This is a genomic window from Vibrio sp. LB10LO1 (assembly GCF_010092875.1).
In the GTDB taxonomy this organism is placed as follows: Bacteria; Pseudomonadota; Gammaproteobacteria; order Enterobacterales; family Vibrionaceae; genus Vibrio; species Vibrio campbellii.
Genome location: NZ_JAADJW010000005.1, coordinates 172,193 through 217,723 on the forward strand (window position 1 = coordinate 172,193; position 45,531 = coordinate 217,723).

Annotated in this window: 38 protein-coding genes and 1 pseudogene (1 of these 39 running past the window's edge); 22 read left to right on the top strand and 17 right to left on the bottom strand. The window is 45.7% G+C overall.

The features are described 5' to 3' along the window. On the bottom strand, nucleotides 1–282 hold the start of the coding sequence (locus tag GXP65_RS05655) for a flagellar brake protein (protein WP_170926985.1). The gene continues 456 nt to the left of window position 1, outside the view; the window shows 282 of its 738 coding nt (coding positions 1–282); its start codon is at nucleotides 280–282; the stop codon falls past the left edge of the window. A gap of 146 nt (nucleotides 283–428) precedes the next feature. Between GXP65_RS05655 and GXP65_RS05660 the strand changes: the two genes are divergently transcribed. Further along, a complete protein-coding gene (locus GXP65_RS05660; RefSeq protein ID WP_041853682.1) occupies nucleotides 429–704 on the top strand; it encodes a GNAT family N-acetyltransferase in 276 nt (91 codons plus the stop codon). Then, the gene (locus GXP65_RS05665; RefSeq protein ID WP_162092289.1) at nucleotides 704–1,687 is read left to right on the top strand and encodes a phosphotransferase; all 984 of its coding nucleotides are present in this window, start codon (nucleotides 704–706) and stop codon (nucleotides 1,685–1,687) included. The genes GXP65_RS05660 and GXP65_RS05665 overlap by 1 nt, the downstream gene beginning before the upstream one ends. 61 nt (nucleotides 1,688–1,748) lie before the next feature. On the opposite strand, the gene GXP65_RS05670 is transcribed toward GXP65_RS05665, so the two are convergent. Continuing rightward, nucleotides 1,749–2,249 (bottom strand): GNAT family N-acetyltransferase, encoded by a 501-nt coding sequence (locus tag GXP65_RS05670; RefSeq protein WP_010645171.1) that lies wholly within the window; start codon nucleotides 2,247–2,249, stop codon nucleotides 1,749–1,751. 685 nt (nucleotides 2,250–2,934) lie between these two features. On the opposite strand from GXP65_RS05670, the gene napG reads away from it, so the two are divergent. Next, the gene (gene napG / locus GXP65_RS05675) at nucleotides 2,935–3,705 is read left to right on the top strand and encodes a ferredoxin-type protein NapG (RefSeq protein WP_162092269.1); all 771 of its coding nucleotides are present in this window, start codon (nucleotides 2,935–2,937) and stop codon (nucleotides 3,703–3,705) included. After that, nucleotides 3,705–4,559, top strand: coding sequence for a quinol dehydrogenase ferredoxin subunit NapH (gene napH, locus GXP65_RS05680; RefSeq protein WP_162092270.1), 855 nt, complete (start codon nucleotides 3,705–3,707; stop codon nucleotides 4,557–4,559). The genes napG and napH overlap by 1 nt, the downstream gene beginning before the upstream one ends. Nucleotides 4,560–4,619: 60 nt before the next feature. Here napH and GXP65_RS05685 read toward each other — a convergent pair whose 3' ends face one another. Together GXP65_RS05685 and GXP65_RS05690 are read right to left on the bottom strand one after the other, a co-directional pair. Continuing rightward, complete coding sequence (locus GXP65_RS05685; RefSeq protein ID WP_045396365.1) at nucleotides 4,620–4,865, bottom strand: hypothetical protein; 246 nt, start codon at nucleotides 4,863–4,865, stop codon at nucleotides 4,620–4,622. An 805-nt stretch (nucleotides 4,866–5,670) separates the two neighbouring features. Continuing rightward, nucleotides 5,671–6,417: a metalloregulator ArsR/SmtB family transcription factor gene (locus GXP65_RS05690; protein ID WP_162092271.1), complete on the bottom strand. Its 747-nt coding sequence runs from the start codon at nucleotides 6,415–6,417 to the stop codon at nucleotides 5,671–5,673. Nucleotides 6,418–6,752: 335 nt separating this feature from the next. Here GXP65_RS05690 and GXP65_RS05695 point away from each other — a divergent pair, with 335 nt between their 5' ends. Further along, nucleotides 6,753–7,934, top strand: a complete 1,182-nt coding sequence (locus GXP65_RS05695; RefSeq protein WP_045396355.1) for an MFS transporter — start codon at nucleotides 6,753–6,755, stop codon at nucleotides 7,932–7,934. Nucleotides 7,935–8,038: 104 nt separating this feature from the next. Here the strand turns inward: GXP65_RS05695 and GXP65_RS05700 are convergent, their stop codons facing one another. The 5 genes from GXP65_RS05700 to GXP65_RS05720 form a co-directional block, all read right to left on the bottom strand. Then, the gene (locus GXP65_RS05700; protein ID WP_162092272.1) at nucleotides 8,039–8,878 is read right to left on the bottom strand and encodes an energy-coupling factor transporter transmembrane component T; all 840 of its coding nucleotides are present in this window, start codon (nucleotides 8,876–8,878) and stop codon (nucleotides 8,039–8,041) included. Then, nucleotides 8,875–10,656 (bottom strand): DUF3744 domain-containing protein, encoded by a 1,782-nt coding sequence (locus tag GXP65_RS05705; RefSeq protein WP_162092273.1) that lies wholly within the window; start codon nucleotides 10,654–10,656, stop codon nucleotides 8,875–8,877. The genes GXP65_RS05700 and GXP65_RS05705 overlap by 4 nt, the downstream gene beginning before the upstream one ends. A 6-nt stretch (nucleotides 10,657–10,662) precedes the next feature. Continuing rightward, the gene (locus GXP65_RS05710; protein WP_005432209.1) at nucleotides 10,663–11,211 is read right to left on the bottom strand and encodes an ECF-type riboflavin transporter substrate-binding protein; all 549 of its coding nucleotides are present in this window, start codon (nucleotides 11,209–11,211) and stop codon (nucleotides 10,663–10,665) included. A gap of 311 nt (nucleotides 11,212–11,522) precedes the next feature. Next, nucleotides 11,523–12,653 (bottom strand): HlyD family secretion protein, encoded by a 1,131-nt coding sequence (locus GXP65_RS05715; protein WP_005432207.1) that lies wholly within the window; start codon nucleotides 12,651–12,653, stop codon nucleotides 11,523–11,525. Continuing rightward, nucleotides 12,653–13,039 (bottom strand): DUF3302 domain-containing protein, encoded by a 387-nt coding sequence (locus GXP65_RS05720; RefSeq protein WP_162092274.1) that lies wholly within the window; start codon nucleotides 13,037–13,039, stop codon nucleotides 12,653–12,655. Before GXP65_RS05720 ends, GXP65_RS05715 begins: the two co-directional genes overlap by 1 nt. A gap of 146 nt (nucleotides 13,040–13,185) precedes the next feature. On the opposite strand from GXP65_RS05720, the gene GXP65_RS05725 reads away from it, so the two are divergent. Further along, entirely contained in the window at nucleotides 13,186–14,076 is an 891-nt protein-coding gene (locus GXP65_RS05725) for a DMT family transporter (protein WP_162092275.1), read from the top strand. An 82-nt stretch (nucleotides 14,077–14,158) separates the two neighbouring features. On the opposite strand, the gene GXP65_RS05730 is transcribed toward GXP65_RS05725, so the two are convergent. The 4 genes from GXP65_RS05730 to deoD form a co-directional block, all read right to left on the bottom strand. Next, nucleotides 14,159–15,742: a GGDEF domain-containing protein gene (locus tag GXP65_RS05730; protein WP_005432204.1), complete on the bottom strand. Its 1,584-nt coding sequence runs from the start codon at nucleotides 15,740–15,742 to the stop codon at nucleotides 14,159–14,161. Further along, nucleotides 15,726–17,210, bottom strand: a complete 1,485-nt coding sequence (locus tag GXP65_RS05735; protein ID WP_162092276.1) for a hypothetical protein — start codon at nucleotides 17,208–17,210, stop codon at nucleotides 15,726–15,728. Before GXP65_RS05735 ends, GXP65_RS05730 begins: the two co-directional genes overlap by 17 nt. A gap of 169 nt (nucleotides 17,211–17,379) precedes the next feature. Next, nucleotides 17,380–18,849 (bottom strand): hypothetical protein, encoded by a 1,470-nt coding sequence (locus GXP65_RS05740; RefSeq protein WP_005432200.1) that lies wholly within the window; start codon nucleotides 18,847–18,849, stop codon nucleotides 17,380–17,382. 68 nt (nucleotides 18,850–18,917) lie between these two features. Beyond that, complete coding sequence (deoD, locus tag GXP65_RS05745; RefSeq protein ID WP_005375140.1) at nucleotides 18,918–19,628, bottom strand: purine-nucleoside phosphorylase; 711 nt, start codon at nucleotides 19,626–19,628, stop codon at nucleotides 18,918–18,920. A gap of 395 nt (nucleotides 19,629–20,023) precedes the next feature. Here deoD and GXP65_RS05750 point away from each other — a divergent pair, with 395 nt between their 5' ends. The 4 genes from GXP65_RS05750 to GXP65_RS05765 are packed head-to-tail and all read left to right on the top strand — an operon-like array spanning nucleotide 20,024 to nucleotide 24,140. Beyond that, nucleotides 20,024–20,974: a DUF523 and DUF1722 domain-containing protein gene (locus GXP65_RS05750; RefSeq protein ID WP_050913190.1), complete on the top strand. Its 951-nt coding sequence runs from the start codon at nucleotides 20,024–20,026 to the stop codon at nucleotides 20,972–20,974. After that, nucleotides 20,964–21,767 carry a MerR family transcriptional regulator gene (locus GXP65_RS05755; protein WP_162092277.1) on the top strand — a complete coding sequence of 268 codons (804 nt, stop codon included), beginning with the start codon at nucleotides 20,964–20,966 and terminating at the stop codon, nucleotides 21,765–21,767. The genes GXP65_RS05750 and GXP65_RS05755 overlap by 11 nt, the downstream gene beginning before the upstream one ends. Nucleotides 21,768–21,791: 24 nt before the next feature. Continuing rightward, nucleotides 21,792–23,207, top strand: coding sequence for a deoxyribodipyrimidine photo-lyase (phrB, locus tag GXP65_RS05760; protein ID WP_162092278.1), 1,416 nt, complete (start codon nucleotides 21,792–21,794; stop codon nucleotides 23,205–23,207). 6 nt (nucleotides 23,208–23,213) lie between these two features. Continuing rightward, the gene (locus tag GXP65_RS05765) at nucleotides 23,214–24,140 is read left to right on the top strand and encodes a L,D-transpeptidase family protein (RefSeq protein WP_005432192.1); all 927 of its coding nucleotides are present in this window, start codon (nucleotides 23,214–23,216) and stop codon (nucleotides 24,138–24,140) included. 26 nt (nucleotides 24,141–24,166) lie between these two features. Here GXP65_RS05765 and GXP65_RS05770 read toward each other — a convergent pair whose 3' ends face one another. Then, the gene (locus tag GXP65_RS05770; protein ID WP_005441096.1) at nucleotides 24,167–24,415 is read right to left on the bottom strand and encodes an Lpp/OprI family alanine-zipper lipoprotein; all 249 of its coding nucleotides are present in this window, start codon (nucleotides 24,413–24,415) and stop codon (nucleotides 24,167–24,169) included. A 401-nt stretch (nucleotides 24,416–24,816) separates the two neighbouring features. Between GXP65_RS05770 and GXP65_RS05775 the strand changes: the two genes are divergently transcribed. The 7 genes from GXP65_RS05775 (at nucleotide 24,817) to GXP65_RS05800 (ending at nucleotide 35,345) form a co-directional block, all read left to right on the top strand. Further along, entirely contained in the window at nucleotides 24,817–26,160 is a 1,344-nt protein-coding gene (locus GXP65_RS05775; protein ID WP_011999384.1) for a DEAD/DEAH box helicase, read from the top strand. A gap of 185 nt (nucleotides 26,161–26,345) precedes the next feature. Then, a complete protein-coding gene (locus GXP65_RS25005) occupies nucleotides 26,346–26,519 on the top strand; it encodes a hypothetical protein (RefSeq protein ID WP_162860251.1) in 174 nt (57 codons plus the stop codon). A gap of 376 nt (nucleotides 26,520–26,895) precedes the next feature. Beyond that, nucleotides 26,896–28,908: a prolyl oligopeptidase family serine peptidase gene (locus tag GXP65_RS05780; protein ID WP_162092279.1), complete on the top strand. Its 2,013-nt coding sequence runs from the start codon at nucleotides 26,896–26,898 to the stop codon at nucleotides 28,906–28,908. After that, complete coding sequence (locus GXP65_RS05785; protein WP_162092280.1) at nucleotides 28,909–31,050, top strand: TonB-dependent hemoglobin/transferrin/lactoferrin family receptor; 2,142 nt, start codon at nucleotides 28,909–28,911, stop codon at nucleotides 31,048–31,050. Nucleotides 31,051–31,059: 9 nt separating this feature from the next. Then, nucleotides 31,060–33,312 (top strand): proprotein convertase P-domain-containing protein, encoded by a 2,253-nt coding sequence (locus GXP65_RS05790; protein WP_162092281.1) that lies wholly within the window; start codon nucleotides 31,060–31,062, stop codon nucleotides 33,310–33,312. Nucleotides 33,313–33,337: 25 nt separating this feature from the next. Then, nucleotides 33,338–34,771 (top strand): DUF1566 domain-containing protein, encoded by a 1,434-nt coding sequence (locus tag GXP65_RS05795; protein ID WP_162092282.1) that lies wholly within the window; start codon nucleotides 33,338–33,340, stop codon nucleotides 34,769–34,771. Between the two features lies 1 nt (nucleotide 34,772). Then, nucleotides 34,773–35,345: a DUF1566 domain-containing protein gene (locus GXP65_RS05800; protein ID WP_162092283.1), complete on the top strand. Its 573-nt coding sequence runs from the start codon at nucleotides 34,773–34,775 to the stop codon at nucleotides 35,343–35,345. 99 nt (nucleotides 35,346–35,444) lie between these two features. Here GXP65_RS05800 and GXP65_RS05805 read toward each other — a convergent pair whose 3' ends face one another. Then, complete coding sequence (locus tag GXP65_RS05805) at nucleotides 35,445–37,088, bottom strand: methyl-accepting chemotaxis protein (protein ID WP_162092284.1); 1,644 nt, start codon at nucleotides 37,086–37,088, stop codon at nucleotides 35,445–35,447. Nucleotides 37,089–37,421: 333 nt separating this feature from the next. Between GXP65_RS05805 and GXP65_RS05810 the strand changes: the two genes are divergently transcribed. The 5 genes from GXP65_RS05810 (at nucleotide 37,422) to GXP65_RS05830 (ending at nucleotide 43,412) form a co-directional block, all read left to right on the top strand. Further along, a complete protein-coding gene (locus GXP65_RS05810) occupies nucleotides 37,422–38,243 on the top strand; it encodes a phosphate ABC transporter substrate-binding protein (protein WP_038892934.1) in 822 nt (273 codons plus the stop codon). Between the two features lie 98 nt (nucleotides 38,244–38,341). Further along, nucleotides 38,342–39,274 carry a phosphate ABC transporter permease subunit PstC gene (gene pstC / locus GXP65_RS05815; protein ID WP_009704934.1) on the top strand — a complete coding sequence of 311 codons (933 nt, stop codon included), beginning with the start codon at nucleotides 38,342–38,344 and terminating at the stop codon, nucleotides 39,272–39,274. Between the two features lie 22 nt (nucleotides 39,275–39,296). Then, nucleotides 39,297–40,160 carry a phosphate ABC transporter permease PstA gene (pstA, locus tag GXP65_RS05820; protein WP_005441059.1) on the top strand — a complete coding sequence of 288 codons (864 nt, stop codon included), beginning with the start codon at nucleotides 39,297–39,299 and terminating at the stop codon, nucleotides 40,158–40,160. A gap of 60 nt (nucleotides 40,161–40,220) precedes the next feature. Then, the gene (pstB, locus tag GXP65_RS05825; RefSeq protein WP_005432159.1) at nucleotides 40,221–40,970 is read left to right on the top strand and encodes a phosphate ABC transporter ATP-binding protein PstB; all 750 of its coding nucleotides are present in this window, start codon (nucleotides 40,221–40,223) and stop codon (nucleotides 40,968–40,970) included. Nucleotides 40,971–41,345: 375 nt separating this feature from the next. Next, a complete protein-coding gene (locus GXP65_RS05830) occupies nucleotides 41,346–43,412 on the top strand; it encodes a GGDEF domain-containing protein (protein ID WP_050909424.1) in 2,067 nt (688 codons plus the stop codon). A gap of 82 nt (nucleotides 43,413–43,494) precedes the next feature. Here GXP65_RS05830 and GXP65_RS05835 read toward each other — a convergent pair whose 3' ends face one another. Next, the gene (locus GXP65_RS05835; RefSeq protein WP_162092285.1) at nucleotides 43,495–45,141 is read right to left on the bottom strand and encodes a BatD family protein; all 1,647 of its coding nucleotides are present in this window, start codon (nucleotides 45,139–45,141) and stop codon (nucleotides 43,495–43,497) included. Between the two features lie 4 nt (nucleotides 45,142–45,145). Next, nucleotides 45,146–45,531 (bottom strand): annotated as a pseudogene (locus GXP65_RS05840) (hypothetical protein); the annotation flags it as partial.

Here is a 45,531-nt window from a genome sequence, read left to right on the forward strand (position 1 = left end):
GTAAGCTTTTACGTTGATCCAAAAGCCTTCTTGAAAGTAAAACTTCAAATCCTCATCGGAGATATTTGGGATTTCAATCAGCGCGGTATTGTTAGAATGACAGCCCATAAATGTGCTGGTGGTGATGAACTTGGTACCAACGGGCGTGGTGACGTTGAGAGTCACTTCACTGCCGTGTTCTACCATTGCCATTGCATCGGTGCTGTTGAGTGTGCTTGCCTGACGTTCTGGAGCGTTTCTGCTTTGTGGAGATGTTCTCTTATCTCCGGCGCTCGCGATCATATTTCTCATTATTATTGTCGTGCCTGATGTGAGAAGGTGTTACGCGCTATTATTAGTACGAAGTGACTAGATGATTCGTGGGTATCATTCTAGGCAGTCGTATAGATGGTTTCAATAAAGTGAAAGGGAAAAGTGGGGAGCCGATAATGCAGAAAGTGACACAAGACACAATAAACCAAACTTTTTGGGTCGATTTAGAGAGTAACCACAAAGCGAAGGTGGTTTATAAGCTGGATGGACAGGCGATGCACATTACGTCGACTTTGATTCCTGAAGAGTTACGGGGTAAAGGTTACGGCAAAGTGATGATGGAGGCCGTCTTGCCAGAAATAGAGGCACAAGGTTATCGCGTTGTACCTGTTTGTCCTTACGTGGTTAAATACATAGCAAGACACCCAGAATGGGCACATTTACTCGCATAATGGAGCCAATGATTAACCCACTATATCAAAGCATCGGTGATGAACTCGAACTCGGTTCGCTTGAACGCATTGATGTCATTCAATCACTATGGGGTGGTTATGGTGAACTCGTTCGGCTGACTTTCCCATCTCACTCTATCATCGTTAAACACGTTCAACTTCCTAAGCCCTCCGAACACCCTCGAGGCTGGAATACCGATCGCTCGCACCAACGTAAGCTGCATTCTTACCAAGTGGAAGTGAGTTGGTATCAGAACTTTAGTCAACGGGTTGATGAACACTGTCGAATCCCTAAAGGATTAAAGTGTTTTCAGAATGAAAATGAATGGCTAATTGTCATGGAAGATCTCGCTCAGGCTGGTTATCCAAACGTGATTAAAAACGCGAGTGAAGGACACTTAAAAGCCTGCTTGACTTGGTTGGCAAACTTTCATGCCCGCTATATTGGCGTGTGTGATGAAACCTTATGGCAAACCGGCACCTATTGGCATTTAGCCACAAGACCTGATGAACTATCGGTACTGAAGGATGAAAGGCTTAAGAAGAATGCTGAATTGATTGATCGCACTTTGCGTCAGGTGCGTTTTCAAACTTTGGTTCATGGGGACGCTAAACTGGCCAATTTTTGCTTTGACGATGAAGGCTCAGCCGTTGCGGCAGTAGATTTCCAATATGTGGGACATGGCTGTGCGATGAAAGATGTGGCACTGTTTATGAGCAGCGCTGTTGAACCTAGCCAGTGTGCTGAGATGGAAGCTTGGGTACTGGACACCTACTTCAATGCTTTAGCTAAGGCGCTTGAACACTATCAACCTGAGCTTGACGTTTCTGTGGTTGAGCAAGAATGGCGGCCATTGTTTGCTGTTGCGTGGGCAGATTTTCAGCGCTTTGTGAAAGGGTGGAGCCCAGAACACTGGAAGATTAACCCCTATACCGAATCGTTAACGAAACGAGCGTTAGACTATTTGGACTTGAAGCAGTAAATAAAAACTCCCGCTGGATTTCATAGTGAAAAAGTGGGAGTTTTATCATGGTGGATAACTATTAGTTTTTCGGTTTTCGAATGCGAGCTAGGCTGTAGGTATTGATAAACTCTCCGTCTCGGAAAGAGGCATCAACTAACTCACCTTCGATCTCAAAACCGTGTTTTTTGTATAAGCCAATCGCCGCTTCGTTATCAGTATTCACTTCAATTTGGATGCGTCTTACATTCAGCCAGTTGTCTGCTAGTTCAGTCACTGTGCTTATCAGCGCACTGCCAACCCCTAAACCGTGGTACTTATCATGAACACCAATACCAAATGATGCGGTGTGCGAAGTTCTTGGACGTTGTGAGTGATGGAACCCAATGTTTCCTACCACCTTGCCATCGATTTCTGCGACATAGCTATACACACCAGCTGGCATGTTGGATAACCGGTCGACCCACATGGTGACGGATGGCTTCGGGAGTTGCAGGGTTTCACGTTGTGCTTTTGGTTGCGAATAAATTTCGACTAGTGCAGCGGCGTCTTCAACAGTGGTTGGACGAACGATAATTTCCATGCTTCTCTCCTGTGGTTTGTTGGAATTAACTTCAATCTAACCAGAGAACGTTGCTTTGAATAGCCTTTTTTTAATTTTACCCTCCAAATGGCTTTTAAATTAGTATGTTACGAACCTCTAACTTTCACTTTTTATAGTGAATTATCATTGAAAATTCCAATGAGAGTGATTTTTTGTTGAATTTTTGTGCTAAAGAAATTCACCTTTATGGAGAATAATGGTGAAGTTGTATACCCAAGTAACCTCGAGATGCGTGGTTCAGCGAGAATGACTTGGTTTGTAGACGCGGCGGCGATTTAAAGGTCTAGTGGGTCTAAATCAAGAATCGACAACAAAGTATACAAGCCAAGACCCTTACTATTTGCAAAGAGTGCCCTTCGGGAGCGTGTCATTGACTCGATCTCTGCTTCAAACAACTTGGAAAGAGCTCGCTATTCCACGGCGTTGTTTTCCTTGACCTCGAATCAATGACAACGCTCTGAATCCAGCATCTTGAAGTCACTTGGGTATATTCATCAAAATAAACCCATTTTTATCAAAGTGTGAAGTTGGTATCTGCAACGAGTTGATTTTAATCAAGACAGGTTGGAGTTACCTCTTATGGGGTATGGGGAGCACGTCTTTTTAGCGCTATTTATGCTTAACTTATTTAAGAGCAATTAGAGCGTGTTTGAGGAATACAATAATGAAATCCTCTCAATCAAAAGTCTCGCAAAGTCGACGTCGATTCTTGCGGGACACTGCGCGCACCGCAGCTGGTGTTGGTGCAGCCGCGTGTGTTCTGGGGTTGCAATCATTGCAAAGCCAAGCACGCGAAACTAAAGGTGTGCCCATTCGTCCCCCCGGCGCCTTACCAGAAGTTGATTTTGAGTCCGCCTGTATTCGATGTGGCTTGTGCGTCCAAGCATGCCCTTACGACACCTTGAAACTTGCCAGCTTATTATCTCCAGTGGCAACAGGTTCCCCTTACTTCACTGCACGTGATATTCCATGTGAAATGTGCGAGGACATTCCGTGTGTCGTCGCCTGCCCGAGTGGTGCTTTGGACCATGACTTAACAGACATCGACGATGCGAGAATGGGAACCGCTGTACTTATTGACCACGAAACCTGCCTGAACTGGCAGGGTTTACGTTGCGACGTTTGTTACCGCGTGTGTCCGCTCATCGATGAAGCCATTACATTAGAAAATATTCGTAATGACAGAACTGGTTATCACGCGAAGCTTATTCCAACAGTTAACTCCGACGTATGCACTGGCTGCGGTAAATGCGAACAAGCCTGCGTATTAGAGGTTGCGGCGATTAAAGTCGTGCCGACAGATTTAGCCAAAGGCAAAGTGGGCAGTCACTACAATTTTGGCTGGCAAGACATCGACAAGCCATTAGAGAACGTCTTACCGGAAGAAACTCCAGTACCGAGTGGTGCGCTTGAGTCGCTTAAAGGAAGTCAATAATGGCCAAGAACTTAGCGCAAGATGCTGGCAAAGAAGCCATCGAAAAACTGGGATGGTGGCGTGCGCATCGTTTTCTCATTCTACGTCGATTATGCCAACTGACTATCATTGTTCTGTTTATGGCAGGGCCAACATGGGGCATTCTACAAGGCAATTTGTCTTCCAGTATGCTGCTTAATACCGTGCCACTTAGCGATCCCCTGATTGTATTACAGTCTCTCGCCACAGGTCATATTCCAGAGTTTAACGCTTTGCTAGGCGTTGCGATTGTATTGGTGTTTTACGCAATTCTTGCTCCTCGCGCTTTTTGTGCTTGGGTATGTCCTGTGAATATTGTGACGGATTTTGCGGCGTGGCTGCGCAGAAAACTTAACCTTAAAGCGAGCTACCGGTGGTCACCTAATATTCGTTATTGGTTGATTCCAGCTTTGATGCTGGGCAGTGCGATTTCAGGTTCTGTGCTTTGGACATGGTTAGATCCTGTTGCTGCACTTCACCGAGGCTTAGTATTTGGCATGGGCGCTGGTTGGGTTTTGATTCTACTCGTGTTTGTGCTGGATTTGCTGTTGGTTGAGCACGGTTGGTGTGGCCACTTGTGTCCACTGGGTGCAACCTATGGCGTGATTGGCAGCAAGAGTTTGTTGCGCGTGACCGCCGTTCGCCGAGAAGACTGCACAAAATGCATGGATTGTTTTTATGTTTGCCCCGAGCCGGAGATTTTGCGTCAGCCACTAAAAGAAGGTGACCGACGTGTGATGGATCAAACTTGTATGAGTTGTGGGCGCTGCTTAGATGTTTGTCCTGAGAAGGTATTTGAATTTCAAAACCGGCTTAACGTGAAGAACATCGACTAAAACCAAATGGCCAGTGTCGATAACCACTGGCCATTTTAGGAAGGGATGGAAAGTCGGCAATTAGTCCGACTTTTCGTCTTTAATGATACCTTTTCTCTCTAGTCGCTTCTTAGGGTTGACGCGATGATCGACGCCTAGTGCTTCTTTTGTGGTATCTGCGATCGTTTCATCCAACGTACAGCGGTTTCCGACCACCTTCGTCACGCCGTTAGCCAGTTTTTTAGGGCTACATTTCGGATCGATAGGGCCAGCGTTTGCGACCACAGGAAGCAGTGACAATAACATCACTGAAAATGCGTATTTCATCTCTTGAATCCTAATCTCTCAACTCGGTGCTAAATTTAGCATCGGCCTTGTAAAGGATTTAGGCATTTTTAAGATAGTCACTCGGCTAGATGTCTAGAAAGTGAAAGCCTGCTCTCTTCCTTGAAAGTCAGGCTTTCTTGAGGTCGCACCTCGAGCCACTTTTTCATACTTGTTAGTGAACCAGATATTCCATACTGATAATTTGCTTCAACAAGAATGAACTTCCAAGTACTACCCAAAGAAAGGCCTTAACAATTTTTCTTCTTTGCACTGGTTTTCCTTGTGAAATGAATAGGGTTTGCGTTGCCAATCATTCGGCGATGACTTAGATAATATCGAAATGGTTTCGAATTGAATGGTCACATCCAAATTTCGTTATTCATGGATGCCTACAGGTGGGAGAGACAGATAAAAAAATCCCACCTATGGAGTATTAGGTGGGTAAGGCTTATGTGGAGCTACAAGTAAGTGGCCACCAGTTAGAGTCGGGAACGTGGTGGCAACCTCTCAACGATATCGCGTTCGCTGTCTGTGAAAAAGGCATTCTAAATAACGCTAAATTTGCCAATGCTAAACATACAAACACTTAATCTGTTCACTCTAATTGAAGCGTTTTGGGTTGTATCCAAATTAAATGTAATTACTTTGATTAGTTTTTGTTTTTCAAGGAGTTGCTGATTTTGTTGTGTTGGGTAGATTCCAAACCATAGAATTGACGAGAGCATGACAAGGAGACACTGCTTACAATAAAAATTTTATGCAGTGCCTCGAGGGGATGAGAGATAATTAAAAGAGAGCTAAGCGACTATTGCTCGTTGTTTTGTGCGGCTTTTAAACGTGACTTCTCTGCGTTAATTATGCCTGGATTCCCAATGCGAACGGTTTGGAGTAAATGCTTAATCCACATAGGCAAAGATGGGGATAAGCGATAATGAATCCAAAGACCATGTCGGGTATCTTTCAAGAATGTCGTGTCTCTTAGTAAAGCCAGGTGGCGAGAGACTTTTGGCTGGCTTTCATTCAAAGCGTTTTTCAAATCGGTTACGGTTAGATCTTGTTCATCTTCTAACAGCATCAATATCTTGAGTCGCAGCGGATCGCTCATCAGCTTAAAGAAATTGCTCGGATCCACTTGTGTGCGGTTTTCTTCACTGTTGAGCAGTAGAAATAGACCGATTCTCTCAATCAATTCTTTTGCCGTATTCTGGAAAGGTTCGACACCTTCAAGCGGTTTTGGATCGATGAGATTCCAATGCAATTGGTCGATGTCTTGGTCGAAGATCACGCATTCATCTTTGGCGTTATCACACAATGTAATGACGAAGTCATAGTGATTCTTTTCCACTTCTGCGTAGTCTTTCGAGCGAAGTCCTTCATTACTTATTTGATGCGCTTTCAATACATCAAACACTCTTGTGTCGACGTCACTTGGGTGGACTCCTGCGCTTTCGGCATGGAACATTTCACCTGCCATATGGTTGAAGATCGCTTCGGCAAGTTGTGAGCGAGCGGAGTTACCGGTGCAAAGAAACAGGACTTGTTTTTTCATCATATCAAACTTTGGATTTCAGAGGCTTGCGTCAAAATGACCATTGATACGCAACAGTATAACCTTCTGAGAGTTGAACAAGAAGCACGTATCTTTCCTTGGTCTATGAGCGGTCAGGCTACGATTCATACGAAGGAATGCGGTCATAATTTTCAATTTGTAAAAATTGTTTTAATTATCATCAAATAAAATGGACGGTAGCGAATTTTTTCTGTGCCATTTTTTTACCTAACCTGATGAAATTAAAAGAAAGTACTAAGAAAGGTTAAATTATAATGATATTGCGAATTTGTTACATTTGGCGGTATGATGACGGCTTCATATTCTAAGGACTCATCATGAATACGCCACAGAAAAGTTGGAGAACGCCACAAAACTTTCTTCTGCTGATTTCCATTATTGTTCCTATTGCCTTCTCCACTTGGATGGCGTTACTGAACAACTTCGTTATCGAAAAAGCCAACTTTGATGGAGCCGATATCGGCTTACTGCAAAGTGTGCGTGAGATTCCCGGTTTTCTTGCTTTCACTGTTGTGTTTGTTTTGCTGTTTATCCGTGAGCAACGTTTTATGTTGGTCTCGCTCGCCATGCTGACACTCGGCACGGCAATCACAGGTTACTTCCCATCTTTGTTTGGATTGCTTTTTACCACCTTGTTGATGTCGACTGGCTTCCACTATTTCGAAACACTGAAGCAATCTTTGTCCTTGCAATGGCTTTCTAAGGAAGAAGCGCCGGAAATGCTGGGTAAGTTCATTTCGGTTGGAGCCTTAGCCTCACTGTTCACATACGGTGCAATTTGGGTGCTGTTGGAGCAGTTGAAACTGGAATTCAAAACCGTCTACTTATTGGCTGGTGGTATTGGTTTTGTGTTGATTATGATCATGGCGTTTGCCTTCCCAGAATTCAAAACGGAAGTACCACAAAATAAGAAGCTTGTTCTGCGTAAGCGTTACTGGCTGTACTACGCGTTGACCTTTATGAGCGGTGCACGACGTCAAATCTTCACGGTTTTTGCTGGATTCTTGATGGTTGAGAAGTTTGGCTATTCGGCTGCAGACATTACGCTTCTCTTCTTAATCAACTACTTGTTTAACTTTCTTTTCGCTAAGCGTATTGGACGTTTCATCGGTGTCGTAGGTGAGCGCAAAGCCTTGATGTTTGAATATGTGGGACTGATTTTTGTCTTCGTCGGTTACGGTTTAGTACAAACTGCGGAGTGGGCGGCAGCACTGTACGTGGTCGATCATCTGTTCTTCGCTTTGGCACTTGCAATCAAAACCTACTTCCAGAAGATAGCCGATCCGGCAGACATGGCATCAACGGCGGGTGTGGCGTTTACCATCAACCACATTGCCGCTGTCGTGATTCCAGTAACCTTTGGTGTGATTTGGCTGGTTTCGCCTTCAAGCGTGTTTTACATTGGTGCCGCTATGGCCGCAGTGAGCTTGCTGCTTTCTTTGAACATTCCTGCCAAGCCGGAAGAGGGAAATGAGACTCGTGTGTTGAGATGGAACTAAGTTAGTACTTACTACTTAATAACTTAGCGCGAAAGCTGGTTATAAAAATGGGATGCAGAGGCATCCCATTTTTGTACTCGGTTTTCAACGCGAGACCGGTTCGCTTAGAACGGATACCAAAACAGCTGAGTGTCTATAACGCGTTTGCTAATCGCTGCAGCAACAATCACGACGATGCCGGCCATACATACCATATCGGCTTTGGTCAGTGGCTTTAGGCTGTACCAAGTACGAGAAGAGCGACGGCCAAAACCACGCAATGTCATCGCGTTAGAGATTTGGTCGGCGCGATCTAGGCTAGAGAAAATCAAAGGGCCTAAGATCTTAGAAACGTTCCTCATACGGGTAAACAACGGCGCTTTCTTACTCAGTTCTAAACCACGAGCTTGTTGAGCGTGCATGATGTTCACGAAGTCTTTCTTCACTTCTGGTAAGTAACGTAAGGTCAAACTGACGGCATAAGCGATTTTGTAAGGCACACCCATGCGGTTCAAACTTGCTGCGAATTCAGTAGGATGCGTGGTAAACACAAACACCAAAGCAATAGGGAACATGCTGAAGTATTTCAGTGTCACGGTAACCAAATAGAACAAGGTCTCTTGGGTGAGTGAGTAATTACCCGGTAACGACAACAATACCGTCGTCGAGCCCATGTATTCACTGCCTTGCTGCGGCGCTAATGCGAACATAAACAACGCATTAATCAACAAAACACTGCCTGTACCGATCAGTAAAGGCTTGTAGACATGGAAAGGTACCTTGGTCATTCTTAACAAACCAAGGCCTACAACGATCAGTAGAGCGATGATACGCAAATCAAAGGTCGTAAGTACCACCGTTACCCAGGCAATGAACATCAAAAACTTGGTGATGCCATTGAGTTTGTGCAGTGGCGATTGGGTATCGATGTAGTTGATACCAAACTTCATCTTGTTGTCTTTCATGCCACTACTTTCTCAATGTTCTTAACATCATTATTTTGTGAATCTTGAGCTTCTGAAGGTTGTACATCGGCTTTGTTATCACGCTCTCGGCGCGCTTTTTCAACGTCAATAAAGTGCTGCATAAAGCCGTTCGTGTTTTCTATGTCTAACTCAGTCGCCAGTTCATACAAACTGGTTGTCGTCAGGTTCGCTTGGTCTAACAAAGCTGGATTGCTGAATACTTCAGTCATTGGCGCGTCAGCAATCAACTTGCTATCGGCAATCACGATGGAACGAGTGGTGTATTCCAAAACCAAGTGCATGTCGTGAGAGATGATCATCACCGTAATGCCAAGTTCACGATTAAGCTTCTCGATAAAACTCAGCATTGATGTGTAGTTACGATAATCTTGACCTGCAGTAGGCTCGTCCAGAATCAAAAGCTCAGGCTCTAAAGCAAGAATCGATGCAATCGTCACACGCTTCTTCTGACCGTAGCTTAAGGCCTCAATTGGCCAATGGCGGTACTTGCTCAAACCACACAGCTCAAGGACTTCCAATACCTTCGCTTCGATTTGGTTCCCTTCAACGCCACGGTTACGCAGGCCGAAAGCCACTTCGTCGAAAATCATGTGATGCGAAATCATATGATTTGGGTTTTGCATTACCACGCCAACCTTTTGGCTGCGCTCGAAAATGGTTAGCTCGTTTAAGTCTTGGCCGTTCAAGATCATCGAACCTTGGTCTGGTTCAATCACGCCCATCACAAGCTTAGTGATGGTGGATTTGCCGGAACCGTTTTTACCCAAAACCGAAACGAATTCGCCGCGTTTTACATCGAAGCTAACGTCTTCAAGCGCGTTTTTCTCACCATCGTATGAATAGGTAAGGTTACGAACAGCCAGAAGAGTCTCGTCTTGCTTTTCAATGTTGGTTGCTTTTGAGGTTTCAAACCATGCACTGACGGCGGATTGGTATTGCGCCAATGGCAATGTACTTAAACTCGATGGCTTTGCATCGCCTTCAATCGCGCAGCCTGCTTCTTTCAAAGCAGAAAGGTAAAGAGGCTCACGGATACCGTAATCTTCAAGAAGCGGGGACGTTAAGATTTCATCCGGCGTGGTATCTGCGATGATTTCACCACTTTCCATCAGAATGATACGGTCAACAGAGCGATGCAGTACATCCTCAAGACGGTGCTCGATAATGATGATGGTTTTGCCCGTTTCGCGGTGCAGGTCATCGATAATCTCGATGGTCTTTTTGCCCGTTTTCGGATCAAGGGCTGCCAGTGGTTCGTCGAACAATAAGATGTCAACGTCATCGACTAAAATACCCGCCAAAGAAACGCGCTGCTTTTGACCGCCTGATAAATCGTGAGGAGAACGACCTAACATCTGTTCCAAATCGACCATTTTGGCTGTAGCTTTGACCAAAGGGTACATGTCGATGTTAGACATCAATTGGTTTTCCAACGCGAATGCGATGTCTTCACCAATGCTCAACCCAACAAATTGGCTGTCCGTATCTTGCAGTACGGTACCAACTTGTTCGGTGAATTGGTGCATGTCAAAAGGGGCGGTGTCTTGACCATTGATGGTCAGTTTGCCACTGGTTTCCCCTTTGATAGCGTGTGGGATCAGTCCGTTAAGACATTGGCCAAGGGTAGATTTACCACTACCACTTGGACCGATAATGACGATTTTCTCTCCTTTCTCTATCCTTAGATTGATATTTTTTAGCGTCGGTTTGTCCAGCGACTCATATCTAAAAGAGAAGTTAGAAAATTCGATTGTCATTCGACATTAAGCCTCTGTTAAGTTGCGGCTTTGCTTGTTACGTTTTGCGACAGACTTAAGAATGAAGAAGCCCACAATAGCAATAAGAATAGTGTTACCCAGCGCGATGATCGACAACTGTGTGAATACCTTAGTGAACGGTTCTGCGTACAAAATGGTGTCTAGGAAGGCTGAACAGCCATAACCGAATACGTTGCCCAGCAGAGCAAGCACCACGAACAACGCGAAGTCTTTCATATTGAAGTCACCTTTCTCTAAACGGTTGCGAGTCAGAGAAGGGAAAAGACCGATAATTAAACCAACAATACCTGAACCAAGTACCCAAGTGAGCCATACGCCCCAGCCTGCAAATAGGTCGGTAACCCAGTGGCCGATAAAGCCAACCAAGAAGCCTACCAGAGGGCCGAATAATACTGAGAACAATGCCAATACCGCCATTGCTGGTTTCAGCGTCGTGTTTGCAAACACAGGGATGCCAAACATTGGCAAACCGCCGATGCCGTATAGTGCAGCACCGATTGCAATAACCACCACGGTTTTAGCAGAAAGATTCATAGATAACCTCAGTTCAATTGTCGATTTTAAAGAACGTTCACTTGCTTTGTTTTGCAGCGCTGATTGTGTAACAAAGTTTGGAAACAACCAAGCTGCTTATTGTTTGCTCTATTTTTCTTCAAGAAATGTGTGACTGAATTCACGCACCTCATTGACTGGCTTAGTTTTTCAGCAAGCATCAAAAATAAGGCGCGCATTATACAGAATATTGATAAAAGTGGGAATGCTATCTGTCTGGATGGCTAGAATGAAATCAGGGGCTGACTGTCAGCCCCTGATTACACCTTGCGATGGTTTTTTTCACCTATAAATTAATGGTCTAGGTATAGGTAGTTTTGCCAGCTCTTCATACGAATAAGGACTTTGCGCATGATAGATACGTGGGTAAAGCTATCTGAGTAAACGGCGACTTCAACCGCTGTACCCATCGGCAGATGATACTCTTCTAGGTCGTCCGTGATTTTTAATGTCACGAACACGCGACCGCTGGTGCGTAGAGCTTCTGTTCCAAGCAGTGAGCCTCGCGCTTGGAATTGGCTCTCACCAATGGCTGGCAACACATCGACCACTTGACCTTTAAACACCTTGCCCGGTAATGCACGGAACATAAACTCCGCTTCAAACCCAGGCTCTAGACGTTGCAATGAGTTCTGACGAAACGCTGCCGTATAAAGCTTGTCTTCGGTATGGACAAAGGTCATTACTGGTGCGAGCGGCAAAGGTACAGCCATCACACCTGGACGCAGTGCCAATTGCGTTACATAGCCATCCGTTGGTGCGGTTACGACGGTTTGCTCTAAATTGAACTCAGCTTTTCTTAACTCGGCCAATAGTGACGCGACTTGCGTGTTTTCACCACCCACTTCAGAATCGAGCGCGATTTGCGCCTGTTCTTGCTTTGATTGCGCCACTTCTAGTGCTGCTTGCGCGGCCTTGAACGCTTGGCGACGGGTATCTAATTGTTGCTCGGTGAAGGCGCCACGATCGAAACCACGTTGGTAACGATCAAATTCGCGTTGCGCTTTATCACGTTCTGCAAGCGCTTTGATGACCGCTGCTTCTGCTTCTTGAACGCTAGACTCAAGACCAAGTGCGCCTTGGCTTGCTTCTTTTACTTTTGCTCTTAGCTTGTCTACTTCCGCTTGGAATGGAATCGGATCGATACGGAAGAGTACATCACCTTTTTGTAGCGGTTGGTTTGGTTGAACCGGAACTTCAATGACTCGACCACGAACGCCTGAAACAACAGGGGTGGTTGAGAACACTTGGTTACCAATTTGAGTAAACGGGTGGTTGTAGTTCATCAATAAGATAAGTGTACCGACCAACACCACACCACCGAGTACGGCTGTTGGCACTGTCCACTTGTTCAATGGGATATTAAAGATTTTGAAAATCGCGATACATAGCGCGGCGTAAGTCAGAACCAGTAGTAAATCCATTATTGTTCCTCCTTACCTTGTTTTTTTTGTGCTGGAGTGCTCGATGCTGGCTTTTCACCTTTCAGCGTAGAGACTTCTTTTTTCAATTCATTGACTTCATCAATTAGCTCTTCAAGGCGATGATGGATATCATGAGTTTCTTGTTCGAGTTGCTTGAAGCCCCAGCCTCTCTCTTTGCGCCACAACGTTGCCCAGATCCATAGGAATGGCCAAAGTGCATGAAGTGTGAAAAGGCTAACCCAGCCTGCGTAGTGTATTGCGTCTTGGTGAGGGTGCTCGCGCTCTTTTGCTATTTCATAAGGAATATCGTGAATCACGATGATTCCGTAGAAGATAACCAAAGCAACGAAAATGAGTAACCCAAGTGCAAAATAGTCTAGAAACATCTTACTTCCCTGTGCTTGTTGCTAAATAGAAAAACTTACGTAAATTAACTGTTTAAGTATTTGATAGAACAATAAGTGAATCAAGTTATTTATAGCTCAATTCACAGTTATTGAGAGATACAGCATGGAATACGAAGGAGTAAACAGTGCTATATTCTGGTGAGATTGCCGCGATAAGCGCCGCAATGGTTTGGGCATGTGCGACTTGGATATACAGTCAATTCAGACATCGTTTTTCTGCCATGCAACTTAACATTGTCAAAGGGGTGATCGCCTCGATGATGATGTTGGTCGTGATTCCTTTTCTCCCCCAAGGTCTGCCAAGCCAAATCGAACCTATTCACCTTGCTGTATTAGCAGTGTCCGGTGTCATTGGTATTGCCATTGGTGATAGCGCTTACTTTTCTGCACTAAAACGTATCGGACCAAATAAAACGTTATTGTTGGAATCTCTTGCTCCACCGTTATCAGGAGTGCTTGCGTTGGTGTTTCTTGGCTCGGAGCTGACGCTACAAAGTTGGCTTGGTGTGGTAGTGACGACCGCTGCAGTCACTTTTGTTGTCTTTCAGCCCTCTTCAACAGGTGAAGAAACCAATTGGAGTGGTATCGGATTTGGTCTGTTGGCGAGTGTATGCCAGGCAACGGGGGTGGTGATTTCTCACTATGCATTGGTGGCAGGGGATCTTCCACCTTTGCTGGGGGCATTAATCAGACTCAGCATTGGTGTGGTTGCGGTTTGTTTGGTGATTAAAGTCGTTGAGCCAGCACCGTTTAAAGGCATCAAGCAGCACATTCAAGAGATGGGTAATAAGGCGATGGGATGGCTGTTATTAGCGATTTTCGTCGGTACTTTCCTCGCGCTTTGGCTACAACAAATCGCTTTGAAATACGCCAACCCAGCGATAGCACAAACCTTAATCGCCACTAGCCCACTGTTTATCTTAGTGATTTACGCTATGAAAGGTGAAAAGGTAGGAGCGAAGAGCGTGGTTGGAACATTAGTCGCGCTCGGTGGTATTTCGCTGTTCTTCCTTTAAAACATTCTCTTAGTTAGTTGAAGCAATATACAAAAACGCCCCGGTTTGAGCTGGGGCGTTTTTTATAGATTGAAAATCTGGCTTATAGCTCAGTACACACTTGGTTTCGACCATTGGCTTTCGCGCGGTATAGAGCTTTGTCGGCACGGTAGAAGGTGCGCTGAGTATTCTCACCCTCCCGATGTAAGGTAATGCCGATGGAGACGGTCAAGCCACGCTCGCCTAAGATTTCATGCCAACCAAACTGGTAAATGCGCTCGCGGTAGTTTTCGGCGTGCATTTCTGCCTTGGCAACCTCGGTGTTTTCTAGAATCACCAAGAACTCTTCGCCACCGAAACGTACACACGATGAACCACGGAACTTGAAGTACCCAGAAAGCTCCTTGGAGACGTTCACAATGGCTTTGTCGCCCACTAAGTGGCTAAGCTCATCATTGATGGATTTAAAGTGGTCAATGTCGATCACCATTAGGGCAAATGGCGTATCGTGCAGCAACAAGTCTTTCAGCTTCACTTCTAGCCAACGACGGTTGTGGAGTGACGTTAACGGGTCGGTAAAGACATCTTGTTGAAGCTGAGCAACGGTGTTTTTATGTTGTTTAGTGGTTTCTTTGAGCTCTTTGTTCTCAATCTCTGAAAGGATCAACTTGAGCTGTAATTCAAATCGACTCAAGCGACGCAACTGAGCTGGGCCAAGTTCACTGATCGGAATATGTTTCACTAAATCAGATTCGACTCGGAAAGCTTTTTTCTCGTAGTTAAGTGCTTCTTTGAACAAGCCTTGAGAAGCACACACTTGGCTCATCGCGTTATAAAAACGATTCGCGATCAAAGGCGATGCTTGCTCGTTGATGCGCTTCCCCGTAGAAGCTAACAATAGGTTTGATAATGATTGATGACCAACTTCATTCAAACAGTAAGCCGTCTCGATCTTTACCATGGTCGAGAGCCAAACAGTATGTTGCTTGCCTGTTGCGTATTGAATCTGAGAGATAGCAAGTAGTGCTTTGTTGTACTCTTTTTGCAGTCGAAGCAACTTAGCTCGGTATAAGTGAATTTGTCCTGTCAGATTTTTATCGCTGACGAGGATACTGAGCTCTTCGCACTCGCTCAAGAGGTCCGTCGCCGCGCCTATACGTTGCAAACTGATATAACAAGCTAGCATGTACAGCTTATAGCGTAATCTCAATGAACGGCTGCCGATGGCATGGTCAATCGCATCGATTTTTTGGTAGTAACGAAGAGCGCGGTTGTGGTCGCCATACGCGTCACAAAGGTTGCCCATGCCGATGATTGCCAGAACATACTCATCGATATAACCGTATTCGACGGCAATGTTGGTGGAAGCAATGTACTCGGTGAGTGCAGAGTTATAATCGCCTTTTTCTACCAATCGGTCACTCAAGCTGGATTTGACAGAGAGGATATCCTCAACGTCTTCTGGCAGTTTAAGTAAATCGAGTGCATGACGCAGTTCTTCAATGCTCTCTTGTAGCTGTTTAATCTTACTTCGATATTCCGCGCTGATGATGTAGCAGTGCGCCTTCTCTTGATTGGTCGAGGCGATATGCAGACGGATGTGTTCCCATAGGATTAGCGCTTCTTCACCGGCAACGGAAGAGGGATCCATGCCAGCATCCGTCACCTTACTAAGCAGTTGTTCCATTCTTCATTACCTCAATGTGGCTCTCTTCCAACTGCTCTAAGGTGAACGGGAAGGTTAGGATGTCCTGTAGATAAAGTGTTGGCTTAGGGCCCGTTAAACCACGGCGTTTCCATGGATAGATGTCTAACATAGCGCAAACGGTGCGGTAGAGTTCTTCGGCTGCTTGGTCCTTTTCTGCAATCAACATCGCTAAGCGGTCACTGCTTAAGCGAGAGATAAGATCGCTAGATGTAGTGAGCGAATGGACCAACTCAGTACAGATGTCTAGGAAGGCCGGATCTGAGTGACGGATCATGATCACAGCATGGTTGGAGTGTTTTAGCTCGGTCTTGAATAGAACCAGTTGCTCCCACCAGTAAGTCTCTGACACCACGTTTGAGAACTGTTTCTCTGGATCGTATTCATGTTGGGCACGAATACGGTTAATGAGTTTTCGCGCGCGTTGTTCGAGTTGGCGTTTAGAGCCTCGCGCTTTGTCCATACTGACACGATGAGTTTGCTCTTTGAGCATCTTAAGTGCGTGTCGACGGTATTTTTGGAACGCTTGGAAAGCAAGCTCGTAATCGTCTTGCTCTTCGGCTACACGTGATTGTTGGAAACAAATTTGGCTGAGCAGTTCGCCGTTATCGAACGCGAGTGCTGATTGCTCGGCTAATTGCAGCAACCTTGCTGCACTCTCTGTGTTTTTACGCAGCAATTCCAGTCTTGCACGGCTGATAAAGGAATGCGCTTTCATCCACGTCAGGTCTTGCTCTATCGCAAGCTGGTGAGCTTTTTGTGTGGCTTCTTCTGCCGCATCAAGTCGCTCTAATCCTAGCAAAGCAAGGCCTTTGAAATCCCAGATCTCTGCTTGCCAAGTGCTGTCGTCGTGATCTCTGAGTACTTCTGTTGCACCATCAAGCACACTCAACATCTCAACGAAATTGTTCAGCAAGTAGTAATCCCATGCGAGCAGGATTCGGGCTTTGCCTTCTAGCCAAGCAATACGGACATTGTTTGCCACTTTCACTGCGAGTTCATGCGTAGAGGCGGCAAGCTTGTGTTCGTTGGTGATTCGCCAAACATTGCCTAAGCCAATTAATGCTTCGATTTGGATCTCGATATCGTCGACCAAAGCCGATTGCTCTAGGGCATTAATCCAGTATTGTTGTGCAGAGTAATATTTGGCTTGTCCCCAATATTGCAAGGCGAATAAATGAAGGATCTTTGGAAGGTGATCGTCAGTATCAAGTTGAATTTGGAGGTTGTAAGCGTCTTTGATCAGCTTTAAGCCATGTCGATAATCCATGCTACACCAGCAAGCATTAGACATCGCGATAAGCGCTCGAATCTCACCATCTACAAATAGAATTTGCTCTGAACGAATGCGGCATTGCTCCGCGATTCGAAATGCTCGCTCAGGATCAGATTTTATCTGGCCTTCAAGGGCGTTGAGCTCGGCTTCGAGCTGAATTTGGCTTTTATCCAACGTTCACATCCATGACTATCGAACTGGAATTTACACCTAAAAACAAGTGGTTAGATGCGTATATCATTGCGGTGTAGAAAACAGCCACACCAATAAGGTATCGGATTCCGTAATGTATACCGCGCTCCGCGCTTATTTACCACTTCTAAATGAGTAAACTGTTAAATAATCATGATAACAATTGTTTGATCGTGAGTGGTGCGTCGGTGACTTTGAGCCTTTGAGCAGCAGTAAGTCCTTGCTTATCCTGATAGCACAAATTATGCCAAGCTCTGAATATATCTAAAAGAGGCAATATGCCTGCAGGACGCAATTTGCGACGTGGCTCGTTGATAAAGCTTTCAAACAGCAGTTGAAAACGATTTTGATAGAATTGGATATGGCGAGTTGTGGCCACATTGAACCACGATTCCGGCTCATTTCTGTCGCCAGCTAAATAACAGATACCCTTGTTGCACTCGTATTGGCTGGAGATCGCCCAGCGGTCACGCCACCAACTCATGTAGGCAATATCCACTTTGCCAAATGGCGCGTTCATGTCCCAAATCGCGTCTTCTTCGACATACATCAGATCGACGCTTTTCTCTTTAATGCGAGATAAACAAACGCTCAACGCAGCAGAGCGGAGCAGGGGATCTTGAGGCATGTAGATAGAAACACGCTTTTCAGGGCAACACATATCCAACACATGGAGGTAGTGTGCGTAAGAGGTGTAAGGCGGACGAATCAATGCGCCTTTTGATGGGTAGTGGAAGACAGAAAGGTTCCCCAATGGGTCTTCTACGTTGCCACGGGCCAAGATAGTTTGGTACTTCTGATCGATGCGTTCACGTAGCTTCTTAGATGGCGTTGGTGGCGGTTCGCTTGCTTCTGCAGTGTATTCTTGCGAAACGAAACGAGACACCTCATCGTATGGGTTGTGATCCAGAGCAGCGATTGGCTCATCATCAGAAGAGTAGTTCACATGCTGACACAGAATGTAGCCTGAATGCGCTTCACCCGAAGCAATCCAATACACGCCATTGTTGCTGTTTGGTTGCAGAGCGACGTAGTTTGATGCCAGTTCATAATGCTTTGCATGGTTAACCCAACGAGCATCTATCGTCGCCAATTTACGGCGGCAACGGCTGGCGATATGATCAACATGATCGTAAAAGGTTTTTGGGTTGATGCTGAGTTTACGGCAGATTTCTCGAACGGAATAACCAGTAAACAATAAGCCCATCAAATTCTCTTGGAATTGAAGCTTTTTGTTGGCACCAGACCATTTATCAACAAAGGTACTTTGACACACTTTACAGCGGTAACGTTGGCGATCGCCACTGTAACCGAAAGCGTGATAGAGGTGTTTGTGCGTGTGGACAGAAAGTCCGAAGTTGTCGCAATCATCATTACGACAAGCAGGTAACCCGTCACTATGAACGTGACGCAGACGATGAAGTTCGTTCACTACATCGCGGTTATTAAGTAAGGGGGGGAAAGCTCCACATTCACGGCATACCATCGCCGGACGTTTAGGGTTAGCATGCTGCAAAACGTACCGCTTCGCATCACTCAATCCAAAGTTGTCACACGCCAATGTTTTACAAAAGTTGAGTTGTAACCCATCTGCGTCCCTTGGCAGTTCGCCGTTAGACACAATCGCCCCCTCGGGATAATTCGTGCAGCCGGTCAGGCTCCGGCTGCAATTTACTACTTAGGTGTTTCTTAGATGTTGATTGCTGTTTCTAGTGCAACTTTCATCATGTCGTTGAACGACTTTTGACGCTCTTCTGAGCTTAGTTTTTCACCACGGATGATGTGGTCAGAAACCGTTAGGATAGTTAGTGCTTTCGCGCCTAGGTCTGCAGCTACGCCGTAGATACCAGCCGCTTCCATATCTACACCTAGGATGCCTAGTTTTTCCATCTTCTCGAAGATGTCTGCTTCTGGTGTGTAGAACAGGTCTGCAGAGAAGACGTTACCAACTTTTACTGGAACTTCTTGAGCACGCGCTTGGTTTACCGCTTCTTCTAGAAGACCGTAGTCAGCGATTGCTGCGAAGTCGTGGTTGTTGAAACGGATACGGTTAACTTTTGAGTCTGTAGATGCACCCATGCCAATAACAACGTCCATTAGTTTCACGTCGTCACGTACTGCACCACAGCTACCTACACGGATAACGTTTTTCACGCCGTATTCAGCGATTAGTTCGTGTACGTAGATACAGCAAGATGGGATACCCATACCGTGACCCATTACAGAAACTTTTTTGCCTTTGTAAGTGCCAGTAAAGCCGAACATGTTGCGAACGTCACAAACTTGTTTCACATCTTCTAGGAACGTTTCTGCGATGTATTTAGCGCGCAACGGGTCGCCTGGCATTAGAACTGTTTCAGCGAAATCACCTGGTTGTGCGTTAATGTGTGGGGTTGCCATAAGTGCTCTCCAAAGTTTTGTTCAGGTAAAACGCATCAATTATAGATGCTATTACCAATTCTGTTGAACTTGTTCGTTTTCGTTGAGGCCATAATATCGGGACAGGGCAAGGGGACTTGAGAGTTAAGTCACAAAACGGTCGGTTCTAGTGTTTAAATAATCTGTTGATAACTAAATCTGTTGAAAGCAAAAAGGCAATCGATTTGCTTTTGAGCAGTTTGTCGATTGCGTGCACAAAATCCTTATATCGCCCTCAAATTTTTTCTTCAAATCGTCTGATCTAAATCCTGCATGAATGAGTAAAACGCTTAAATTGTACAATTTATTTTCTTGTACAATGTTAATTGACTTGCTATAAGTTATACAATAAAACATTTTGTACAGGATGCTTCGTTATGGAATCTTCAATCAAAGTCGGTATCAGCTCTTGTGTACTTGGAGAACGAGTACGTTTCGATTCGGGACATAAAATCAGCAACTTCGTAACGAAGGAATTAGACGGCTACTTCAGTTTTGTACCAGTTTGCCCTGAAGTCGGTGTAGGCATGTCTGTGCCGCGACCTACTATCCGCCTAGTCAGTAATGAAGAACGTATTGCATTGGTCGAGACAAAAAATCCAGACAACGACCACACAGACAACATGCTCGCTTATTCAGAAAATAAAGTGAACGAACTACAAGGTGAGCAGCTGTGCGGTTACATCGTGTGCGCTAAGTCGCCGACTTGCGGCATGGAACGTGTAAAGGTGTACAGCAAAAACAATGCGGCAAAAGAAGGTATTGGCTTGTATACCAAAACGTTAATGGAAAAAATGCCGTGGTTACCAGTAGAAGAAGATGGTCGTCTGAACGATCCGGTATTAAAAGAGAACTTCATCACTCGCGTTTACTGTTTGAATGACTTTTATGAGTCGATGGATGGAGAGCCAACCCGCGGCAAAATTATCGAGTTTCACTCGCGCTACAAGCTGACGCTGATGGCGCACCACCCAGAGTCGTACCGTTCTCTTGGTCGATTGGTGGCTGATGTAGCGAACTATGAGATCGATGAGTTTTACAGCCAATACCGTCTGGGCTTGATGCAAGCACTACAAAACCGTGCCAGCCGCAAAAATAACACCAATGTGTTGATGCACTTACAAGGCTACTTTAAACGCTCATTAACTTCTGACGAGAAAGCAGAACTTGCGACCGTGATCAGTGACTACCGCACAGGGTTATTACCACTGCTTGCGCCGCTAACGTTAATTAAGCACTATCTCAACGCGTACCCAGATGCGTACTTACAAAAACAGAAATATTTAGAACCATACCCACAGGAGATGAGACTTCGTTATGGATTGTAGCCAAGAAGAAAAACTATACGCGATTCGAGATGTATCTGAGTTAACGGGTGTAAAGCCCGTTACTCTGCGCGCTTGGCAAAGACGCTATAACTTGATCCAACCGCAAAGAACTGAAAAAGGGCATCGTTTATACCGTCAGCAAGATTTAGACACAATACGAGAGATCCAAGGCTGGTTAGCTAAGGGCGTTGCTATCGGCAAAGTGAAGGGACTGCTAGGACAAGAGTCAGACGTTGATGTGTCAACAGACAACCAGCGTTTGGAAGAAGTTGAAGTGATGTTGAAAGCGTTGTCGGAGCTTAATCGTGGCAAAACGGAAACGCTCCTGTCAAATGTATTAAAAGAATACCCACTTAATATTGTGATTGAACAGCTGATCAATCCGGTGTTTGAAGCATTAGATCTAGTGAAAGTCTCGCTGCGTTCATTGCAACTTGGTTTGTTCCAAACGTGTCTAATCACTCGCCTCGCCCTAGTGGTGGACTCAGAGAATAAAGCCGCGTCTAAAGGGAAATGTCTGCTGGTGAGCTTCGAGCAAGTTCGTGACTCAGAGAGCTGGATTCAAGCCGCAAAACTGTGTGAACAAGGCTACCACATCACCTTAATCGACAAAGTCGAAGATGTGTCTGGTTTGATTGGGCATGATGTACTTGCTCGTTATCAGCAAGTGCATTTCTTCTCGAACAAAGCGCTGCCGATCAAACAGGTAGAAGCGTTAACCGCATTGCAAACTCGAGCACCCGAGCAAGTTCAATTTTCTGAAGTCATCGAGAAACTGCATTTCGCTAACTAGCCCAATAATAGGTAAGGAGAGGACATGATTCTGGTTTGGTTTCGACGTGATCTGAGAACGTTAGACCACACAGCGTTAAAGACTGCCTTGGATACGGGGCAACCTGTTGTGGCTGCTTTTGTTTCGACACCGGAACAATGGCAAGAGCATAATATGGCGCCAATGCAGGCAGACCTGATCGCGCGACGCTTGGCGCATCTCGATGAAGAACTCGCAGACCTCAACATTCCGCTTCTATATAAAGAAGTGCCCAAATTTTCTGACGTGACAGGGGTCATCAAAGATTGGGCATTATCGTTAAACGCCAAAAGCGTGATGGCAAACATCCATTATGAGGTCAACGAACAAGCGTTAGACAGGGAAGTAGCGGATGTTTTAGCTAAAAGCCAAGTCACGTTTGAAGCTTTCCACGACAAATGCGTTCATGCGCCTACCACGGTGTTAAACAAGCAAGGTGAGTACTTCAAGGTATTCACGCCATTCAAACGTGCTTGGTTGTTGAAATTCCAAATGCCAATGGTGTCGAAACCAGAACCGCAAGCTGAGATTCCTCAAGAAGTGACCCAGCCGCTTGAAGCCGATCGCTACCATGCTGACATACCTTTCACTTACCCGCGCGAATCTAGTGAACAATGGTTCGTTTCAACGAGTGATATTGTGCATCACTTGCGAGAATTCGCTCGAGAGCGAAGCGATGCATATCAAGAGAAAAGAGACCTTCCTGCTGTTGACGGTACGAGTCAGTTGTCTCCATATCTCGCCATTGGCGCCTTGTCGCCAAGACAGTGTATTGCTCGTCTTTATGCAGAGAACCCGCATACTGACCTTACGGACGGGAAAGCGACGTGGCTAAGTGAAATTATCTGGCGCGAATTTTACCAACACTTATTAGTGTTTGAACCAAAACTGGTGAAAGGTAAAGGCTTCATTCCTTGGGAAGATAAGATTGAATGGTCTTATGATGAGGCGGCGTTCGAGCGTTGGAAAACCGGAACAACAGGATATCCGATTGTCGATGCTGCGATGCGCCAACTGAACACGATGGGTTGGATGCACAACCGCCTACGCATGATAGTGGCAAGCTTCTTAACCAAAGACCTGCATATCGACTGGCGTTGGGGCGAGGCGTACTTTATGAGCAAGCTGGTGGATGGAGACTTCGCTGCGAACAACGGCGGTTGGCAATGGTCAGCGTCTACCGGATGTGATGGGCAGCCTTACTTCCGCATTTTTAATCCAATCAGTCAGGGTGAGAAATTTGACTCTGATGGCGCATTTGTTCGCTGTTGGGTGCCGGAAATCAAACAGGTACCAAACAAATTTATTCATAACCCATGGCTATGGAGTGGCTTTAATTTACTGGATTATCACAAGCCGATGGTTGATCACAAGGTAGAAAGAGAGATAACCTTACGGCTCTTCAAAAACGCCAAGGAATAGAGAGAGATGCCTAGCAAGAAGCGTCCAATGAGTATCGCTAAACGAACCCTGTTGTCTGTATCGTTGTCTTTAGTGAGTGGTTTGTCATTCGCAAAGATGTATGAATTACCGGAGGATGGGGCTCGTGTCATAGGCCGCATGGAAAATCATGTGGTTGAACAGGGCGAAACCATGGCAAACATTGCTAAGCAGTACGATGTTGGCATGCTGGCGTTAATGGCGGCCAACAAAGGCGTAGACCCTTTTCTACCAAAAGAAGGGCACGTACTGACGATTCCTACTCAGCTTATCCTTCCTGATGTCCCTCACAAAGGCATTGTCATCAACTTGGCTGAATTGCGTCTGTACTACTTCCCAGCAAAAGAAAACGTAGTACATATCTTCCCAGTAGGGATTGGTCGTATTGGCCGTGACACGCCAGAAATGACCACGAGCATCAGTCAGAAGCGCCCAAACCCAACTTGGACACCACCTTCTTCGATTCGAGCAGAGTACAAAGCGAAGGGCATTGATTTGCCTGCAGTAGTACCAGCAGGTCCAGATAACCCGTTAGGTATGTTTGCACTTCGCTTGGCCTATGGCCATGGTGAGTACTTGATCCACGGTACCAACAAAGATTTTGGCATCGGTATGCGCGTTAGTGCGGGCTGTATTCGTATGGATCCTAACGATATCGAATGGTTGTTCGACAAAGTTCGTCGTGGTGAAAAAGTGAAAATCATCAATCAACCTGTAAAAGTGACGCTAGAACCGGATCGCAGTGTGTTTGTTGAAGCGCATGAACCATTGACTCGCAGTAATGGCGAGAAAGATCATCTACAGATCCCGAAAGAGTTGGATTGGTGGCTTGATGAATATGGGATGACGAATGCGAAAGCAAAAGCAGCGATTGCTGCGCAGAATGGTGTTCCAGTAGAAATAACCGCGCCTTAACAAGCGTTAAAGCGCGGAATCACATCTTACTTAGTGTAAGACTGAGCGATGTTGTCGATACGCTCGTTAGCACGTGCAGCTTCTTCTTGAGCTGCCATAGCCGCGTCGTTAGACTTTTGAACGTCAGATTGTAGAGACTGAACGTCTTGGCTTAGTTGGCTAACTTGGTTGCTTAGTTCGTCTAGTTTAGTAGCTGTTGCTGCTTCGTCAGAAGAAGCACAACCTGCTAGTAGAAGTACTGAAGTTGCTGCAGCTGCGATCAACGTTTTGTTCATTTTAGAACTCCTTGCCTATAGTGAAAGTACTAAGCTATACGTTTTGTGTCATATAGTCATAGTGTTAAATGTGAATACATTCTATCAGTACATGATGTAGCAAAAGTCAAAAAAATCCAAGGATTTCATAGAGTACCTGATACGGACGCTAACATTTAGCTTACATAAGTGAGCGATTACTCACCTGATAACGCCAGTATCAGGTAGTACAGCAGCTCTTTTGCCACTCCCTGATATCAATAATTTAGACGATATTGACATAAATGAAAGTTTCTAAGTGGAATTAGTTTGTGTGATCTCTATCTATACTCCTATGATTTGCGGTATTATACCTAGCTTTTATTTTTTGCTGCGTTAGAGCGGAAACGACACTGAAAAAGCGCTCAGACGCTGATTATTTATTGGAGAATACTTTGCAATTTAAAGATCTAGGCCTAGACAACCGATTGTTGAAGAACCTAAAACACTACGATTTCAAAAAAGCGACTGACATTCAGCAGCAGGCGATTCCTGTTGCGATTGCAGGCAAGGATCTATTGGCATCTTCGAAAACGGGTTCGGGTAAGACTTTGGCGTTTGTATTGCCAATGCTGCACAAGTCGTTAAAGACTAAGTCGTTTTCTGCAAAAGACCCACGTGCGGTTATTCTTGCACCTACGCGTGAGCTAGCAAAGCAGGTATATGGCGAGCTTCGTTCAATGCTTGGTGGTCTGACTTATGACGCAGCATTGATTCTGGGTGGTGAGAACTTCAACGATCAGGTAAAAGCGCTTCGTCGCTACCCTAAATTCATCGTTGCGACACCAGGACGTCTGGCTGACCACCTAGAACATCGTTCTCTATTCCTTGATGGTTTGGAAACATTAGTTCTGGATGAAGCGGACCGTATGTTGGATCTGGGCTTTGCGCCAGAACTCCGTCGTATTCACAAAGCAGCGAAACACCGCCGTCGTCAAACTCTGATGTTCTCAGCAACACTTGATCACGCAGAAGTGAACGACATTGCATCAGAGATGCTGAATGCACCAAAGCGTATTGCTATCGGTGTATCTAACGAAGAACACAAAGACATTACTCAGAAATTCTACTTGTGTGATCACCTAGATCACAAAGAAGCGATTCTGGAGCGTGTGCTTGAAGAAGCAGAATACCGTCAGGTGATCATCTTTACAGCGACACGTGATGACACTGAGCGTCTAACGAACAAGCTGAATGAGAAGAAGCTTAAAGCGGTCGCGCTAAGCGGTAACTTGAATCAGACTCAACGTAACACCATCATGAGTCAGTTTGAGCGTGCTGTATTTAAGATCCTAGTAACAACAGACGTTGCATCTCGTGGTCTTGATATCGCAACAGTAACGCACGTTATTAACTTCGATATGCCGAAGCACACAGAAGAGTACGTGCACCGTGTTGGTCGTACTGGTCGTGCGGGTAACAAAGGTGACGCAGTGTCGCTTGTTGGTCCTAAAGACTGGGATAGCTTTAAGCGTGTTGAAACTTACCTACAACAAGATTTGAACTTCTCTGTATTTGAAGACTTGAAAGGTAAATTCAAAGGTTTGAAACCGCGTAAACCTGACTTCCGTAACAAGAAGACAGAAACTAAGAAAGCGCGCCCTCAAGCGAAGAAAACACCGAAGAAACCAGCTAAGCGCGATAAAGGTTTCTACCAAAACGTGGCAGTGGGTGACAACGTGTTTATCCCTAAGAAAAAGCCTGCGGCACCAAGCTCTGAAGATTAAGCCTTCACTTGGCACCTGACGCGAAACGATTTCAAATCCGAGCTTATAGCTCGGATTTTTTATACCTGAATTTTGCCTTCAAAACCTCTTATGTTTATCAATCCTAAACATAGGTTAAATAGTCTTTGATTTTTCTAAACGCCATCTTTGCTTAGCATAAGTATCCAGAAACAGGAGACAAGAATATGTATCAAGAAGAGCAATGGTTAGAACAAGTCGATATGAGTTTGACGGACAAGCAATCTAGAGCATTGGGGTGGGAGCAGCGTAGCGTCTTGGTCGAAATGTTTTCATTCCTATGTATCGCATTGGTGAGTTGTACATTGGTGTTTACCGGAGGCGTTCATCATGATTACTGAGAAATCACAAATGGGGGAGTTGATTAAATCAGTTGTTGTTTCTTCACTCTACTTCGTCGGATTTCTCGCTCTACTCTGGGTTGTGACTAGCCACGTTTTCTAGTTTACCTTTCTTTGTTAAACCCCACGAAAAGAGAAGCAAAAGTCGTCACCTTAGTAGGTGGCGTTTTTATACTTAGGCCATTAGTCTTTTTCATTATCCCACCTTTCTACGAGCCTATCGCTCGGTACCCACTTTTGTCTGTTAACTAAACGTTTGCGCAACAAAACTCAATAAAATCAATACACAAAATATTAAATGATAATTGATCTCATTTTCATTTAAAGGCAGAATACGCGAAATAATATTAATCCTATAAATAGTTGTGCCGTTTATATGAAATTTAGTCATGTTTTTTTGGGGCTTTTAGCGCTCTCTTTACCCAGTGTCGCCGCGGATAATTTTGATTGGTTGAGAGACGATTCAAGACAAGATGAGCGAGTCCTTTCTTATCTCAAGAAGCAAAACCAGAAAACAGAACAGTTTCAGAAAAGCTATGACGAGATCACTCAACACCTGTTGAGCCAATGGGAAGCCATGGCTGCAGAAAAAGGTGACAAGCCTTGGGTGATTAAAAACGGCCAAGAGTGGAATCTAACTCGCCGACAAGGCAACTTCGTTTTGTTGTCACGAGCAGACAAAACTGCGCAAGAGGACGTGGTTTACGATTTTTCTTCTCGTCAAGAAGAACGTCAATACTTCCAAATTGGTCAATGGCGTATTAAAGGCAATTCATTGCTGTTTACTGAAGATATTGATGGCAGTGAGCAATACCGTGCTGTGCTGGTTGATCTAAAGAGTGGTGTTGCACGTGAGCTTATCAGCAACATTGATAATGGGGTTCTGCTCTCACCAAATGGCAAGTTTGCTTTCGTCGTCTCAAAAGAAGCGAAAACTCAACGTCCTTACCAAGTCGTGCGAATTAACACTCAAACCAACCAGCAGAAAGTACTTTGGCAAGAAGACAAGACCGATTGGCTCATGTCCTTCTATCCCGCAGCCGACGCGCGCTTCGCACTGGTACAAAGTAACAATGAATCAACCACCGAACAAAAGATCCTAAACCTTGATTCTGGCGAGCTGACGGCTTCGCTACGTAAACCGGAATCCGGTGTGGAGTATTATGCGGATGTTGCTCAAGACAGAGTCTTTATCAACAGCAATCTTAATGGTCAGTTTGGTTTGTTTGAAACTGCGATGCCCGAGAAACATGCGGATACTGTTGAGTCGAATTGGAAGTCTTTCTTACGCTCAGAAAACGGTGTAGAGCAATCCTATTTGTATGAAGCGGGACTTGTGGCATTAACCAAGCAAGACAATCAAACGACAATCTCGGTTTACTCTTACGATGGCAAGGCGAAAAAAACGCTTCCGTTAGAGTCGGACGGGCGCATTGCTTGGTTGAGCACTCTTGGTGATTACCGCTCTAACAAAATACGCATTCGTAGTATGTCGATGACGACACCGCCGCTGTGGGAAGAGTTTGATGTTAAAGCACTGACAAAGACAAATCTATCGCAAGATGTTTATCACGGCTTCTCCAGCCAAGATTATGTTTCTAAACGCATTATGGTCAAAAGCCATGGTGTGGAAGTGCCAGTTTCTCTTGCTTACCGCAAAGATAAGCTCAGTGACAACGCGCCTGTTGTGCTGTACGGCTATGGTGCTTACGGCTTTACCATGAAACCTTACTTCATGCCTCAAACCGTGAGCTTACTAGATCAAGGCATTATCTACGCAATAGCGCATGTTCGTGGTGGTGGATATTTTGGTGCTGACTGGCACGAGCAAGGCCGAGGCGTTCTTAAAGCTAACTCGATCAATGATTTCACGGCGGCTGCGCAAGCGCTTAAACACTTTGATGGTGGTGAACGTGATGTCTACGCGATTGGAGCGAGTGCTGGTGGTACTTTGGTTGCCGGCTCGATCAACCAAGCTCCGGACTTGTTTGCTGGTGCGGTGATGAAGGTTCCGTTTGTTGATGTTGTTGCCAGCATGTCCGATACGACGTTACCACTTACCGCACAACAATATGGAGAATGGGGGAATCCGACACTCCCAGAGCAGCTCAAAGCGATGCAAGCTTATGATCCTATTCTCAATATCCACAAAGACGCTTACCCACCCATGTTGGTTCAAATCGGATTAAACGACCAACGTGTGCCTTATTGGGAAGGTGCAAAGTATCTCGCTCAAATTTCGTCGACCAGTGAATCGACAGGCCCTTATTTGTTGCAAACGGATTTTCACTCTGGCCACCGCATGGACCCAAGGCAGGCAAGAGAGCAACAAGCGAAGGAATACGCATTTCTACTATCACTCATTAAAACATCTAAAGCGGAGCAGTAAATGAAGCTTACCCCAGTGTCAGCGGCAGTACTTTCGGTACTTGCTGCCAGTCAAGTGCACGCCGAATCTAAGGTTTTCTCAATGGAAGAGGTGGTTGTAACCGCCAATAAAATCGATCAGCCATTGTCAAAAGTGGCAGGTAGTGTCGCGGTTATCACAAACGAGCAAATCGAAGAACGAGGCGAAACCGAGCTTTATGACGTGCTGCGTAACGAGCCTGGTGTAAGCGTGACGGGCGGTGCAGGACGTCCGCAAAACATTACCATCCGTGGTATGACCGGTAACCGCATTATGATCGTTCGTGATGGCATTCGTTCTGCGGATGGCTTTGGTGCGAATGACATTAATGATGCAGTTGGGCGAGATACTTTTGATTTATCCAATTTTGAATCACTGCAAATCATTAAAGGGGCAAGCTCTTCGGTCCATGGCTCTGGCGCGATCGGCGGTGTGGTGATTTTGGAATCCAGTCAGCCGGGTGATTTCTTAAAAGACAAAGACTTCTACACCGATGTTTCCAGTACTTACACCGATATCAGCAACAAGTACAAAGGCACGAGTAATCTAGCTTTCCGCTCTGGTGATACAGAGAGTTTGTTCAACGTTTCATACTGGCAAGGACAAGAGACACGTAACTTTGACGAAGATTTGTATAACCGCGATCTAGATGGTTATAGCGGTGCTTATACGATCAACCACTTTTTCAATGAAGAGGTGATGTTGAAAGCCAAAGCGGAACTGTACACCCAGAATCAAGAGCGTTTGGAGGGTTCACCGTCCATTCAACCTGATGGCATTTGGCACATTGAAGACTTTGCTGAAGATGAAACCTCCGAAGAGTACAGCGCTTACATTGGTGCAGAGGTGACACCAATTAATCCAACTTGGTTCGAAGAGTTGGATACCAAAGTTTACTGGCGTCACACCGAAGTCGTGGAAGACACCAACCGTTTAATGCGTCAAGTGGATCACAATGGTTTGATCACCAAACGTCGCGAGCTGGAACACAAAACCTTCATTGACGAAACAATAGGCTTCCGTGGTGACTTCACCAATACGATTTATGCAGCAAATGCAGAGCACCAATTGGCTTACGGTGTCGAGCTGTCTACTGACTATTACGAGCGCACAGATAGCGATTCCAAGATTGATTGGAATGGGGTAACGCCTTCGACCAAACAACCTTTCGCTCCTGCTCGTGCTTATAACATTGGTTTGTACGTTCGAGATATGGTGGAACTGGATAAATGGACCATCACAGGTGGCCTACGTTTTGATGCACACCGTCTAACGCCGGACGATGAGGGTGAAGTGGGCGGCTTCCCATTAAAAGACATGGATAGCTCAGAGGTGTCTCCAAGCCTGTCGGTTTCTCGTGAAATGTTTGCTAACAACATCGTGTATGTGTCGTACAACCACGGTTACCGTGCTCCGGAATACGACAAAGCATATGGCTTCGTGAACCATGATTTCGTACCGCTAACGCCTTTTGTTATCGCGCCTAACTTAGAGCTAGAAGCCGAGACTTCGGACTCATTTGAAATCGGTAACAAGTTCGATAACGGTCGTGCGTATGTCTATGCGTCTGTGTTCTACAACAAGTTTGAAAACTTCATCGATGTTGTGACCACAGGCTTTGACTCAAGCACTGGTAATTACATCAAACAGTACCAAAATCTTGATGGCGTAGAGACTTATGGCGCAGAGCTTTCTGCGGGTTACGCACTCACCAAACAATGGGACATCAGCACTAAGTTTGGCTACGTAGATGGCAAAGACGCGGAAGGCGAATACGTTCGAAGCATTACGCCATTCGAAGGTAACGCTCAACTGAAATACGCCAACCAAGACTTCAACGCTTACGTGGCTTGGAACTGGGCCGCGGCTATGGATCGCGTTCCTAAATGCCAGACCACGCTTGGCCTAGCGACAGAGTGTGCGCAGACAAGTGCGTGGAATACGTTTGATATTGGCGCAACTTACTACGTTTCCAAAGACCTTCGTGTTAGCGCAAACATCGTCAACCTGTTCGACAAAGAGTACATCCGATACCAAGACGTAGCGGGTATCGCTGAGGAAAGTAAGCGTTACTCAACGGAGCCTGGGCGCTACTTCACGCTAAATGCAAAATACGAATTCTAGGACGAAATCATGAAGCTAAAACCATTGGTTTTTTCGCTGCTTATTGCTTGTACCCCTGCGGCGCAGGCTGCAGAGTGGGATTATCCCGCAACGGACTCTGTGGTAACGAATGAAGCGCAAGCGAAAACTTATCTAGACAGCCACTACTCAGAAGCGGGCGAGTTTAAGTTCCGTTACAAAACCCAGTCTCAGCTTGGTGAGCATTACAATTTTGATGTTTGGGTAAACGGTGAATATCAAGCACAGCGCACCCTAGTAGTAACAACCGATAAAAATCATCACGTTGTGCGAGTGTTTAAGAGCCTTGAAGATACGATCATTCGCAACGGTAAACCAACGGTTGCAATGGAATTGGAATCGCCTCGCCAACTGCAAGCACAAGAGCCACCTGCTTTGAGCTCTGGAAGTCTGGTTAATGTTGAGGTTTCTTTATTCAACCCAGATCTTCGCACCATGCAACAGCAAGCGGCACCAGAATCGACGTGGTCAGCACTGTCCGATTACCCTCAGCCGATCGAGTACGTAACCAAGTCGATTGAGGTTTTAAAGACGGGCGGTAAGTTCTATCTCTCTAACCCAAGATTAAAGCAAGTGGATGCGACGGGCTTATTTGCAGCCCCAGCACCTGGTGAATCACCTGTACTTGATACGTTGGATTTTCTCAGCGCAGAAGGGGTTCAAGCGTTTGACAGTGTTGATGAGATGCAAAGCACCGAGTTTGGTGACAATGCGTTCCCACAGTTGATGGCTTTTTATCATCTTGATAGCTCGATCCAATATCTGACAAGCCTGACTTACGACTTGTTTGATGAACCGCTTCGTTTTGACGCTCGCGGTTTATCAAAAGATAACTCTACTTACTATTACGGTCCGAAAGCTCTCATGCTGGGTGTCGGTGGTGTTTCTCCGGATGCAGTCGATGCTGATGTCGTGATACACGAGCTTGGGCATGGCATTCATTACCAAATCGTACCGGATTGGGCGTACGGTCACACTGGTGCTATCGCAGAAGGTTTTGCTGATTACTGGGCGGGCAGCGCGAGCTACCGCACTCAATATTTGGATGCTTCGCGTCGTGGTCAAGAATTCGAGTTAGATACGGTGTTCAACTGGGACGGTGTGTTCGGAACACGCAAAACAACTCGTAGCTTATGGAACCAAAGAGCGCGTTACTTCGAGAGCTCAGAGTATCCAGCGCACGTTAGTGTGGGCGGTGAACTTGGTGACGAGCTATGGTCAACGCCACTGTTCCAAGCGCTTAAAGCATCGGTTGAACGATACGGTGATGATACCGATAACGTGTTCCGCGAGTTTGACGCCATTGTACTTGAAGGCATGTACGGCATTGGTCGTGGCGTGAAAATGCATGATCTGGCGGAATCGACCGTGTATGCCGCAAACACCTTGTTCCCAAATAAAGATTACGCCCAATTCCTGACGGACAGCTTCAACAAACACAACTTACTTAAAGCGCCTCTTCGCGTTCGCTATGACGCTCGATACGTCGCACAAGGTCAAGACGTGGGTGTGAGCCTGAGCCAAACTGGCCGCGAAGCGAGCATCAAAGGGCAATGGCAGCTAAATAACACATCCGTTTTTGACTTTGATGAAACGCTTTCTGATTCGACCTCAATGAAGGTGGCGTTGCCAAGCGGTCTGACGTGTGGCACGCAATTCGATTCCTCTATTTCATTGGATTACCAATTTGCAGAAGGCTTAAAGACTCACCAGTGGAGTGAACAGGTGATGCTGGTTAATGGTACGCCAGAGCTTGATATCCAGCCTCAATCAGTGAATTCCGCTTTGCCAGAGCAGGGCGACAGGCTGTTCTCTCAGACGCTATCGGACAAGTCACGCACGATTGATGACTCGTTTGCGGTTTACCTAAACATCGAACATGACTCACTGCAGGATCTGCAAGTGACGCTTGTGTCTCCACAAGGCAAATCGGTCGTGCTACTTAGCCATCAATCAAGCAATACCAATGGATTTAAAGGTTACTTCACAGCTCAGTATGACGATGAGTTACAAGCACTTGTCGGTCAACCGAGTTGGGGTACTTGGCGTCTCGAAGTGTCTGACCGTGTGTCAGGGAACTCTGGGGTGTTGAAAGAGTGGGGTGTGAGTCACTTTGCTCAGTATCAGTGCAGTGCTGATACCACTAAAGAAAGCAGTGGTGGTGGTTCAGGTGGCAGTGGCTCGCCTTGGACCTTGTTAGGACTTTTCCTGCTTTCAATGGTGAGAGTGATTCGCTCTCGTTAATTAAAATCAAAAGAAGATAAAATCTATGAAGTTTCAATATTCTTTCGTTGCTATGTCACTAGCCCTAGCTGGCTGTGGCGGTGGTTCTGGTGGTGACACGTCGGCACCGACCTATGATGTAGCTGGCACCATCGTTTCTGCAGGTACACTTCTTGATACGCCAGTGTGCATCGATTTAAACCAAAACTACGTTTGTGATACGACTGAACCGAGTGCTAAAACGGATAATGCCGGTAAATTTAGCCTGACTTCAAGCGATAAAAACGTACTAACCAGCACCATTCTTGCTCAAGTTGATCAAGGTTCAAACCAAACGTTGCGTCTTGCGGCTCCGGGGCAAAATTTAGCAACGGGTAACACGGTCAATGGTGTAACAACGCTGCTCGCAGGTCTTGTGGTTGACGGTAAAACCGTTGCTCAAGCTGAAGAGATCGTGAAAGCGCAACTCACCGATGCCGGCGTTTCTCTGTCTGGTACGGTGATGTCTAACGCAGAAGCCAGCGAGCTAGACAAGCTAGAGCAAAACACGATTGCGCTATTAGCTGCGATGCAACCACAACAAATGACCAAAGGCGTAGCGCTGCTTGCTCAAAGTCTTAGCTTCCAAGGTAAATCGTTGGCTTCTGATCTTCTGTCTGAAGCCCAAGTGAGTGCATTTGCTGAAGAAATTGCAGCAGTTGCTGAACAAACGGTTGGCAGCAACGATACGGGTGCCGTTCTTCATTTTGCTGATGGCGCCACAGACGTTGCTGAGGTTCAAGCTTCTTACCCTGGTCAAGATGCGGAATACGGCTTCGACAAAGAGGACAAGCAAACGTCGACAGGCGCAGGCTTTAAGTTCGTTAAGCTAGATTCACAAGGTGCTGCTTTAGCTGCAGATGCGACTGAGTGGGCTTGTACTATGGACGAGCGTACTGGTCTTGTTTGGGAAAACAAGAGTGCGGATGCGAGCTCGGTTCAATTTAAAGATCGTACATTCGTGTATGAGTCAGCAACATTCAAACCGTATTACGAAGATCTTGAAGTCGTTGGTTGTGTGGATGCTGCTGATGGCATCTGTTCAACAAGCCAATATGTTGAACATATAAACAAGCAATCACTATGTGGCATTAGTGACTGGCGCCTACCAACATACCAAGAGTTTTACGATGTTCTCGACTTAGGTGAGACAGAGAAAGATGCCGACGGAAATGTCTATGGTATGACGATGGCTTACTTCCCTCAACAGGGTAAGGGCAGCCCAGATGTTGAATCAGGTGCTATTTGGCTAAGTGATTTCACATTTAACAATTACTCTAGTTTTAACTACGAAGGTGCGCTTCAGTTTGCAGTAGTTGCTGCGAAAGGCGCTGACCGTGGTTACGTCAGCTTTGTAGAAATTTATTCTGACAAAGTGGAGCGTGACACAGGCACGTCATATCAATTCCCAATCCGTTTAGTAGCAGTTAAGGGCCAATAAGATGAAGAAACTAATCACCGCGCTATCTCTTGTGTTGGCTTCTCAAGTAGCCATGGCGGCACAAGAATGTTCAACTGATTTTGGAAAAACAGCGCCTAACTCTCGTTACACCTACTCTGATGCTGGGACGGTAACTGACTTAAAAACGGGCCTAACTTGGATGCGTTGTCCTGTTGGCTCAATGTGGAATGCGGCAAATGAAGCATGTGACGGCGCTGCGACTAAGATGTCATGGCAGTTAGCGCTATCAACCGCTGAGCAAATCCGCAATGAATCAGGTAACCATGCTTTGCATGACTTTGCGGGCAAAAAGAACTGGCGCTTACCAAACATTAAGGAGTTGGTCGCGTTGACGGAGCGTGCTTGCCACAGCCCTGCGATGAACGGCACTGCATTCGCAAGTGGCTACACGCTAGAGGTGGGTGATTATGCAGGTTACATCTGGAGTAACACTCCGAACGGTGATGGTTCAAACGTCATGGTGTTTGATTCAGTGAATGGTGAGGTTTACAACTGGAGCCCACTAGAGCCAACGAACACTTTCTCTGTTCTATTGGTCACTGACGAAGAATAATCACGAGGTTGAACCTTTAAACTAGATAATAAAAAGCTCCGCCAGTGCGGAGCTTTCTTCATTCCTAACCTTTGAAACTTATCGTGTTGAGCAGAACCTTTAAACTTGGAACTGCTTAAGCTGATGCTTTTGGTTTTCTGCTAAGCCAGATAGATCTTGCGCCGCCGCGGCTGATTGAGTGATACCAGTAACGTTCTGGCTCACTAATTCATAGATGGTGCTCAGGTTATTGTTTATGTCCGACGTGACTTGCTTTTGTTCTTCAGAAGCGGTCGCAACTTGGGTGTTGATTGCATTCAAATCTGAAATTGCGCTGTTGATATCACTCAGTGAACGACTGACTTCCGCAGCAAGCGATTGGTTGTCTTCAAGCATGGCTAGGCTTGAATGCATGCTTTCATTTGCATGGCCAGACTGCTGTTGTAGCTCTTCAATGATGGTTTGGATCTCTTTGGTCGACTCTTGAGTTCTCGCCGCCAGCATACGCACTTCGTCCGCTACCACGGCAAAGCCTCGACCACTTTCACCTGCTCGTGCCGCTTCAATTGCTGCATTCAATGCAAGTAGATTGGTTTGCTCAGAGATGCTCTCAATAACTTCGATCACTTTTCCAATCTGCTCGGACTGATCTTTAAGCGACGTCACTACATGCGCTGCTTCATTCAGCTGGTCAGCCATTTTTGCGCTCGCACGTGTGCTTTCTTCAAACATACTCAAGCTTTGAGACGTCAGTTTGCTTGCTTCATTCGACGCACTATCTGCTTGCTGTGCATTACTTGAAACTTCTGCCGCTGTGGATTCAAGCTGGTTAATTGCAGACGCGACCTGTTCAACTTCTTGCTTCTCTTGATCCGAGTTCGCACTGCTTTGCGTCATCACGGTTGCCAGCTCTGTCGATGCCGAAGCGACATCTTCACTGATTCGAACCAGAGAGTCGACCGTACCGCGAAGTTGGTGGATGGTTTGGTTTACGTCATGCGCCAGTTGTGAGACTTCGTTTTTGCCCACTTCGTCCGCTTCTACCAACAAGTTACCTTTTGCTACTTCTTGCATGGTTTGTTGCAGGTTGCGGATTGGAGCAACAATGTAGCTCGCTAGCAGCCAACTGATCAAAGAGGCAATAGAGAGAATAACCACTAGAGATGCCGTGCTATAGGTCAGGGTATCAGAGTGAAGAATGCCATTTTCCTCGACTTCATCGGTAACGATTTGGTTGAGCTTTTTAGACAAGTTGTCGATCGCTTTTATCATGGCTTCACCCGCAAGGCGGTATTGGCCCATTGCAGACTCGTACTCTCGTTCAAAGTCTGACGTGGTGTACTCAGAAGTATGCTTGGTATTGAGAAGGGGAGTCATGGTAACACGAGTAAAATCGACGTAGTGATTCATGGCGTCGCGCATGGTGTTTACTTCAGCCTGAATACCTTCAATTTGATCGATAGAATTAAGAAACTCTCGGTTTGTTGTTTGGCGTTGTTGCAGTTCTTGGTTCAGTGTTTTGACATCTTCCGCCCTGAATAGACTATAAATCGCCTTAATGCGCATCGCGTAGGTGTTGTCTACGATAGAGCCCAGCTCTTCTTTATGCACGATAAGGTTATTGGTAGAAACCGTCACTTTGTCGAATGCTTGCTCTAACTTTCCTATGCCTATGCTCAAACCAACGATGAGCAGTATGACAGTGAAAAGCACGGGCACGAAAACCTGTGACTTAATAGACAGCGTACTAAGTAATTGACGCATGATTGACCCTCTAAAGATTGTAACTATTATCATTTTTGTAAATAAAGCCAGTCGATTCTAATTAGTAAGCTTGATATATCAATAATTTAACGATGATTATTTGTTATGAAATATATTAAAAGCGATGTGGTTGGCATTTTGTTATTAGCAAAACATTGCAAAGTGTTTTGAGCTCAAAAGTAAATAAAGTTTGATTGCTGATTTATTAAGCGGAAATGACAACATGTCATAGAGGCTTCAACTAAGTGAAACACAACTGTCATATTTGGATTCTAAAGTGAGCACCGTTCAAGTGAAACACAACGGCAATAAAGCCACTTAAAGGAAATTGTGATGAAAAAGACAGTAATCGGTGCAATCGCACTTCTAGGCGCAATGGCAGTGACTCCTGTTTCTGCTAAAGAAACTATCTCTGCAGTGGGTTCTAGCAGCGTAACTCCACTGATGGAAGTTTTCTCTGAAACATACATGAAGACAAACCCGAACGTATTTATCGAAGTTCAAGGCCCTGGTTCATCTGCAGGTGTTAAAGCAGCGAAGAACGGCTCTGCTGACCTAGGTATGTCTTCTCGTAACCTAAAAGATTCTGAAAAAGAGCCAACGCTAAAAGAAGAAGCCGTTGCTCTAGACGGTATCGCAGTTGTTGTAAACCCACAAAACAAGCTTTCTGGCCTAACAGCTGAGCAAGTTACTGCAATCTACAAAGGTGAAGTAACAAACTGGAAAGACGTTGGCGGTGCAGACAAGCCAATCGTTGCAATCACTCGTGATACGGCTTCTGGTACTCGTGGTGCATTCGAAGACATCATGAAGCTAAAAATGAAAATTTCTGGTAAGAAAGTATCGGCAATCTCTCAACGTGCTCAAGTTGCTAACGGTAACGGCGCACTGAAGACAATGGTTGCTTCTAACCCATACGCAATCGGCTACATCTCTCTAGGTACAGTTGATGGCTCTGTAAACGCACTTCCAATTGATGGTATCCAAGCTTCTGTAGACAACGTGAAGAACGGTTCTTACAAAGTTGCTCGTCCATTCCTTGTTCTTTACAAAGAAGGTAAGCCATCAGCTGAAACTCAAAAATTCCTAGACTGGATGCTAACTGAAGAAGCGCAAGCGCTAGTTGACCAAAAAGGTTACATCTCAGTTCACTAATCCCATCGGGACTCTAAAGTTTGCTCAGCCCACCATTTCGGGCTGAGCCTTTTCTATCCATTGTGTTCGACGCCATTGCCAAGAACCGTGAGATTTTTATGACCATCGCAACAAATAGTGAAAAGCTTATGACTACTGACGCTAAAGCGATCAGCAAGCCAGGCCTACGCGAAAAACGCCGCGTTGACTGGAAAGAGCGCATCTTCCACGGCTTGTTCCTAACGAGTGCTGTAATCGGCATCGTATCATTAGCAGTAATCGCGTACTTCATCGTTCGAGAAAGTATCCCAGCATTCCAAGAAGCGGGCGTCTCGGGCATTGTTCTAGGCCAAAACTGGCTACCACCAGCACTTTACGGTGTTGCAACCATGATTGTTGCTTCCATCGTTTCGACGGCAGGCGCTGTTTTAGTCGGTGTTCCAGTTGGTGTCTTGACCGCTATCTTCATCGCTGAAATCGCACCAAAGCGTTTGGCTGACATCATCCGTCCAGCGGTTGAGTTGCTAGCCGGTATCCCTTCGGTGGTTTACGGTTTCTTCGGTCTGGTTATTATCGTTCCATTGATTCAGAACGTATTTGATGTACCAGCCGGTAACACTATCTTGGCCGGTATCATTGTTCTTGGTGTGATGATTCTACCAACGGTAATTACGGTTTCTGAAACGTCTATCCGCGCGGTTCCTCGTACTTACAAAGAAGGTTCTTTGGCGCTAGGCGCATCGAAAATCTACACCATCTTTAAATTGCTCGTTCCAGCGGCTCGCTCAGGCATCATGACAGGTGTGATTCTGGGTATCGGTCGTGCGTTGGGTGAGACTATGGCGATCATCATGGTAATGGGTAACGCGCCGGCAATGCCTGAAGGCATCCTTGATTCGGCACGTACGCTAACCGCAAACATCGCTATTGAAATGTCTTACGCAAGTGGTGTTCACGCGAACGCACTTTACGCTACAGGTGTGGTACTTCTGGTCTTCATCATGTCGTTGAACGCTGTACTACTGTACCTAAACCGAGAAAAAGCGAAGTAATCGCTCGTTAAAGGTGACTATTATGGATCGCGCAAAACTGAAAAAAGCACGCCAGTTCAAAGATAATGTCTTTAACGCATTTGTCTGGATCTCGGCAGCACTGACGGTAGGTTTCTTGTTCTGGATTATCTGGTACATCCTATCAAACGGTCTACAACATGTAGATTGGAACTTCATTACTGATAACTACACGCGCACAGGTGAAGAGCACGGCATCTTCCCAATGATTGTGGCGACAATTTACATGGTTATCGCATCTATCGCAGTGGCAGCACCACTCGGTATCATGACGGCAATCTACTTGACCGAATACGCGAAAGTGGGCAGTCGTTTGGTGAAAATCATCCGATTCTGTACCGAGTCATTGGCGGGTATCCCGTCGATCATCTTCGGCCTGTTCGGTATGACTTTCTTCGTGGCGATTCTTGGCCTTGGCTTCTCGATTCTGTCGGGTGCATTGACGCTAAGTATCCTAATCCTGCCAGTTATCATCCGTACCACGGAAGAAGCGTTGATGGCAGTACCACAAACGTACCGTGAAGGCTCTTACGGCCTAGGTGCATCTAAGATTTACACTATCTGGCGTTTGATTCTTCCGAGCGCAATGCCAGGTATCTTAACCTCGGTCATTCTAAGTATTGGTCGTGTCATTGGTGAGTCTGCTCCAGTATTCCTGACAGCAGGTATGGTTGCACGTATTCCGGATTCTCTATTGGATTCAGGTCGTACATTAACCGTTCACTTATACAAACTGACTACCGAACTGTTTACCATTGAAGAATGGAATCAGGCTTACGGTACCGCGACAGTTCTGATTGTTGTTGTTCTATTGATCAACATGTTCACAAAACTGATTGCACGACGTTTTAACACCGCAACTTACTAACAAAACAAATTAAGAACGCACGTTAAAAGACACGAATTCAAGATTTAAGAGATTAAGAAAATGAACAAGTTTGATATTGAAAACCTAGACCTATTCTACGGTGAAAACCAAGCACTGAAATCGATCAACCTGCCAATTCCTGTTCGCCAAGTGACGGCGCTGATCGGTCCTTCTGGTTGTGGTAAATCAACACTACTACGTTGTTTGAACCGCATGAATGATCTAATCGAAGGCGTAAAGATCACGGGTAAGCTGTCAATGGATGGCGAAGACATTTACGGCAACATTGACGTTGCTGACCTTCGCATCAAAGTGGGCATGGTATTCCAAAAGCCAAACCCATTCCCAATGAGCATCTACGAGAATGTGGCTTACGGTCTACGCGCTCAAGGCATCAAAGATAAGAAACACATTGATGAAGTGGTTGAAAGTTCACTTCGCGGCGCAGCACTGTGGGACGAAGTAAAAGATCGTCTTAAGTCACACGCATTTGGTCTTTCTGGTGGTCAGCAGCAGCGCCTTTGTATCGCACGTACCATTGCGATGGAACCAGATGTGATTCTGATGGATGAACCAACATCGGCACTTGACCCAATTGCGACGCACAAAATCGAAGAACTGATGGAAGAGCTGAAGAAGAACTACACCATCGTTATCGTAACGCACTCAATGCAGCAAGCGCGTCGTATCTCAGACCGCACCGCGTTTTTCCTAATGGGCGAATTGGTTGAGCACGATGACACACAGGTGATCTTTAGCGAACCAAAAGACGACCGTACTCAAGGCTATGTAAACGGTGACTTCGGTTAATCAACCTATTTATTGGCATATACACAAATAACTATAAGCGATGGTACTCTTGCCCCTCTTGATGAGGGGCTTTTTTTCATCGTTAGGCTGATTGTTTTCTCAACATTAATAATCTTCATCATGAATCATTTTTGCGCCGATATTTTGCAGTATGTAATTCTGATGAAACATCTGTCTAAAAATGTTGAAAGGTTCTCGAATGTGAAATTAAGTCCATATTTTTTGCGAAAGACTTAACAGCTCAACTTGGATTCCATTGATTGCATATCACCAGCTAAGTAGTTTTTTATTGAAAATAAAAAAGTAGATTAGGTTGGCCAGGTGAGTTTAAAAAGTTTTACGAGGACGGTTTCTTCCACGAGAGACCACAGATTATTGGCGGAGGCCATATTCAAACATCTAGAGCAGCACTTTTCTCCAGGTGCCATTGCTATTTTTGATGACCCGTTAACGAACTCGTCTGGCTCGGTAAGGTTCTCACGAGGTGATTTGTTCCCTATTCAAGAATATCCGCAAGCCTTTTGGGAATGGGCAAACCAGTTTGATACCTCAGAGAGCATCATTCCCTTGGCTATCAATACATGTAACTGGAACCATGCCCAAGATTTGGGGGGCGAGAGCTACATTATGATGCTCGACAACACGCCAATTAAACGTACCTACCTACTTATCCAAAACGTTCAAGCTCGCTCCGCCCACAACATCTATGAAGAAAGTTACGATGCAATGCAACTGTCAGCGGCTCGCTGGCAATGTATTCGTGCAGAAAAGAACGCTTCCCTTGAAATGAAGCACCGTGACGTGCGTGAAGCTCAGTACGTGGATGAGCTAGGGCAACGTGAGCGTTTTATCGAGAACATGAAACTGGTGCAGCAAGTCGCGCTGGATATCTCTAATCCTGACTCCCTAAAAGATCTCTATTTAAAAGCGGTGGAAGCACTGCGCGAGCGATTGGGCTTTGATCGTTCAACCCTGATGTTGCTCGATATGAAAAAACGTAGCTTCAGCGGTACTTATGGCACTAACGAGTCGGGCAGCACGATTGACGAGTTCCACACTCAGTACGATTTACATCAATTAAGTGAAGAGTACATTGCGGCCCTTTCGAGCCCGGAACGTAACTTGGTTATCGTCGATGATGCACCCATTTATACCGCGGGCAAAGTCGTCGGGCAGGGGTGGAATGCGATGTTGATCTTGCGCGACGGTAATGAACCTTTTGGCTGGTTTGCCTTGGATAACTTTATTCACCGTAAGCCGATTACTGCTTACCAAAAACAGATGTTGGAATCCTTTGGCTCTTTATTCTCACAGATCTTCATCCGTAAACGCCAAGAACAAAATGTACGTATGCTTCATTCCAGTATGGTTGAGTTATCACGCTGTACCACGGTAAGTGATGTGTGCAAATCCGCCGTCACATTTGCGATTAAGAACTTAGGCATCGACCGAATGGCGGTGTTCTTGACCGATGAAAATTGCTCTTATATGCAAGGTACTTGGGGAACCGACATCCAAGGTAACGTGGTTGACGAATCTTACTTTTTTGGTGAAACCCAAGACTTCTCTTTGATTAACTTAGCCCGATCGATGCCAAACGAAGTTGCGTTTGAGGAATCGGTTCCTATCTATCATGACTGTAAAATTGCGGGCTTTGGCTGGGCGGCAATGACGGTGCTGACCTCGAACAGCAATGGCCCCATTGCCTTTATCGCGGTTGATAACCTTTTGACTCGTGCTCCTCTCACTTCTCAATTGCGTGAAGTGATTCGAATGTTTGCCTCCAGCTTGGCTGAAGTTCTTCAACGTACACAAGCGCAAGAGGCCATCCGAGAGTTGAACGAAAACCTAGAGCTCGAAGTTAAAAACCGAACCAAGGAACTGCAAGAAGCGAATCGGCAGCTGGACATTTTATCCAAACTCGACCCATTAACGCGCTTAGGTAACCGCCGTATGCTGGAGCATGTGATGCAGAAGTACTGTTACCTCGAGCATGATGAGCTCATGTCTTTTGGCTTGATTCTTATCGACATTGATCACTTTGGCTTGTTTAACAATCATTACGGGCATCTAGAAGGCGATATTGCGTTGATGCGTATTGGTAATATCCTCGAGCATCATACTAAAGATGAAGACGAAGTCTTTTGTCGCATTGGTGGGGAAGAGTTTGTCTTGTTGATGATTGGATCGAGCCAAGAAGAAGTTCGATTACGTGCTGAGTGCATTCGTCGTTGTATTGAGGAAGAGGGTATCAAGCATTGTCATAATCCAGAAGGCGAATTGCTGACGGTGTCGGTTGGCTATTCTTGCTATCAGGCGCAAGGAAAAGACTTCAATTTTGACCACCTCTATCAGCTTTCGGATAAAGCCCTTTACCAAGCTAAAAATAGCGGTCGAAACTGCGTGCGCATGTTTGAGGCAACAGACCAAATCGTGGCTTAGGTAAGCAGGCACGAATAAGAGAGAAATAAAATGGCAGCTCGATGTGAGCTGCCATTTGTCGTCTTAGTATTTAAAGAATTTACTAGAGCTTTTCTAGCTGGTGGCTAGGTTTGCTTTTCTTCTCTTTAGCCAGTTGTTTGACCTTGGCGATCAGAGAGTTAGGTTTCCATTCCTGTTGCGTTGAACTAAAGCGAGAGTGGTTCATCACATTCAGTTCTTCTTTTACTGCTTTCACTGCTTCAGACTCATTGCTGAGGTGGTGAGTGTTTAAGTAGTCGTTAACTGCTCTTTCAATCTTGACGCTGTCACCTTGTTTGATGATGTTTTCTAGATCTTGCAATGATGAGCCGTGAGTCGACGTCTCAACTTTTTCTGCCTTTGGCGACCCACGTTTTTTCCAAAGCCCAAACGCAATCGCTGATGAGACAAGCCACAGCAAACCAAATACGAATGTCAGCGTTTTCCAGATAGAATCCACACCATCTTGAACCACAGGGGCAGACGTTGTCGCTGGTTGTGCTGGTAACGCACTTTCTGGCAGCGTGATTAAGCCACTATCGCTTTTCTCGACATTAAGCTTCAGCGATGTGATATCCGCTTCTCTTGCTTGGTCACGGTTACTGTCCCACCAATTTAGGCTGTAACCCGGCAGGGTAAGATCGCCAGCTTCTGTCGGAATCAACACCTGTTTGACTGTCATGGTTACCGTTCCATCGCGGGAGGTTTCAAACTGCGGTTGCTCTGGATAAACACGCAAAGTACTAGGGTAGACGATACCAATGCGAGGTAAATATTCTGCCTGAGTTCCGCGAGCTCGGATGCGGATCGTGCGTGTGATCGATGTGCCCTGTTTTACAGTGTTAACTGTAGTTGCTGATAGTGGATTACCTTGCTCATCTTGCCAGCTTTGTGTCATTTCCAGTGCGGAAGCTGGTAGCCAGTTACCTTTAAAATCCTTCGGAATAGGCTTCACAGTAATCGGCATTTGCTCTGCTTTGGTATTGATTGGCATGACCTTGGTAGAACCAGTCAGGCTGTCGCCGTAGATGTAAGAACCAGTCAAACGAGGGCCCACCAGTGTGTAAGATCCCGGCTTTTCAGCTGTGATGTTGAAAGCTTGCTCCACAACCGTAACTTCAAGCCCATCAATGATGCGCTGGCCTTGCTTCATGTCACTGGCTGGCTCAATTTTCATTCCTTCAATGCTTGGTGGCACGATTTGCGGATTATCTAAGCGACGAGGATCGACTTTTATCGCCAGTTGCATGCGAAGTGTCGCTGACTGCTGTGGATACAAAGTGTGGCTATCGACACTCATATCGAAGCTGAACAAATCTTCTAGGTTAGGTTCTGCTTGGTTTTTGGTTACTCGTAACTTAATTGGCTCGGTCTTCATACCGTCTGCAGAAAAGCTCGGAATGGTGACGACGCCTTCTTTCATCGGTGCAATCGAGATGCTCCATTCCGTTCGAACGGTTTTGTGGCCATTAATGTTATTGCTTGAACGACCGTAACGAGGCTGCCCTAAAAAAAAGTCTTGTTTCAATACATCGAAATCAATCGCGTCTGAGCCAAGCTCGGTATCTGCCATGATCCTTAAGTTGATCACTTCGTTCTTCGCCACCTGAGTTTTGTTTACACTGGCTTGAAGGCTTTGTGCGAAAACCGAAAAGCTGGTCAGTAGGCTGGCCATTAGAACAAAGACCAGTTTGGCGCCTTTTTTCATCATGGACTTACCACTCCTTATTTGATTGTTGTGGACGCTGTTTTTGTTGCGCTTGAAGTTGCATTTGAGCTCGAATCAAGAAGCTAGGGTCACGTGCGCTTTCTACCGCTTCGAGGCGGCGGAATTCAGGATCATCCTGAGGCGTTTTTTCTGGTTGAGCTTGCGCCTGTGTAGGTTCACCTTTTTGTTGTTCACCTTGCTTTTCTACTTCTTGTTCGGTCTTTTTCTGCTTAGCTTTTTGCTCGGATTTCTCATCTTCTTTTTTATTTTCAGTATCTTGCTGATTTTGTGACTGCTGTCCTTGCTCTTGTTTAGCGTCATTCTGAGACTTTTGTTGCTGCTGTTGCTGCTGTTGCTGCTGTTGCTGCTGTTGCTGCTGTTGCTGCTGTTGCT

Coding starts and splice junctions, on each gene's coding strand:
- napG (WP_162092269.1), top strand. CDS start 2,935: ATGAAATCCTCTCAATCAAAAGTCTCGCAAAGTCGACGTCGATTCTTG.
- GXP65_RS05715 (WP_005432207.1), bottom strand. CDS start 12,653: ATGGATTTACTACTGGTTCTGACTTACGCCGCGCTATGTATCGCGATT.
- GXP65_RS05790 (WP_162092281.1), top strand. CDS start 31,060: ATGAAGCTAAAACCATTGGTTTTTTCGCTGCTTATTGCTTGTACCCCT.
- GXP65_RS05835 (WP_162092285.1), bottom strand. CDS start 45,141: ATGATGAAAAAAGGCGCCAAACTGGTCTTTGTTCTAATGGCCAGCCTA.
- GXP65_RS05690 (WP_162092271.1), bottom strand. CDS start 6,417: ATGATGAAAAAACAAGTCCTGTTTCTTTGCACCGGTAACTCCGCTCGC.
- GXP65_RS05795 (WP_162092282.1), top strand. CDS start 33,338: ATGAAGTTTCAATATTCTTTCGTTGCTATGTCACTAGCCCTAGCTGGC.
- GXP65_RS05755 (WP_162092277.1), top strand. CDS start 20,964: ATGGATTGTAGCCAAGAAGAAAAACTATACGCGATTCGAGATGTATCT.
- GXP65_RS05700 (WP_162092272.1), bottom strand. CDS start 8,878: ATGAAAGACAACAAGATGAAGTTTGGTATCAACTACATCGATACCCAA.
- GXP65_RS05665 (WP_162092289.1), top strand. CDS start 704: ATGGAGCCAATGATTAACCCACTATATCAAAGCATCGGTGATGAACTC.
- GXP65_RS05720 (WP_162092274.1), bottom strand. CDS start 13,039: ATGTTTCTAGACTATTTTGCACTTGGGTTACTCATTTTCGTTGCTTTG.
- GXP65_RS05705 (WP_162092273.1), bottom strand. CDS start 10,656: ATGACAATCGAATTTTCTAACTTCTCTTTTAGATATGAGTCGCTGGAC.
- pstB (WP_005432159.1), top strand. CDS start 40,221: ATGAACAAGTTTGATATTGAAAACCTAGACCTATTCTACGGTGAAAAC.
- napH (WP_162092270.1), top strand. CDS start 3,705: ATGGCCAAGAACTTAGCGCAAGATGCTGGCAAAGAAGCCATCGAAAAA.
- phrB (WP_162092278.1), top strand. CDS start 21,792: ATGATTCTGGTTTGGTTTCGACGTGATCTGAGAACGTTAGACCACACA.
- GXP65_RS05750 (WP_050913190.1), top strand. CDS start 20,024: ATGGAATCTTCAATCAAAGTCGGTATCAGCTCTTGTGTACTTGGAGAA.
- GXP65_RS05770 (WP_005441096.1), bottom strand. CDS start 24,415: ATGAACAAAACGTTGATCGCAGCTGCAGCAACTTCAGTACTTCTACTA.
- GXP65_RS05670 (WP_010645171.1), bottom strand. CDS start 2,249: ATGGAAATTATCGTTCGTCCAACCACTGTTGAAGACGCCGCTGCACTA.
- GXP65_RS05785 (WP_162092280.1), top strand. CDS start 28,909: ATGAAGCTTACCCCAGTGTCAGCGGCAGTACTTTCGGTACTTGCTGCC.
- GXP65_RS05730 (WP_005432204.1), bottom strand. CDS start 15,742: ATGGAACAACTGCTTAGTAAGGTGACGGATGCTGGCATGGATCCCTCT.
- GXP65_RS05710 (WP_005432209.1), bottom strand. CDS start 11,211: ATGAATCTTTCTGCTAAAACCGTGGTGGTTATTGCAATCGGTGCTGCA.
- GXP65_RS05805 (WP_162092284.1), bottom strand. CDS start 37,088: ATGCGTCAATTACTTAGTACGCTGTCTATTAAGTCACAGGTTTTCGTG.
- GXP65_RS05810 (WP_038892934.1), top strand. CDS start 37,422: ATGAAAAAGACAGTAATCGGTGCAATCGCACTTCTAGGCGCAATGGCA.
- GXP65_RS25005 (WP_162860251.1), top strand. CDS start 26,346: ATGTATCAAGAAGAGCAATGGTTAGAACAAGTCGATATGAGTTTGACG.
- deoD (WP_005375140.1), bottom strand. CDS start 19,628: ATGGCAACCCCACACATTAACGCACAACCAGGTGATTTCGCTGAAACA.
- GXP65_RS05765 (WP_005432192.1), top strand. CDS start 23,214: ATGCCTAGCAAGAAGCGTCCAATGAGTATCGCTAAACGAACCCTGTTG.
- GXP65_RS05780 (WP_162092279.1), top strand. CDS start 26,896: ATGAAATTTAGTCATGTTTTTTTGGGGCTTTTAGCGCTCTCTTTACCC.
- GXP65_RS05695 (WP_045396355.1), top strand. CDS start 6,753: ATGAATACGCCACAGAAAAGTTGGAGAACGCCACAAAACTTTCTTCTG.
- GXP65_RS05685 (WP_045396365.1), bottom strand. CDS start 4,865: ATGAAATACGCATTTTCAGTGATGTTATTGTCACTGCTTCCTGTGGTC.
- pstA (WP_005441059.1), top strand. CDS start 39,297: ATGGATCGCGCAAAACTGAAAAAAGCACGCCAGTTCAAAGATAATGTC.
- pstC (WP_009704934.1), top strand. CDS start 38,342: ATGACCATCGCAACAAATAGTGAAAAGCTTATGACTACTGACGCTAAA.
- GXP65_RS05660 (WP_041853682.1), top strand. CDS start 429: ATGCAGAAAGTGACACAAGACACAATAAACCAAACTTTTTGGGTCGAT.
- GXP65_RS05800 (WP_162092283.1), top strand. CDS start 34,773: ATGAAGAAACTAATCACCGCGCTATCTCTTGTGTTGGCTTCTCAAGTA.